Genomic DNA, 44,033 nt, shown 5'->3' with positions numbered 1-44,033 from the left:
TATACCCAGCAACCTCGACATGCTTGGTTCAGCAAACATCACTCAGTTGATGGACGCGGCAGCAATTTGAAGATTGAGTTTCTCAAAATCAAAAATTGACACCAAATATATATGAACCAAGACAACTTGCCCTGCGGGAGCATGGCAGAGCAAGTTGACCACTTTCATCGCGGAATGCCATTGTGCTTTCCGTACTTCCAATTTTAATTATACCACTCACATAAACTTAATCATGAGGTCACCACTTATGCCTTATTCATACATTCCTGAAGTAATGACTAAACCAAAACAGATGCAGGAGGAAGATATTTACAATGCAAGTCGCTGCCCAACAATGCCGAAATTTAACCAAGAGAAACTAGAAAAAATACTAGATATTATTACAGATATTGCCGGGAATTTTGATAATTCCGATCCAGGATCACCGCCACTGAGTGTTCCTTTAAATGTGGCTAACGCGCTTAATGAGTTATCTCCGTATGCTTGGAGCGAGTTAAAAGAGGATTTAAATGGAATAGCCAATCTTTATCTTCCATGCAATGGTGCTGTAGGAGGTGCCGCTGATATTTTGCTACTTGTAAAAAACCTTAGAATCTTTGTAGATGAAATTACAAGTGATGCCCCAAATCATAAGATTCTGGGAGAGACAGCGGTGGCCATCACAAATCAAAGTATAAACCTATCCAAAAACACCACTGATGTCGCGGCAACCTTTTTTGGTAGCGCAGGCAGTGAGGTCGCTTCGTCAGTTATCGGATCTGGTATGACGGCAGCTCACGGTGCATCGAATGCAGGAAAAATCGCGGGTACAATCAAAAGACAAGTCTGTACCTTTCGGGCTGATATACCAGCCGATGTGAAATGGATATTAGGAACGAGATTAGGAAGAAAAGGCGCAAGACAAGCTGGTTTGTTAGCGGGGGCCGCTGCTTCATTAGCCTCAGGGCCTTGGGCTCCTTTCTTTGCGGCGATTACAGCGACTGGCTATACTGTTTCGCGTCTCCCTGGTTTTATAACTAAAGTAGCAAAAGATGGCACCGGATCATTTGGACAGGCTTCCTCGGCTAGGGAGAAAGAGGCGAAAATAATCGTCTCTTGGATTCTTGAGAGTTATTTTAAGGAAGGTGTTGAAAATGATGCGAATTTTGACGAGATTGCACCAGCCTTAACGACTTCCGATATTACTCTGTTGCAGCTTGCAAAGAACCCTGTTGATTTCTTCGCAGAGATAAAGGGGCAATCGAGGTATAATCAGATCATTACCCTTAAACATGATCTTAAAAATTTGGGTTCGTTCGGGGCCAACGAGTCTGAATATCGCCAAATAAAAGGCAGGTTAACGGCGTTCGTCATTGAAAAATTGGCTTCTTAATGAGCTAGAGGGAAAGCAGTATATTAAGTTACCTAGAGCGGTATGGTTCAGCAAAAGTGAAAGGGCCTACCTTAACCTGCCCTTCGGCATGGCGGCGTAACCTGGTATTTTAGGTGAGTCTTGAGGCGCGATGCCTACGCTATCGTAGACCTTAGGCAGTAACCCACCACTACGTCGTCCGTTCCCAACACTTGTCAATATTCAGCCTGAATAATGACACCTAATTCGTCATCTAAATCAACCTAAATCGGTGGGTTTTCCACTCTAAAGCATCGATTAACCCACGCTCATACATGCCCGCCCAGTCAAAAAAGAATGGGGCAAAGCCTTGTCCACCTGTGACATGAGAGAGAATAATACACGCAATCACGACCCCAGCAGAAATGGCGTATTCAACCGGATCCCCGGTTCTAAATCGTCCGCCAAATAGATGAAAGCGTCGGTCACTGTAGGGAGAGAAAGGCACCCCAGATACCGTCATTGCGTCAGTGAGTATGTGGCTAATCCCGCCCCAGGCGAACGCCATCCCGATACCTTGGTAGTCCCAAACCAAAGTGAAGACCAAGGTGATCATCAGCCAATGGGTAAAGATGTGAGTCGGCCCGCGATGTTTGATGTTGCGCCCGAGTCCTTTGGCCACAAATTCCATCCAATCTGGCGCCGTCGAGCCAGCAATACAGATCGGCACATGTGGCGGGGAAATCACTGCACAAATCGCCCCAGCAATCAGCCCGTGGTTGAGCCACTTCATGGCGTTATCTTTGGCTTAGCGTGTGGGGGAAGGTAGGCCAGCTTTTGCAAATATTGGTTCACGCTGTCGCTGTACGAACTCTCACACAGTGCGACCAATGCTAAGCGGTGTTCGACGAGGTTGGCTTCATGAGCCAGCACATCTCGATGCGAGCTGGCGACTTTTTCGAGCAGTGCGACTTGCTCGGTCACGTTCGCCACGCCTTTGGCCACCCGTTGTTGTGATCGCGCTTCGAGTGATAAGTAAAGCCCCATCAACCGGTAGGCGTAGTTTCTGTCAGCCAATGCTTGGGTGAAGGAGGCGACTGACGTTGCGGTGGCCGTTCTGCGCTGGTATTCCCATTGCCGTTCTCGTGATTGCTCGGTGGTCGAATAGAGCGGCATTTTACCGACAATCCCCACATAGTGCTCAGATATGTCAGGCCAATCATCGCTGTTGTATTCATCGAGATTGGTGCGTACTCCCGCGACCAGGTTTAGGTCGAGTTTAAATTTACTCTTCTCTGGGTAACAGTTGAGCACGGTGTGAAAAATGGTATCTGGGTCAATCTTAGGTGCAGGCTTCAACGCAGGAGTCGGGGTGTTGTAGTGGGGCGCCTCGCCTTTCAATGTGGGGAGTTCGAACGGTTTGATCTCCGGTGGCGGCGCTGTCGGCTCCTGCCATGGCGTCGCGATGCCCCAATCATTGCCATAAACCGCTGAGCAGAGCAGGGGACATAACACCAAAAGACCATACTTAATCGGCACGTGTTGACCTCCGCCCACTTCCCAACATCTGCAATCCACCTATCACGGCCCCCGCTTCCCACGCCCCGGCAACAACACAAAGTGCGACCATTAACCAAACCAGTGCTTTGGTCGTGTCGTAGCTGACGTCACTTTCTAAATTGATGCGTTGTGGCTCACGCCGTTCGACAATCGGTCGAATGGAAGGGGGCAGCCGGCCTTCCTCACTGCACGTCATCAGCCACAGCTTTGCAGACATCAGACACTTGCGTGCGATTTGCGCTTTGCGTCCAGTCAACTTGTGCGCGTCATCGATAAAAAGTAAGCACTGGGTTTCCAATAAATAGTCAGCCAGTAGGTCGGCCTTAAGCTGTAAGTTGAGCTTGCCCCATGGCAGGTGGCTCTCGCCCTCTTCTTGCCGCGCTTGGTACCAGTTGTCTATCCCTTTCACTTCCACCCAACAGGAAAGCGGCATCAGAGCTTCAAGCAAAACAGGTTGTGGTTTTTTCCCCCAAATTTCATGCCGCTGATCTTTCAGGCGCGTGAGCCAGCGGCTTTTTCCTGAATCGTGTGCGCCTGTGATCAGCTGACATTTTTTTCGCCGCAAGCTGGTTTCTTTTCGATCACGACTCGGTGCAAAACGCCGCGGTGAATCCACAATCAGTGGGGTCACATAACGTGTGCCGTCTTTACGCATTCGGTTGTGATCGGTCCTGAGTTTCAAAAATCGCATTGTGCTCCATCCTTGATTAAACAGAATACGAACTCGGCACAACAATAAAAGTGCAAGGGCGAGGCTTGCGTGTGAGTCTGAATGAAAATGTAATTGAGTTGTTTATCATCTCAAAAATACAACCGTTTTCAATCGCAAGCAGGGGGCAAGGTTCCGCTGTTAAAACCGCGCAGTGCGGAAAAATTTTAGCCAAAGGTAAGGGGTAAATAACGAGATGGGGTATTGGAACCATGACCATCAGTCAAGGGGCACGGAAATAACGAGGGTTAATTTCGTGTGATCGCGTTTGAGACGGTGCTTGAAACGGCGTTTAGACCGGCAGCAGATTGCGAGCAAGGTTTACATCGAATGGATTGGGACGTGAGGGATTAAGCGAAGGTGATGCAGTTGGGTGTCACTATCAATGGCAGGTTCGATTTGGCAAGAGATGTTGTCTGGTGAGAGGAAAATATGGATTCCGAACACACTCACCCTAAAGAGCTTTAAAGAAAACTCTGTAGGGTGAACCGTGAAGATGCCGACCGGAGCCGAGTATAAACACTTCAACCGTGTATCTCCGAGAGCACTAGATACATGCGAGGATTACGGGCTGCTCCGCCCCACTTCTCACCGTTCCTCGCCATTGCGTTGCTTCGTACCTTGCAAGGGTTTCCCCAATATACAAGCCTCGTTCGTTGGTTTGATTTTCCCAAACTTACAACACAATCACTCATATGGTGCGCGCTAACGAAGTGACCGCTGGTAGCGCGTATAACAAAATGTCGCCAGTGACTCTGAACCTACCACCCAACATTCAGTCATGAGCAAAACACTCTTGAATTGGACCGCACCAAGCGCAGTGTTAGCCAAGGAAGTACATAGGTTTGATGCGCTTCACACTGCGATGGTGGTGTTGTCCATGTCGATATCTGTGATCACAGATATTGTTTTAAAGACGTGCTTGATAAGGAGCAGATTGATTCATCCTCATTGCGCCGTTACCGTTGCCCAAAAAACAAACAACACAATATAAAATCAAACCGGGATTGTTAACAAAGGTTGAAGCAGCTGCGATCAGGTAAACTGAAAAATATCGATCTGTGGGGACAACGTGCAGATTTTATCGATCGAGTTCAAAGGTTTGAATAGAAGCGTTGCTTCTCATGCATGGAAAGAGTAGCAAGAAACGAATCATAGTCGATAACAAGGATGTTTATCATGCCCAATTTTGCCTACCTTCGAGTATCGACCGATGCTCAAGATGTTGCTAACCAAAAACACGGCATCTACGAATATTGTCATCGTGTTGGGATAGTGAATTTATGCTTTATCGAAGATATCGTCACGGGCAAAAAGAAATGGCATGAGCGCAAACTTGGTGAGCTCATTGGTGGGATGGCGTCCGGTGATAAGCTGATTTTCGCTGAGGTCAGTCGGATTGCCCGTTCTACACTCCAGGTTCTGGAGGTGTTAGAGATCTGCATGGCCAAAGGCATTAATGTCTACATCGCGAAGCAAAACATGCAGCTCGATGGCTCGATTCAGGCAAAGATCACGGCAACTGTGCTTGGCCTGGCAGCGGAAATCGAACGAGAGTTTATTTCGATGCGAACCAAAGAGGCATTAGCGGCGAGAAAAAAAGCCGGAATGGCCTTAGGAAGACCGAAAGGGCAGGCTGAGAGACTCAAGCTCGATGCCAAACGTGAGCAAATCGAGAAATACCTAGCGATGGGGCTTGGGATCCGCCCTACCGCCAAACTGATTGATGAAGCCCCAAGCACACTGCGGGATTACGTTAAGCGCAGAGACATTAAGACTTAAACCATCAAGTGCAGAAGCACCAAACCTGCGGGCGGCAAAGCTAAGACGGTCGCTGAAAGTGCTTAGCGGGAGACATATTTCGACCTAAGACGGCGGCGATAACGATGCAGTCTGGTTTTTTTATGTAGTAGATCACATGATGCTTTAACGGAAACCGACAATACCCAGCACCCAGCTCTGGCATATCAATCCCAATCAATTCATTATTGGCCAACAACGTCATGGATTGCTTAAGCTCCGCAAAATAATGACGCCACTGCGCGTCCCCCCAATTTTCGAGCGTATAACGGCGAATATCAATAAGGTCCGTTTGCGCGGCTGGAGAAAGTTTGTATTGTGCCATCAGTCAAACTTGCCTAAATCCAATTCCTTCATGAAGGTCTCACCATCGACGAGATCGTCATTCACGATATCGCGCTGCGCCTGCTCAAAACGTGACGTCACCATCGCCAGTTTTAACGCCTCAAGTTCTTCGTATTCCTCACATGACATCATCACAGCCACAGGCGAACCATTTTTACTGATTTGCACAGGCTCTCGCTGTACTTTCATCAATAAGTCACCAAATTTTGTTTTTGCGGTATTTGCCGTTAACGATTGCATAATGCGCTCCTTTTTTTGCCATTATAAACCAATCGTTCGATTCATGCGAATAGATTGAAGTGAACGATTGGTCCATTGTTCAAAAAGGTGTACTTTCAGGACACCCAGACAAAGGATCGTAATCACTGTGCATTATGTCCTATTGAAATTAAATGGTCATGTACTTTATAGTTACACTATCTAAGTGGACAGTTTAAGGGGCAAATCATGCTTATTGGCTATGCAAGGGTCAGCTCAAGCGATCAGTCACTCCATATTCAGGTCGAACAACTCAAACAGCTCGGCTGTGAAAAAATCTTTCAAGAGAACGCCAGCGGAAAAAGCGCGGAGCGCGACCAGTTAAATGCCATGCTCGAGTTTTCTCGTGAGGGCGACACGATTCACGTGATGAAAGTGGACCGCTTAGCGCGTAATACCATTGATGCGTTACAAATTGCCGATGCATTGGCGGCAAAAGGTGCGGGCCTGGTCTTTCACGATCTCGGCAATGTTGACATTAATAGCGATGTTGGCCGCGTTATCTACACCACCATTTCCGCCTTCGCAGAAATGGAAAGAAAACGTATCTTACAGCGCTGCAATGAGGGGAGGGAGAGGGCAAAAGCACAAGGCAGGCACCTCGGCCGATTTCCTGATAAGACCTTACATAAGCGCATACAGGAGCTCTGGGAGCAAGGGATGAACAAACATGCGATCAGTAAAGCTCTCGGGTGCAGCCGGACAACCGTGTATAAAGTGCTGGAGTCATGAGCGGTTGGACTGTAGGTGTATTTGTGGAAGGCGCTTAACGGATACCTAAACAGCCAAGCTATGCCTTCTCAACGCATTGATAGCCCTCGATAATGTTCTCTATCAATGCGCCTCTTTTTATCCAATGGCACGCCTTGTCCTTTGGATGAAATGCACCGTTTCACCAAAGTTTTTTGACTTTCAGATTTGTCCCATCTTTTTCCTGTGCAAAAAAAGACCAATTTCCACCGTTGCGAACACCTATGAATGTTGACATTTTACCATCGTAATCATTCGGGCCGTACACCTTGTAACCAGATTGAATAAGCCGACTATTTAATGTTTTGTGTGCTTGAGCGTCGAAGTTTTCACCTTTTTCACTAAAAGGTTGGAAATGAGAAATGTGTGTCTTTCCTTGGTGTTTCTTGATTGCCATCGAACACCCGGTAAGCAAAGGGGTGACAAGCAAGTTACCCTCAGTTTTACCAAGATCCACGCCTATATGATCATTGATGTTAATGGTGTCTTCTCTAACGACAGGAAGATAAAAAGCTTCGATTTGAGTGCCACCTGGATTTGGTGTTGTCGATATTTGATATTTATTTTCCATGACCGAGTTGAAATAGATAGGCAGATCCTGTTCCAAGTAACCTGTTGTTAACGAGTTATTTTTTAAAAAATTCCGCGTACTTAGTTGTAATTCATCTATTGGGTTTTTCGCGGCTTTTTTGTTAGAAAAAAAACCGCGTATAGACTTGGCTTTGCCAGGAAGAAGATTAACATTTTTAACGCTTTTACGTGAAGTATTCGAATCTTCTTCATGACCAGTCAATAAGTCTTGGTTTGGAGATGTACACAATAATTTCGAAATAGATTTCATAAAGATAGATCCTTTAATTATATATTTGTCAACTGTAAATTAAATTAATGTGCCGTTCAATTTTAATTAGTCTCATTTTAAATACTCAAGATAGAAAAAGACAAAAAGTAAACACCGCTCGGCGCAATCCCGAAGCTGGCGCAGCCAGTCGAAGGGTGAGCAAGCGGAATATCACCCATGGTTAAATGAGCTCTGGTCACTGAGTCTCTATTTTTAAATGTTTTAAGGATCGATCAAGTGAGACTTGGGGATGAGACTGACGCGCTACGCTTGTCGGATTTGAGTATGGATAACTGTTCACTCGTACCTCGCGAAAGTTACCCACAGTCAAATCAGGGTATTTTGCGATATTGTTATTTTATTATTCTATTACTTTATTCTTTTGTTTGTTAAAGGAAAGTGTTACCGGTTCCTAGCCCCTATGTTTAGGGTCTCCTCTGAAAAAATCGGTAGGGGGAGGGGCAAATTGAGTGATGTGGAATATGAACATTGTGTAGTATCACTGAATTAAATAAATGTGGGTGGCGCGGTATAATAGGGGGATATATATATTTGAGTGAATTATCAGACAGGCAGGCGTCGTCCTCCCGAGCTAACGAGATTAAATAATAAAACGGGCTATTCTACTTGGTCGTAATCTTTAAAGGTTAGTGATTTATTCGTTTGGCTGGGGTTAGCCTGCTTGAGAGTTGAATCGACAAAGTCTATCCGACTTTGTACTTTTTCTTGATGAATGGATTTTTCTTTGTTTCTTTTTCGACATGCTATGTTCATAGCGGCTTTTGTTTTGCTATAAAACCCACCTAGCTTGCTAAGCACTATATTGTAAATGTTAGACGTTTGACGTGGGCCTTTTTCGCCTTCAACTTGCCTAAACTGAGGGGTGACTTTCAAATAGCCATGCTTCACAGCTTTAGCAATGAGGTGAGTAATGTAATTAGCCGAGTAACCTGTACGTTCAGAGAGTAACTTTCTGGTTGGGAACGCATTGTCATTTCGCAAATTATAAAAACTGGATATACCGATCAGTAGGGACTTTATCTCGCGTGGGATATCTGCTGACTTCAGTATAAGATCTGTTAATTGGTGATGGTGAGTAATGAGGGTTAATGTGTTACTAGTCGTTGAAGTCATAACGCTTACCTAATAAATCAGTTGTTATAGTACAAGCACCACGAGTCCATTTTAAATCTATTTTAACTCGCCAGTTATTTTTTTCTGTGTTTGTAGTTCGACTGCTTTTCAGGTGAGCCTTAACATTTTCATTATTAAGGTTATTCATATGTTGCTCCTACATGATTAGATTTGGCCGGTAAATTCCAAAACGAAATTATAATATAAGGTTAATTTTTAATGTCAATGGAATATGATACGAAAAAAACCAAGCCTGTAGGTGGACTTGGTTTCTGACGAGGTACTGTTGCTATCAAGGAACCACCCCCGATATACCTAAGCTGATAATATCAACCTTTGTCACTAGTATAAAATGAAATTCAGACTTTTTTCAATATTATTGATATCAATAGTTACAGCGTAAAAACAAAAATATTACCTATTTTATATGGGTAATATAAGTAAAACGAATTGTAGGTGAATTAATGTATTTCATTTGCTTGTTTTACCTGTCTTAATATATAAACAATGGCCAATTATTTTTGATAATCATAGAGATAGCCATTAAGTGCTGATAGTGTCATCAATAATGCAATGTGAAGAAGTTCGCATTTAGCAGCTAAAAATGAAGATTTTTAAGGATCTTGGAAAGCATGACAGGTCCTCGATTCCCCGTATCTGCAATATATTGCCGCCTTCCTCGGCCCTGTCATTCAGCATGACAGGTATACTGGGCCTATATTTAAAAGTCATTATTCAAATCCATTTAAATTATACCGCTGGGTATAATTTTGGCGAAGCTTTGTGTTTAAAAAACACAATGAATTAAAAGACTGAATTAATATTGGCGATACGCTTGGTATAAAGTAATGAAGAATTGGTATCTTGTTTATTGTAACGTTAAGAATTCCAGACGCGACGTTTTAATTCGATTTTTAAATAGTTTTGGGGTTGAAGTATTTAACCCGATAATGACTTATTATAAGGCGAGAAAAGATAGACCCGGTAAGTTTCGCAAGCAAACAAAATCTCTATTCTCAAATTATATGTTTATACAATTTGACTGTACTAAATTCAGCTTCTCTAAATTCGACAACATTGAGGGGATTTCATACTTTTTACGCTCTTCTGGTCAGATTGCCACTATCCCAGAACCGTTAATTGAGAATCTAAGGTTGAGTCAGGCGATGTTGCCCAAAAGTGTTTTGTCCCCTTGTGATGATAATATCAGTCTTGGGCATGCAATGCTGACTCAAACCAACGAGGAGGAAAAAATCAGATGTTTAAAATTAGCTTTAGAAAGCTATCAGCGTCAACCTAGCCTTTGAGCAGATGCTACCTCCTCGCATCCAATATGCACGATAGTCTTTCCGCCACATGATTCCAATGGAGTCTATCGTGCATACTTAGCAACATTGATCAGCTTTATTCCGTTAATTAAGTAAATAACCGCATCAACTTTATTGTTAGGGGTGAATAATGACATATAGCGATACATATCAACAGTCACGTTTTGGTAACTCGATTGATCCTGCAGCGTTAAAGCTAAACTTCGCAGCCGGAAAAGTGCCAACGCAAACAGATTTCCATAATCTAATTTCATTAGCCGGGCAAGTGAGATCTGTTGATGATTCTAGCTTCGACCTCAATAGCGGTCAGTTAAGCTTTAACTATGAAAGTGTGTCAAATGAGTTGGCAGGCCAAGGGCTTACTGCCTACTCTAATCAGCTAAATGTCAACTATGAAAGAGTATCAAATGAGTTGGCAGGCCAAGGGCTTACTGCCGGTTCTAATCAGTTAGATGTTAACTATAATGAAATTACCAACAATATCGCGGACAAAGTTTGGAAGATAACGTTAGCTAAAATGTATGGAGCGACTCATTACGCTGGCAATGCGCATATTATGATATTTTTTCGCTCTATTAATGGTGCTGGGAGCGGGGTTTTCACTAGGGCCTATATTCATTCGTTATCAACGATGTATATGGGCATATATGGTACAAATGTAACCTTGAATGGTGCTGAACCCAATCGAACACAGTTCACTTTTACCACGGGAGATAAACAAAATAATGATTCCCTTGTCCTAGCTGAGTGGTATAACAAAGTCATTGTTGATTCTACAACTCTCAAGCTAAAACTGGTGACCCCAAGGTATACGACGGGTAGCATGTATGAGCTCCCGATAAAAAAAGTCAGCGAGCTATTTTCATAGCGGCTTTTCTTAATTGTGCCCTTGTCTAAAAGTTGTCCTTTAAAGGGCAAGGGTGGTTAACCATAACCTAGTTGTGTTTCTGCTTGATTGCCTAACTAACCACATCAACGGGGAGCTAAGTTATTCACAACAATTTGTGCTAGCTTGCGCCCCCTATTTTACTGCTACCACCTTACGGCTTTTTATTCCCCCATTTGTAAACTTCCCCCCCTTTGTTGTTTAGGTAGGAAGTACAGTGAACGCGTAACTTACTGCAAACCAAAGTCGTCATCTGCATCAAAGCTTGAGCCTTTTGTCTCAAGCCATCGTGTGGATTCCTGTTTTAGTTTTAAACCAGTAATCAAACATCCCCAAAACTTTTCAACCCTGTCAATTTTGACTACCTAAGGAGACATTATGTCCAACACACCAGCCGAGACTATTGCGGCAGAGTATCCGATTCCGAATTATCGCTTTGTTGTATCTATAGGCGATGAAAAAGTCCCTTTTAAATCGGTTTCTGGCTTAGATATTTCATATGATTCAATTACGTATAAAGATGGCATTGGCAGTGTATACCACATGCCTGGTCAGCCAACACAGACAACGATCACTTTGTCTCAAGGTCTCTTCAGAGGTAAGAACGGCCTTTATGATTGGATCAACACTGTTTCTCTTAATGCCGTTGAAAAACGCGACCTGATGATCAGTTTGACCGACGAAACGGGCAGTGAACTACTGGCCTCTTGGAGTGTAGTGAACGCTTTTCCTACCAGCCTGAGCGCACCTTCTTTTGACGCGACGAGCAACGATATTGCGGTGCAAGAACTTACCTTGATTGCAGACAGTGTTGTCGCTATCGCCCACTAATAAAGGATCCATAATGACTATTAATACTGAATACCCAGGCGTTTATATCGAAGAGGTCAACAATCTTAGCCTATCTGTGTCACAAAGCAGTACAGCCGTCCCTGCTTTTGCCATTGATTCAACGACGCTAACCAGTTCGTTTGTGGCGACAGAAAAAGACTATTACTACATCGAAAACTACATGGACTATCTGGCTTGCAGAGACAAAACTACAGATGCTCACATTGCTTTTGATACGTACATGCGTGTCTATTTTAATAATGGTGGCGGTGCTTGTTATCTGATTGATTCAACAAAATTCGAAGCAAAGGTGCCTCAGCTCAACCGTATTACTCTGCTGGTCGAAGCTGGTACGACGATTGAAGGCTTGGCTGGGTTACTTGGTCTTGGTCGCAATCTATTCGCTATTCTCGACGGCCCGAACGAGGACTTATCGGCTGCCGATACGAATGGTTTTGCGCCGGATCCCGCATCTGAGTATGCTGCATATTACTACCCTTGGCTAACCGCAACAGCAACTGGAGAGGCGATTCCTCCAAGTGTCGCTGTTGCCGGTGCCTATTGTAGGAATGACCGCACGATTGGGGTATGGAAAGCACCAGCAAATATGCCACTAGTTGGCATCATGCCTCAATTTGGCGTCTCTGATAGCCTGCAAGGTCTGTACACCAAGAGTGAAAATGCACTGAACATGATCCGTCAATTTGGTACCAGTGCACCAACTATCTGGGGCGCTCGCACTACGAATAACACTCCACAATGGCGTTATATTCCTGTCCGTCGCTTATTCAATAGCGCAGAGAAAGACATCAAAGATGCGATGAAAGTGGCAATGTTTGAGCCGAACAGCCAACCAACTTGGGAAGCTATTCGTGCAGCGGTAACGAATTACCTCACTAAGTTATGGAAAAGTGGTGCGTTGCAAGGCACAAAACCAGAAGAGGCTTTCTTTGTGGAAGTGGGTCTGAATCAAACGATGAACCAGGCACAAATCGACGACGGCGAATTGATTGTCAGAGTTGGTATGGCGGCGGTTCGCCCTGCTGAGTTTATTATTTTGCAGTTTACTCAAGATATTGAGCAGTAACGCTTAGTGTCAACCTTGAGAGGAAACTGAGTTTCCTCTCTCTTGTCTTCCCACTTGTGAATAACAAGAGGTTAAATTTGAACAATCAACAAGCTAATGTGAGTATTTATAACTCGCTCAACGGTTACCAAGATGAACCGTTAACAGCATTGCCACTATTTATTGGATATACAGATAAGAGTCATGGCAAGTTAGTCGAAATTACCTCATTTGATGACTTTGATGAGACATTTTTCACTGGTGACGTACCGCCAGAAACGTCAAATTTTCAACATTCGATGAAACATTTTTTTGATAACGGCGGTCAGGCTGCCTTTGTCTTCTCGCTAGGGCGTATTCCAGACCCGCTCAGTTGGCCTGCTATTAGCGACGCTTTTGATACATTAACCACTAAGTTGGAGGTAGAAGAGCGCATTACGCTATTGGCTTTTCCCGACATTTGCCACTTTGAAGATGTCGATGATTACCTTCAAGCTTGGAATACCTTACTTACCTTGTGTCAAGTTCGCTCTGGCTTATTTACGGTTTTAGATGCCCCGAAGGTGTTTGCGCAAGTGCAAACGCTATTAGGTAAAGACTTGGTCGGTGACAATTATGGTGCCGCCTATTGGCCATACCTAAAGACGACCTATGTCGATGAAAATGACAACCCTGTCGATGTGCCACCCTCAGCAGCGGTATGTGCTGTATTTCAGCACGTTGACCAAAGCAAAGGCATTTGGTGCGCGCCAGCCAATATCGAATTGGCACAAGTCTTAGAGCTCTCTGCTCCCATTACCAACCCCTATGACCAGCCAGATGGAAGAGTGATAAACCCGATTGTTACCTTTCCTGATCGGGGCACGAAAGTTTGGGGCTGCCGTACCCTCTCTAATGGTACTGATCCTGCCTCACGATACGTCCAGGTTCGCAGGTTGCTTTCATACTGTGAGCAACAATTGGGCCGATTGGGGCAACAGTTTTTATTTGAGCCGAACAATGAGTTCACTTGGAGCCGGTTAAAAGGTTTGGTCGATAACTGGTTATATGATCTTTGGTATCAAGGTGCTTTGGCTGGAGAAAACGAATCGCAGGCTTATCAAGTGAAAATTGGGCTGGGAGAAACCATGACTCAAGATGATATCTTGGATGGACAGATGCGTATGTCGATTCTGTTATCACCAGTATTGCCAGCAGAATTTATCGAATTAAATCTTGTTTTTGATTTGAGTTCTCGCTGATATTTTGACCCATTTACTATTTAGGTAACCATCAATGGATTTTATCAATGAGGTATTTACTCCTTCGGTGTCTCACCGATTTGCAACCTGTTTTATGTTTAAGGGCATCCCAAGCCCATTAGATATTTCATTTCAGAGTATATCGGGACTTTCCCGCACTTTAAAAACCACACCGCTAAGCCAAGGCGGAGAGAATGTTCGCAATTACCATTTGGCCGATAAAATTGAACACGGCTCTTTGGTGCTGGAGCGCGGAGTCATGCTCCCAACGCCCTTAACGGTCCAGTTTGAGCGTATTTTACGCGGCGAAACGGTATCGTATGCTGATGTGGTTATTCTGCTGCTGAATAACCACAATATACCGTTAACGTCCTGGACAATCAGTAAGGCGCTGCCCGTGAGTTGGCAAGTGGGTGATCTGGATGCAAATTCAAATACGACTTTGATCAACCGATTAGAGTTACGCTATCAAAATATGCGCATCTTGGGAGCAAAACTATGACCATTGAGATCAGGGAGTTAGTGATTCAAGCTTGCGTACCTGATGCGCCATCTCACCGCAGCACTTCGCGGATCAAGCACGAAGAGCGACGTATTTTGGACCTGATTCGCAAGCAGGTTAAGGAAGAGGTGAGACAGGCACACCGGAGAGAACCATGGAAACTTTAAGCAAATTAAACATAAAGGGGTATCAAGACCGAGAGCGGAAACGCAGGCCCATGGGGAAAATAGAAGCCATGTTTAACCCCGACTCGATGTCTTTTTCATATCGAACCAAGTATCAATCTAATGCTTTTTTAAATAGTGACGCCAAAAGTAATCGTTATGATAGCGTTCAGCCAAGTGATCTCAGTTTGGTCTTGGTGTTTGATGCAAGAATGCCGGGGAATAAAATCCCGTTAAGAAAGCGGCTCAGCGACTTAAAGACACTGTGTTATACCCCAGATAATGAGACAGGAGAGCCGCTCTATTTATCCGTTCATTGGGGACGGCTTGTTATGGGTGAAGGTGAGCAGCGTGACTACAAGGGCAGAGTAAAAGATTTCATTGTGACATTTACCGCCTTTGAGAGAGATGGCACCCCTCTAAGGGCTGAAGTTAGATTAAATCTTATTGAAGACTCGAGCTTTGCATTACAAAGCGCTCAACTTAGTTAATAAAAATTCCGAACCCCTCCATTTTTCGTTCTACCATTGTTCTCGCGATTCTTTATTCACCATGTGACGTTTGTGGGGAATGAAGAATGATTGAGCATGAGTATCTTATTTAGACTTTCCATTTCAGCTTCAAATCAATGGAAATGTGTTTTTAGGCAACGTTGTCAAAAAGATGAATAAATTAAATGGGGAGAATGGCACCAAAACAAGAGGTTAAATGCATGTTATCTAAAAGTAAAAAGCTGGCAAAACTTAAAATCGTAGCGTACAGGGAAAGGGAACGAGCCCAAGGTCAGCGGGTCGGAGACCTAGATGTTTTGTACAACCCAGACACGCTAACTTTATCTTATCACAATGAGTATCGTGTTGATGATTATTGTAGTGAGATAAAGAGTAATACTTTCTGTCAAAGTCATGCTGGTACGCTGAGTTTAGCCTTGGTCATGGATGCCAAGATGTCCGGAAATAAAAATGGTATAGCAGAGCAAATAAAACAATTGAAAGCCCTTTGCTACCAGTTAGATAAAACAACACTATCCCCACGTTTTCTGGCGGTGAGTTGGGGCCAGTTATCCATAGGGAATGGTCAACTATTTTCAGGGAGGGTACAAGATTTCGCCATTGATTATACCTCTTTTGCTCGTGACGGTACGCCCTTAAGGGCAGAGGTTCAGCTCACTTTAATTGAAGACCCCAAGTTGCCGCGCAAAGAAGAGAATCAGGATGAGACTGATGAGGATGGCTTGTTTAACATCGTTGTCAAAGGTAAGCCATTAAAACAACTTAGCCTTGCGGGTATATCTAGCACACAACAAATTAACGGGATCCCCAAGGCAAAATTACAACTATGTAGGCCTGGGATCGGACGAGAGAGTCTGAAAAATATCTCTGAAGTGGCGGATTGCCAGATTGGAGAAGAAGTGAAAGTGTATTCGGGCAAGAGAAACCCTGAATTAATTTTTAAAGGCATCATTACTGCCTACGGTCTGGAGGTTGCCAAAGGTGATGAAGTCTTAAATCTTGAGTTACAGCATCCTCTTTGTCGCTTAGACAATACCAACCACTCTCAAGTTTTTTTGGATCAGAATGATAGCCAAATCATCTCGAAACTTTGCCATAATTTTAATGTTGGCACGATTCGTTATTTAGGTGACGCGAAGAAAAAAACGCAACAAGTTCGTCATGAACAAAAAGTACAGTTTCGCTGTAGCGATTGGCATTTTATTCGCAGTTGCCTTGATGCCAATGGTGTGTGGATGATTGCTAATCCAGACAATATTGAGGTTATCACTCCACAACTTAAAACCCAGACACCCGATCACCAGTTATCTGCTGATAGCGGAGACAAGATTTACAGTGCAAGTTGGGCATTCACATCGATGGATCAGCCAGATGCATTAGAAATGTCTTCATGGGACATCAAAAAACAAAAGTTACAGACCCAAAAAGCGTCGGTTCCACTGCTTGGCGATAAAGCGCTCAAAGTAAGTGCGCAGCGGGTACTGGATCCGACAAATTGGTCGACTCATTACAGCGTGCCGAAAGATAAAAGAGAAATCAAAGCATGGGCTGATAGTGTCATGGCTCATCTTTCTCTTTCACAAGTACAGGGCAGCGTCGAAATACAAGGCACTACAAAATATAAACTCGGGGATACCGTCAAGTTTTCTGAGTTTGGTACTAGCATCGATGGCAGTGCCATTGTGACCTCGGTGTCACATACCATCACATCAGCAGAGTGGACAACGCGAATCACTTTCGGTAGTGAAGGTCTTAGCAACACATTAAGCCCATTACCGAGCATCAATGGTATTCATTTGGCAACCGTTGCTAAATATGAAAGTGATAGTAAGTCATTCGATCGAATTGGCGTACATATTCCTGCGCTCAATGCCGATAAACAGAAAAACAAACTATGGGCAAGATTTTCTATGCCCTATGCTAGTAAAGGAAGTGGCATGTATTGCTACCCAGAACAAGGGGACGAGGTCATTCTCGGTTTCATTGAAGACAACCCATGCTATCCGGTTATTTTAGGTTCACTGCATAACCCAATTAATACATCAGCCCTCAAACCGGGTGACGCTCATAAAGGTTGGAAATTGACTCAAGCGGGCGCCGAATTGGAAATGCTGCTGAACACCAATGATAAAAATCTCTTGCTTAAATCAGGAGAACAACGCCTAGAGGTTAGCGATACAGAAATTTTAATTGACAGCCCTCAAGAAGTTAATATTTACGGCACAGAAATTGACATTGCAAGCCCTCGAGAAATTAATATTACTGGCGAAGATTCTGTCGAAATTACCGGCACGGAAATTAATATGAAGAAACCATCCTAACAGGAGATGATGATGACTGAGCAATCCAACCTAAGTTGGTGTTTTCCAATAAAATTTTCATTAGATGGCGTAGAAATGACGTCATCTTTGCAAGAGAATGTCGAGCAAAGTTTGGACGTGTTGTTTCACACTCTCACGGGGGAGCGGGTAATATTCAAAAATTATGGCAATGACTTACACTCATTCCTATTTGCCAATATCGATAGTGCGCTCATCTCTGAGATAGAAACAATGATTTATGAGACCGTGTTACGTTATGAACCTCGCGTGGAAATCACCAATATCAGCATTCAGCCTGACAGCGTCACTGCCTCCCTGCTGAAGGTTCGTTTAGATTACCAACTGCGTGATAGTGAGCAAGTGTACTCGTGGCAAAGGGGGGTCGATATGTATGATGGTAAAGGTTTTTCAGTATAGATAACCCTGTCATCCTCGCCAAGGGTAGCGCCATTTTTGAGCGCCTTAACAATAGATCAACCTTCCCCCAATGGCTTTTTCACTCCCTCTTTATTATTACTAGTCTTTAGGCATGACCAAGTGTGATGCCTAATATTCGCATGGACACCATTTTTCATGATTAATAGAAGCGACACACTTGGCATAGATTCAAGCGCGAATTTTCAAATCGATGACCGAACCATACAAGATAAATTGCAATATCTTTTTAAGTATACCAATCAAATTATATTTCAAAGTGAAGCAGGTAGTGAATATCAGTTGGATCGAGATGTCCTCGCCAATCACAGTACCTTCTCCGCGCTTTGTTTGAGCAGCAATTCAAACTACAACCCCGATCCGAATGATGCGTGTTGTCAATACTATGATGAGAGTGCTGAAGATAATAAGAAAAACTGGCCGACAGATGGTATTCAGCTAGAGAAGTTAAATTTCTTTTTAGGGTTCAGAAACGTCAATCAGGGAGACACATTATCCCTTTTCTTCAATCTGACTGCGACGAATAACAACCAAATTGAATGGTTTTATTTTGATGAAGAGAAACCGAATAACGAAAAGTGGCAGCCCCTAGATAGCAGCTTAATTGATAACACCAGTGACCTTTCAGTAAGTGGTACATGGTCAGCGGTATGGCCTGTTTCTCATGACTCCGAATTGGCTTGGATAAAGGGCGAATTTACCAAAACAAATATTGAAGTATCGTCGGAATATGATAATAACTACAATAGATATCACCGATGGCAGTATGCTGGTAATGGAGAGGTAAATAATTATTGGTATTCTCAGGTTTCTGAGGATGAAAGACACGCATTTATTGAGTTTACGTTACCTAAGCTTACCGATATTAAGAACATGACCCTTTATGGAAGAGACCTTTACAACTTCCCAAACTACTTAAATGACGTAATCTACCACTTAATCGACGAAAAAGGGGTTGAGCTTGCAAGTGGTACCATTGAGGACGAGGGCGATCACAGTCGGGAGGTAGTAATCCAATTGGACTCACCAGTAAAGAGGGTAAAAAAAATACGCTTAGATAGGCCATATCAGAATACTCTACCTATTGCTCTCAGTGGTATTAAGTTGGATGGTGAATTTATTCGGCATGATTCGGCTGAGGTCATAGGCGTAAACATCAATGGTATTTTAACTAATGCCACCACTTGGGCTGATGTCCTTTTTCAAGGTCGATCTGTCACCGAACTGGCAGAGCAATACCAAAACCCTACCGGCACGCTGCCACCACACCAAGCGCTGTTGTTTGCTTACCTAAAAATGCTGGAAACCCCGCAAGCACTGATGAATCGCCTACCCGGGAAGCAACGAGACTTATATTATCAAGGGTTACTTGGTTTAAAACCACAAGCAGCCAAGCCAGGGCAAGTCGCCGTCTCGGTGCAATTAGAAGAAGCGTTTTCAAACCTTATGGTGCCAAAAGGCAGCCTGCTTCAAGCTGGCCAAGATGAAAATGGGATCGATATTGAATATCAGTTGGATCGGGATGTCCTCGCCAATCACAGTACCTTCTCCGCGCTTTGTTTGAGCAGCAATTCAAACTACAACCCCGATCCGACTGATGAGCACTGTCAATACTATGATGAGAGTGCTGAAGATAATAAGAAAAACTGGCCGACAGATGGTATTCAGCTAGAGAAGTTAAATCTCTTTTTGGGGTTCAAAAACCTTAATCAGGGAGACACATTATCCCTTTTCTTCAATCTGACTGCGACGAATAACAACCCAATTGAATGGTTTTATTTTGATGAAGAGAAACCGAATAACGAAAAGTGGCAGCCCCTAGATAGCAGCTTAATTGATAACACCAGTGACCTTTCAGTAAGTGGTACATGGTCAGCGGTATGGCCTGTTTCTCATGACTCCGAATTGGCTTGGATAAAGGGCGAATTTACCAAAACAAATATTGAAGTATCTTGTATATATCCGAACAACCTACCCCATTGGCAGGATGCTGGTGATGGAGATAAAGATTTTTATTGGCTTTCTTCGAATAATAAAGATTCATTTATTGAGTTTACGTTACCTAAGCCTACTGATATTGGGAATATGACCGTTTATTCAAGAGACTTTGATACCATATTGGATCGCTACATAGATGGCGTAATCTACCACTTAATCGACGAAAAAGGGGTTGAGCTTACAAGCGGTACGATTACGGACAATGGTACTCAGGTTCCAAGCAACGAGTTCCTCATCACCTTGGACCAACCAGTAGAGGGAGTGAAAAAAATACGCCTAGATAGGTCCGGTCCGACTAGTAATAATAAATACTATATTACTTGCGCTGGTATTAAGTTGGATGGTGAATTTATTAGGCATGATTCGGCTGAGGTCATAGGCGTAAACATCAATGGTATTTTAACTAATGCCACCACAGCGACATTGTCGAATGCCAGTCAATTGACGGATACGGTCACAGGCCAAGCTTTACCCCCAGAGAGCATCACCGCATTAGCAACCGATATCCAAGGTGTAGCAGAAATCGTTCAGCCTTGGCAATCGTGGGGGGGGGAAGCGCCGGAAAGTCACTCAGATTTCAACGCTCGCATCCCGCGTCAGTTATCGCATCGCGATCGCGCCATCTCATACGCTGATAGTATTTTATTAATAAAGGATAACTTTGCGTATGTGTATGATGTGATTGCCAACCAAAATGATAACTCGGCTATCAATACGGCAGCTTTCGTCGTGATTCCACGTGCCCGTAGTAGGGACAATGTCGATGTTTATCAGCCAACACTTGGCCGACAGAAAATGGATGCGCTCCGCAGTTTCCTAACCCATCGCGCCTCTGCATGGACGGATGTGCAAGTAGTAAACCCCAAATATAACGTGGTGGAACTAGAGTCAACGGTCACCTTCAAAGCGGGTGTGAACCCTGAATACGGCAAAGCGCAGTTAACCGAGTCACTGATTCAGCATTACATGCCGTGGGTCTCCGATCGCGAGCTCGGCCCTAAGGTCGCCAATCAGTTTAACTACTACGATGTCATCGCACACATTCAGCAGCACCCACTGGTCGATAATCTCAAAGAGCTGGAATTAGATAAGGATACATACTCAATATCGGCAGGTAGTGGGGAAGTATTGGTATTCAGTACTGATTCTATCAACATAAACGAAGCAAATTAAGGGCAAGCCATGGAGAGTAATGATTCACCAACATTAGCGTCATATATTGAGACTTGTTGGTAACCGTCTCCTAACGGCTGCTTCACTCCTTCTTCATTATTACTAGCCTTAGGCATGACCAAGTGTGATGCCTAATATTCGCATGGACACCATTTCTCATGATTAATAGAAGCGATACACTTGGCATAGATTCAAGCGCAAATTTTCATATCGATGACCGAACAATACAAGATAAATTGCAATATCTTTATGAGTATACCGCTCAAATTCCATTCCAAGTCAAACCAAAAGTAGAGTTTGCAGAGGTAAGTTCTTGCTTACATGAGGATTACTCAAAAGATAAGGCAACCGATGGTGATACTAAGACTGCATGGCTGACTGAATATACCCCAGTTGGGACAACGAATTGGATAGAGTTCACCCTGGACAAACCTTATCCAGTAATTTCATTCGAGATATACCTAGCCGCTCCTGCAAACGGGACAATGGGTATCAAAGGCTTTGACAAAAATAATCGGGAGATTTTCGATAAACTTCTTTTAGATTGCTGTGAACGGAGCATTAATGGGTCGTTTAAGCTTAAAGAGCCAATTCGTGGTGAGCCAGTGAAATCGGTGCGCTTTTATGACGTTACTACCGAATACAGTCTAGTTTTTGGTGTTATGGAGTTGATATTTGATGGGGTAATCGAATCCACTTGGGCTGATGTCCTTTTTCAAGGTCTATCTGTCACTGAACTGGCAGAGCAATACCAAAACCCTACCGGCACGCTGCCACCACACCAAGCGCTGTTGTTTGCTTACCTAAAAATGCTGGAAACCCCGCAAGCACTGATGAATCGCCTACCCGGGAAGCAACGAGACTTATATTATCAAGAGTTACTTGGTTTAAAACCACAAGCAGCCAAGCCAGGGCAAGTCGCCGTCTCGGTGCAATTAGAAGAAGCGTTTTCAAACCTCATGGTGCCAAAAGGCAGCCTGCTTCAAGCTGGCCAAGATGAAAATGGGATCGATATTGAATATCAGTTGGATCGGGGTGTCCTCGCCAATCACAGTACCTTCTCCGCGCTTTGTTTGAGCAGCAATTCAAACTACGAACCCAATCCAGATGATGAGTGCTGTCAATACTATGATGAGAGCGACGACGATGATAAGAAAAACTGGCCGACAAATGGTATTCAGCTAGAGAAGTTAAATTTCTTTTTGGGGTTCAAAAACCTTAATCAGGGAGACACATTAACCCTTTTCTTCAATCTGACTGCGACGAATAACAACCCAATTGAATGGTTTTATTTTGATGAAAAGAAAGCAGATAACGAAAAGTGGCAGCCCCTAGATAGCAGCTTAATTGATAACACCAGTGACCTTTCAGTAAGTGGTACATGGTCAGCGGTATGGCCTGTTTCTCATCAATCCGAATTGGCTTGGATAAAGGGCGAATTTACAAAAACAAATATTGAAACATCTCCAGGTCACTATGGCCCCAATCCATGGTATGGCGCTGGTGATGGCGATTTAGGTACTATTTGGCACTCTCATCATACTCTTATCGCATTTATTGAGTTTACGTTACCTAAGCCTACTGATATTGGGAATATGACCGTTTATTCAAGAAACTGTAAACTTATTGACCGCCACATGGATGGCGTAATCTACCACTTAATCGATGAAAAAGGGGTTGAGCTTACAAACGGTACGATTACGGACAGTATGATTATGGAAGGTGGTATTGAGGTGTTTAAGAACGCGTTCCCCATCTCCTTGAGCTCACCAGTAAAGGGGGTGAAAAAAATACGCCTAGATAAGCCAAATATGGCTGACAAGTGGGTTCTTATCGCTGGTATTAAGTTGGATGGTGAATTTATTAGGCATGATTCGGCTGAGGTCATAGGCGTAAATATCAATGGTATTTTAACTAATGCCACCACAGCGACATTGTCGAATGCCAGTCAATTAGCGGATACGGTCACAGGCCAAGCTTTACCCCCAGAGAGCATCAAAGCATTGGCAACCGGTATCCAAGGTGTAGAAAAAATCGTTCAGCCTTGGCAATCGTGGGGGGGGGAAGCGCCGGAAAGTCACTCAGATTTCAACGCTCGCATCCCGCGTCAGTTATCGCATCGCGATCGCGCCATCTCATACGCTGATAGTATTTTATTAATAAAGGATAACTTTGCGTATGTGTATGATGTGATTGCCAACCAAAATGATAACTCGGCTATCAATACGGCAGCTTTCGTCGTGATTCCACGTGCCCGTAGTAGGGACAATGTCGATGTTTATCAGCCAACACTTGGCCGACAGAAAATGGATGCGCTCCGCAGTTTCCTAACCCATCGCGCCTCTGCATGGACGGATGTGCAAGTAGTAAACCCCAAATATAACGTGGTGAAACTAGAGTCTACGGTCACCTTCAAAGCGGGTGTGAACCCTGAATACGGCAAAGCGCAGTTAACCGAGTCACTGATTCAGCATTACATGCCGTGGGTCTCCGATCGCGAGCTCGGCCCTAAGGTCGCCAATCAGTTTAACTACTACGATGTCATCGCACACATTCAGCAACACCCACTGGTCGATAATCTCGACGAACTGAAATTAAATAATAATTCAAACTCACAATCGGCAGATAGTGGGGAAGTATTGGTATTAAGTACTGATTCTATCAACATAAACGAAGCAAATTAGGGGCAAGTCATGGAGAGTAATGATTCACCAACGCTAGAGTCATATATTGAGACTTTTTGGCAACAAGCGCAGCAAACATTACAAGATGTTTCTGGTCAGACCTGGACTGATACCAGTGAACATGATCCCGGTGTCACTTTACTTGAGGGAGTAACAGCGAGAGCTGCAGAGCTTGCACATCTGCAGACACGCCCCATCAATGATATTTTAGTAAAAGAAGATCAGTCGGGGCCAGTCAAGGTGTTTCCTGTCGATTTCGAACCCCAAAAGGTACTGACGTGTGGCCCTGTCACTGTGGATGACTATCGCAAAGTATTACTTGACCTGCACAGTCACGATGAGTGCTTTAATGACGAATTTGAACAAGCATTCTTTTTCTTTAGTGATGTATACATCACTAAAGAACCGGTTGATAAGCGCTATAAGTATTACTTCGATTGTGAAAAACATAAATTTACATTTCGAGCAGGCGCAACGAGTGATAAAGCATATACCTTGTTAGGTAACTACTCCCTATATTTGGTCCCTAGCGAAGTATTGCAAAAAAATTCTGATCTTCTTACTAGCGCCAAACAGGCACTCCTACAATATTTACCGACGATAGAAAACGTAGGTGAGAAGTTCAGTAATATTCATTGGCTGGCTGAGGACGTTAAGCAGTTAGAGCTAATGATTGAAGTAACAGATGATATTAATCCAGCGGATAAGCAAAGAATTGCCGAAATTTATGCCGAAATTTATCAAGTTGCCAAAGATTTTGCTTGTCCACCTGTTGAACGTTATTCGACGCAAGAGCTGAGAAGGCAAGGTTTCACCAACAACGAGATTTATCGTGGACCTTTCCTCACGCACGGTTGGATAGCGGAACTTCCCTCAAAAAGGGATTATACCGCGTCACAGTCGTTCCATATGAGTCACTTATTGGCCAAAGTATGCGCAATCAATGGCGTAAAAAAAATCATCGACGTCGATTCTCCCGTGCTGGAATTTACGGTTAACGAATTAAAATACCTGACTTTTGGTCACTCTATCACCGCGGTTCTTCAAAACGTCTCGCTGCGCACAAAAAGCCAGGTGGTACTAGATAAGAAGATTGATGACATAAAAGAGTACGTATCATTACCGCCGCTGATTAATCATGTCGATGAACAGACGGTCTGGGGAGAAAATTCTAACGATGTGAGTAATGAGGCGGTCACAAAACTGCTCCCTGACTGTTACGATTTAACATCGCCGACACCCAGTGACTCAACAAAATACTTGCATCAGTTTCTGTTGCCAATCGAGCAAACACTTGCCAATCGGAACGCACAATTAAACAATTTACCCAATATCTTAGGGTTTGATCAAACGTCTCGAGAAGACAATGCCGACTTCTGGGGCTACCAGTGGCCTTTCGAAGATGGCTCATCATCGGATCAAGTGCATGACGGTTATAAAGGGCAACTTGAGGGTTTCTGTCAAACTCAAAACGAGGACTTTCAGAAATCGATCTCCAGCCTGCAATACCTAATGAGTTACTTTAATGAGGAGCTCGGCCCAAATATACTTTTAAAACCGAAGGAGAGCTATTTAACAAGCCAGCGTGAACTGCTAGCAAATATTCCCAAGAATCAATATTACCGGGCTGCCTACAAAAATATCGAGGAGCGTATTGCTGGAAAAATCGGAATGAACGCTGATGATATTGCGATTATTGAAACTCGCCGAGCTCTGCCGAACTTACCGGCGGCTAACAGCTTTAATGCTCATGAAGTCAATAACCCATCAGAGGAAGGCGACAGACTTAGATTAACTCTCAACAACGGAAGTTCTGACTTTCAGAGAGGAATGTTACTAGACCTCTCATTCCAAGTGCCAGGTTTAAGTGAAGAGAGCACCTATCCTATTCTCTGCCTTATGGTAGACGAGGTGATAGATAATGATCTTTTCATCAAAATTAAAGATACCCCTTTAATGAATTACGTGGATGACATTATTGATAGTGATAGTGTCAAAGTATCAGCCTCAGATACCTTTTTAGCGGATGTCCCTTTTAGACTTCAGGAGCCTAAGGACCAAAGTGGCAATGAATGTCAGGTAACTTGTGTTGATTTTCCTGCTCTGGCCCAAATTGGTGATACGCTAAAACGCTTCTCGAAGGATAGCAATACAGCAATAACAGACCATGCATATAAGATTACTGATATCGATCGATACCAACACAAAGTAACGCTCGAGGGTGTTAATGAACACGATATTCAAGAGCAATGGTTCTGGTACTTAGAACAAGATGATATGAGCGAACGCTTCTCCTTTACGTTAAGCATTGCCCTTAATAAGGAAATGTTACCGAGTTATGTGCGAGAGCAATGGGCTGAGGTTGAAGGTTGGATCAAAGAAATACTGCACTCCGATTTACCAAGCCATTGTCAGGTCATTATCCATTGGGTGGAGAGAGCAAAATTTTCACAGCTTCGTGAAACTGTCAATGATTGGGTGAAAGACGGCTGCCCAATTGGCAACAAATCCTATCAAATTCTTGATAGCTTGACCCTTGGGCGAGCACCATCGCAAATGGAGGGGATTGGCTTCTCATTCATTGTTAAAGATGATCAATTTGCCGCTATCGAAGCAGAACCAGATGAAACAGCAAAACAAGCTTACATCGATGAAAACGATTTACTTCAGGTGAAGCCAGACTCGCAGTCATAAATTGACCAATGGCATTGCAAATGTCTACTGGCCAGCATAGAAATATCCTTATGCTGGTTTACCTATTTAATTAAAAAGAGAACAAATTATGAGTAATATTGATCCTGAAAATTTAAAGCAGAAATTCGTGGCAGGGACAGTGCCAAAGCAACCAGATTTTTTACAGTTAATCGATTTAGCTGGAAAAGTTAGGGGGGTTGAAGCTGGCAATGGTCTCGAATTGGATGAAGGAAGCGGTAACTTAAAAATTGATTATGAAGAAACATCAAGTCAGTTGGCTGGCACAGGGCTTAAAAATAATAGTAGTAAGTTAAATGTTGACTATGACGAGCTGCTCAATGCCCTTATACCAGTGGGGACGATTGTCGCCTGGGGCTCGACAAGTAATAATCCACCTAAAGGCTGGGCCCTGTGTGACGGAAGTACCGCTGGTGTACCGGATCTAACTGGTTGCTTCCTAATGGGCAACAAAACTTATGGTACTAATGCAGTTTCAGATAATCGCCGTATACTGGGTACAAGTAGTAATGCGTCGTCCTTAGTCCTTGGACACAAGCTAAATATTAACCAGATACCTAGTCATGATCACCAGATGACGATCATGCAGGAACATTCTAAAAGTAAAAATGGTACATATATGCATTATTATTTGGCTCCAGCTACAGGAAATAATAACAATTGGCGTGGAAACACAAATTCTAAGGGCGGAAATCAATCACACTCGCACAATGTTAACGTGAACGCCCTGGCAACAAAATTGAAAGTAGCCGGGCAACCAAAACACTACTTGGTGCGGTACATAATGCGAGTAAACTAAGTCTAAACGATACCGTGAGTGCACTATGGCTCTGTCGCAAATATAGATTTAAACGCGGCAGAGTTTTCCTGTAGACACCATTGCGCCCTCTTCTATCTGAAATGCACCACTAAGTAGAGAGAACTCATCATTGAGATAAACTCTTTAAAGTATTTCATTATGGAGGCTTTAATGGCTCATAAACATGAAGTTGATGTAATGCTTCCTTATTATATTTTGGCCTTTATTATGAGAATTGAATGAGAAGCTTAGGCGAAATAATACCCCAGCAAAAATACACAATAGATAAAGTACGTATCTCCCTCTCTTTACCAACTAATGATGCCGACCGATTTAGTCGGCGTTGCAGTCAACTGTTTCATACAGAATTAAAAAGATTACTCGAGCGGGTATTGTCGAGGATCGATACTGGTGGCCAGACACTACGCGTGACTCGGCCACTGATTATTGACTTGGGGAAGATACCCGCAGGTACTTTCGAACCGACCTTTTGTCAACAATTGGAGAGGCAGTTAACGCGTACTCTTCAGCAATTAGTGTCAAAGTACGAGAATGAAGACCTTAGTGAACAATCAAGATTCGATTTCGTAGTGGAAAGCTCAGAAGTACTGAGAAATATTGAAAAGCTCAATGAGTTGCTGAGAATAAATCCTCAATTGACGCTCGCGAAGTTGGCCCAGGCTTGCCTCGAATATCGTGGCGCAAACCAACTGTATCGCAGCCTCTCGCCTTCAAAACTCAAAGAGATATGCCAAAAGTGGGTCTCAGAACTCGAGGTGACGGGAAACCTAACCCCAACCACATTGCAGCTTTGCGCGATACACTATTGTCAGGAGCGCCTTAAGCTCGAGCTACCAGAACTTGATATTACTGATTCGCCTTACAGTGCCTATGAGAAACAAATATTGCTAAAAGTGTTTAACAATGCGTTAGACACTAAAGGCAATAAGCATTTCAAGGCAAATTGGTTGATTAAGTTATGGCAAAGAGATCCGGTGCGTGAGTACATTCAGCCACAGCTCTCTGGGCGGCAATTCGCCTTGCTCAATAAAGAAATGCTCAACTCGGCTGGCAACAAGGCCAAAGATGAACCATGGGAGAGCATTTCTAATGCTGGCTTGAGTTTATTATGGCCCTTCTTACCCAGCTTATTTCGTCAGCTCGGTTTACTCAAAGACAAGGCTTTTTTGAATCGTGAAACGCAATTGAAGGCCGCATCGTGTATTAGTTGGCTCTGTGAGCCACAGGCTGAAAAAAGGGATTATTCACCGCTTCCCTTATTGATGTGCGGTATTACCGAAGCAGTGCCACCGGAACCAATGGCATTAGAGGAGGAGACATTATCATTCTTAGATAATTGGTTAAAAGGGCTGCCAGAGGCTCTACAAGGCAAATGGCAAAAGCTGTCACCTGAGGACATTCAACAATGGTTCCTTCAGCGCCCTGGTTTCCTCACCACGGTTCAACAGCCAGTGCTAACGGTCACCTCAGATAGCTTTGATGTATTGCTCCAGGATTGGCCATGGCCGGTGAACATCATCGCCCTACCTTGGCTAGAGCAGCCCATCAAAGTCGTGTGGGGCAGCCTCGAATAAACAAAGCCTCGAATAAACAAAGGCACGGATAAAAAATCGCATTTCCATACCCAAGTGAGCTCGAAAAGCTGGATTCAGCCAACCTCTCGACTCACATGAACTGAAATACTTTTAGGGTTAACTCATGACCTCTCCCCATCTTAATCATGATCAGCAGACGCTATTTAGCGCAATTGAGCAGCTTGATTTGCACCTGCAACGTTACACACTCATGCGCCGCCCGGCACTCGAAGCACATGTGCTTGAAGATTTTATCTTAGACGAAGAGCGCATCTCTCAACACCAAGCGACGTCACAAGGGGTGCCGCATTGGATGCAAACACCGGCGATTTTCAATGTTGGTGAGCTGCCGCATTTGAACGCTTCTGACTGTCGACTGTCATCGCTCAAGGCACGCTTTAAACTGACAGAGTTTGAAGTAAATGTACTGTTACTCGGTTTGATGCCGCATATGGACAGTCGTTACCATTCATGGTTCGCTGCTTTACAACGTTCTGAAGATAAAGAGAATCCGAGTATTGAACTGGCATTACAATTACTCGCTGGCTCTGTCGAAGAACAATCGGATCGCCAAGGCGACTTTTTACCTGATTCAACGTTGCTCCGACATGAACTCATCAGTATTGACAAAAGTAAACAGCGGCGAGGGGAAGGATGGCAACAATCGTTATTTCAAACCCCAGCGGCAATCTACCATTATCTGTTCGGACATCATTCTTTAGCCTCTCACCTCGCTGATTGTGCCAAATGGTATTTTAGGGACTCAACTCAATACTCTTGCCCCCAAACTATTCGCGAAGGGATGCAAGCCCAAGTACACAACCAACAAGATAACGTGATGCCGATCATCATGTTAAAAGGTCCTTTAGGCTGTGGGCGTCTAGAGGCAATTGCTGCTGAAGCCGCAACAAAAAATGATCTGTTACTCGTGCTGGATGTAACTAAGTTACCTACGGAGAGACGTGACGCCAAACAGGCACTAAAGGAGGCCTTACGTGAAGTAAGAATGCGTAATGGCATCCTTGTGGTTCGTCATTGGGATGAATTTTCCGATTCACGCCAAGAATTACTCAGTGATTGGGTAACCTTGGTTAAGCAGCCACACGTGCGGATTATCGGATTGTGTGAGCAAGATAGCGCTCGAACGGTGATGCCCAACGTGACGCAGATTGCGCTAGAGATGCCGACTCTTTCTTACCAAGAAAAACTGCATATTTTACAACGTGCACTGAGTTCTGAGGACTTTATCTCAACAGACACAGAGCGTTTATGCCGTCGCTTTTCATTTAACCAATCCTCACTGAACAATATACTGCAAGAGGCAAGATGTTATCGCTCCTTGAGGGATCAAGATAGCCCAGTTAACGATGCCGATCTCAACAAGGCTTTTCGACTTCACTCGCAGAAAAATTTTGGTCAATTAGCACATCGAATTGAACCTAAGCGCGGCTTTGATGACCTCATCGTCGCTGATAACCTGAAAAATCAACTGCATGAGCTCATGGTGGCGATCCAGCAGCGAGAGCAAGTATTGAATTCCGGTTTTGCCGATAAAGTCGGTTACGGCACGGGAGTCAGTGCGCTTTTTCATGGTGATTCGGGTTTAGGAAAAACCATGGCTGCCGAGGTTATTGCCGGGCAGCTCGGCGTTGATCTGATCAAAGTGGACCTAGCCAATGTGGTGGATAAATACATTGGTGAAACCGAGAAGCATCTGGCTCGTATTTTTGACTTGGCCGAAGCGGATGCCGGCGTACTGTTTTTTGATGAGGCTGATGCCCTGTTTGGTAAACGCTCGGAAGCAAGTGATTCAAAAGATAGACATGCCAACATTGAAGTCGCGTATCTATTGCAAAGACTGGAGAACTACCCAGGCTTAGCGATTCTCGCGACCAACAACCGAAGCCACCTCGATGAGGCGTTCAGCCGGCGATTTACCTTCATTACGCAATTTAAAGCGCCAGATGAAAATACTCGGCATGCACTATGGAAAAGCATTTGGCCCGAGGGGTGCAAACTCGATCCGAATCTTGATTTGCGTGCTCTAGCAGCGCGTACCCAGCTAACCGGGGCCAATATCCGAAATATTGCTTTGTTATCTGCTTACTTTTCTGCAGGTGAGAATGCACCACATATTAGTGAGCATCACATCCTGACAGCCATGCAGCGTGAATTAACAAAAGTTGGTCGCCTTATAATCTAAACGTAAAAGAAGAAACGAAATATGAATGCATTTGCAAAATCTGCTGAGCAAAACGTCTCGAACAAAGACATCCTAGATCTCAATACCGCACTGGAAGACATCTTGACTGACTACGTAGCTGAAGGAACCGAGATCCGTTTTGACATTCCAGATCCGGATAAGCTTGGTACTAAACCAACGGTCAGTGTGTTTCTGTATGATGTTCACGAAGATCTGACGTTAAATACGTCGCAATCTAACCGTTATGATAATAAGAAGGGGAGATTTGCGCCTGATCATGTCAATCTGTGCTGTAACTACATCATCACCTACTGGGAAAACGTAGATGGCGAAATGTCTATGGGCCCAAAAAATCAAGCGATAACCATTATGAATCAGATTATTAATGCGCTGATCAACAACCGAACCTTAACACAATTTCCCAATGCAAAAACACGAGTAATGCCGCCAAGGGAAGAGCTCAACAGTCTGGGTAATTTTTGGCAAGCACTGGGTAGCAAGCCACGCATGGTGCTGAACTACTCAGTCACCTTACCTATTAGCTTGGCTGAGCCAACTGACATAGTGACACGCGTTGAGAACACTACACTAGAAGAAATCACACAGGATATGACCCAATCCCCCTTATTTAATGAATAGTCCAGTGCCCCTTCTATAACGCGTTAACCAAAACCAATAAAGAGAGACAATGATGAGTAAAATAGCCCCTAGTGCTTTAAAGCCGAAATTCATGGCAGGAGCAGTTCCACAGCAAGAAGATTTTGTTCAGTTAATTGATTTAGCCGGACAAGTTAGAGAGGTTAATGATGGCAATGGACTGGGTCTTAATAACGGTACGTTAAATATCAATTATGGAACAGTGTCAACAAAACTGGCCGGTGAGGGGCTGACCGATAATGGTGATACGTTAGAGGTTAATTATGGAACAGTGTCAACAAAACTGGCCGGTGTGGGGCTTTCCGCTAGCGGTAATAAATTAAAGCTCCAAGTTGACGGGTCTGGGCTCAGTATTAACGACAGCGATCAGCTAGGTGTCGACTATAACAAAGTGTCAAATAATCTGGCAGGAAACGGGATTAATTCTACAGGTACTCAATTAGAGCTTGAATATAGAAAAATCTGGATGAAAATGATGGCGTTGACACACTCCGCTACTCATTATGTTGAACTTGGCCCTATTATCGGTTTTATTCGCGGTTATGATAAGGGTCCTAGTTCCACTGCGTCCCATGTAAGAATCTCCTTTTACTTAGCTGATCGTCCAAATAATTATATAGGTATACATAAGGGTGAGGTACAGCTTAAAGGAAGTGCGCCCAGCTTCAGCAGTAGGCTTTTCGGCCAAATTAACGACGGTCCATTCAATCCGGTGGTAAATGCAATATGGGAAAGAGCAACAGTCAGTGTTGGTGATACAGTTAAAGCACGAATGGTACGATACGGTGGTTATTGGGGCTACAATTGGCAACAAGGCCTTGTAAGGGCAATCAGTGACTTAGATAACTAATTTTTGGCAATCATTGAATAACAAGCAACGCATGGTACTGAACGACTCAGTCACCTTAACTATTAGCTTGGCTGAGCCAACTGACATAGTGGCACGCGTTGACAACACTACACTAGAAGAAATCACACAGGATATGACCCAATCCCCCTTATTTAATGAATAGTCCAGTGCCCCAGCGGTATTTCTATAACGCGTTAACCAAAACCATTAAAGAGAGACAATGATGAGTAAAATAGACCCTAGTGCTTTAAAGCCGAAATTCATGGCAGGAGCAGTTCCACAGCAAGAAGATTTTGCCCAGTTAATTGATTTAGCCGGGCAAGTTAGAGAGGTTAATTATGGCAATGGACTGAATCTTAATAACGGTACGTTAAATATCAATTATGGAACAGTGTCAACAAAACTGGCCGGTGAGGGGCTGACTGGTTCTGGTGATACGTTAAAGGTTAATTATGGAGCAGTGTCAAGTAAGTTAGCTGGTGAAGGGCTGACCGGTACTGGTGACACGTTAAAGGTTAATTATGGAACAGTGTCAACTAAACTGGCCGGTGAGGGGCTGACCGATAATGGTGATACGTTAAAGGTTAATTATGGAACAGTGTCAACTAAACTGGCCGGTGAGGGGCTGACCGGTTCTGGTGATACGTTAGGGATTGATTATATTCAGATCTGGAAACGCTTGATGGCGAGAACACATTCGGCTACCCATTTCGCTAAACACTCTGATACCGCCGGTTTTATATTTTTTCATACTAGCCGATCAGGTTGGACTAGGGCCTACTTATATAATACAGATAGCGCTTGGGTGGGGGTCATTACTACCGGTGGTCATCTTGTGCTCAAACTTGACGGTAAATCACCCACAAGGACTGTTGGCGAATTTAATGACTATGACCTCGATGATCCCATTAAAATTGCGGAGTGGCGCAACCAAACAATCACTGATAACTCCAAAATTGAGGTGAAATGGTGGATGACAGACTGGACCTTTACGAGGAAATCTTGGAAAGTTTATCCTATCAGTCAACTTTGATAACTCATTTTTTGCAATCCCTGGGCAACAAGCCACGCATGGTGCTGAACGACTCAGTCACCTTACCTATCCGCTTGGCTGAGCTAACTTACTGAATAGTCCAGTACCTCAGAGGTAAGTACATTAAAAAGCGCTGATAAAATTAATCTCTATTTATCAGCGACAGCAGTGGTTAATTTACATTAACAGTCGGATAATTATCTTCTCAAGATTCACCGGGTTAATTAGCAGAAAAAAATCGATTCTTACTTCCGCAATAGCTAAAAAAAGAAACAGCACTGAATTTAGCTAAGAGGGTTGGTATATGCATGAGACAAAAAATATAAATTCACTTATTGAAGAAACTAGAAGCGTTTTAATTAGTAAAATCATTCTTATTCTTGTCCCTATTGTGATGAGTGGCTATTCTATTGAGAGTCAAATTTTGCATGAAGACTCCTACAGAAGTCTCGCGACGAGAAATGCATTCTACATAGTTGAACGCTCATTAAAGGGTAAAACTTCAGATAAAGAAGTAGTAGATACCGTTATAAGCTGGATAGATAATAATAGGGCTGTGGAATTAGGTAGCCTGAAATCCATTTGCAAAACCACACCACATAAACTTGACTACATTATGAATAAAACAGCCCATCATAGAGTCTGTATTTTAGTCAGGTAATGATCAATAAAAATCCCTTCAGTCGTTGCAATTATAGTTATTAAAATAGTTATAGTTATAGTTATAGTTATAGTTATAGTTATAGTTATTAAAATAGTAAGGCCATACGAAATGTCATTAAATAAAATTTCACTTAATGTATTAAAATTTGAAGAAGGTTTTTCTGAAGATCCATACTATTGCTCTGAAGGGTACCCGACGATTGGCATAGGTCAAAAGATTGGTCCTAAGGGGGCATCTTTACATCAGTACTGTTTTCAATGTCCAATCTCAGTCGCTGAGCATTGGTGCAGTGTCGAAATCGAACACTTATCAAAAACATTAAGCAGATACGATTGGTATACAGGTTGCGGTCCAAATCGACAAGCGATGTTGATTTCAATGGCATACCAAATGGGCGTTAATGGGTTGCTTGGCTTTAAAAAAATGTTAGACGCATTAAATAATAAGGACTGGAACACTGCCTATATGGAAGGATTGGATTCTCTTTGGGCAAAACAAACGCCTGCACGCGCAAACCGACAAATGACGGTGATAAAAAGTGACCAATTAGACATAAATTATTGTTGTAAGCAATAAAAAGTAAAATACATTCATAAATTTTTAAACGAGATAAATATGTGGTTATTTGATAATTTGTTTGGTTCATCAGAAATGGTGAGCAAAGGTATTTCTTTGATAGATGATTCATTTTACACAGATGAGGAAAAGGCGGTACAAAAAAAACAGATACTGAAAGCATATGAACCTTATAAAATCGCACAACGTTTATTGGCTATAATGTTTTGTTTTACTTTTTTGACTATTCTTACTCTTTTAATCGTCATGAGTTTTTTTGTTGATATAACAACACAAATCAATGCAATCGAAAAAATAATGACTTCATCCTTGGTAAGTCCAGTCATGTTGATTCTTGGATTTTATTTTGCCGGAGGAATGATTGAGGGCACGATAGATAAAATAAAAAATAATTAAGTAAACCTTAGCGTTATTCCTTCCTTATCCACTACGAAATCAGATTACATATTTGATAATGTTTCTATGTTTTTCCAACTTTTAACCAGGTTTAGTTATAAAGCTAGTTAGAAGAATTAGTTTTGCGATAAATAACGCTGTTTCTTGGTTTTTTACGAATAATTTAATTCATATTTCCATCACCATTCTGGATATTAATCCAGATAATCTTAGTAGAATAAAAAGGAGTTCATTTTGAACACAAACAATTATTACATTAAAAGCCGCAAGCCTGGCACCCCGAGTATTGAATGGGGTGATTTTGTATATTCACTGACTGAGATTAATAAATCGGGACAATGCTACAAAGATATCGTTATAGCACGCCATGACGCCGTTACTGTCTCGGTTAGTTGGGCGGTGTATTCTGGTGAGGTGACGCAATCTAGAGTATTGCTCGATGATGTTGTGGTTTGGCAGGGGACAAACGAAACGCAAGCCAACTTTGAAGTTTCAAAAGGCGGCAGATATGCGATGACCGTTGAAGTCAGTAATGAATACGGTTCGAGTACAAGTAACGCTCAAGAGGTACTTGTCTGTGATACTGATGGTAGCCATTTAGCACCATTAGCCACAGAACTCAGAGAAAATAATAAGCCGTATAAAAACACCACAAATAAAGTGGTTGGAACGTATTTTGTTGAATGGGGCATTTATGCTCGCGAATTCACGGTTGATGATATTCCTGCGCAAAACCTTACTCATATTCTCTATGGTTTTATTCCTATGGTAGGTGGGGACGGACTTAATGACAGTCTAAAAACGATCCCAAACAGCTTCGAAAATTTACAAAAATCGACAGCTGGCCAAAAGGATTTCGAATTATCCATTCATGACCCATGGGCAGCCATCGATAAACCTCAGCCTGGTGTGGAGGATTGGAGTGAACCTTACCGCGGCAACTTTGGTCAATTAATGGCATTGAAACAAGCTTATCCACATTTGAAAATTTTACCTTCCATAGGTGGATGGACGCTGTCTGACCCTTTCTACTTCTTCGATGACGTCAATAATCGCAAAGTATTTCTTGAATCGGTCAGAGAATTTCTTCTGACCTGGAAGTTTTTCGATGGCGTTGATATTGACTGGGAATTCCCGGGTGGTAATGGCGCAAACTCAAACCTGGGCAACAAAGACACAGATGGACAAACCTATGTAACCCTGATGAAAGAACTGCGTGAACTCCTTGATGACCTAGAAAAAGAAACAGGCCGTCAATTTGAGCTATCGTCAGCAATCAGCACAGCAAAAGAGTCGATTAACCTTGTTGACTATAAAGAAGCTCAGCAATACATGGATCATATTTTCGTGATGAACTATGACATGTTTGGCGGCTGGGATTTGGACACACTAGGTCACCAATCTGGCATGTACGAAGCGAGTCATAAACCAGAGGTTAAGCACACCGTTGACCTGGCCATGAAGACCCTGTTAGCTCAAGGCGTTGACTCTAAAAAGATCATTATCGGTGCGCCATTTTATGGACGAGGTTGGCAAGGTGTTCACGATTATCAGGGCAATAATCCAATGTCCGGCAAAGCAACAGATATGATCAACGGTACTTGGGAAGCCGGCGTACTTGATTACCGTGATATCGTAGATAACCACTCTGGAGCAGGCTGGGAAACGGGTTACGATGAAGCTGCACAAGCCTCTTACCAATGGAATAAGAGTACGGGTGAGTTGATTTCTTATGACACACCTCGTGCAGTCACTTATAAAGCAAAATATGCCGTAGAAAATCAACTTGGTGGTGTTTTCTCATGGGAAATTGATGCCGATAATGGTGATCTGCTCAATGCTCTGCATGAGGGATTAGGTCACGGCGAGGGCACCGACGACAACGGCGGTGACAACGGCGGCGACAACGGCGGCGACAACGGCGGCGACAACGGCGGCGACAACGGCGGCGACAACGGCGGCGACAACGGCGGCGACAACGGCGGCGACAACGGCGGCGACAACGGCGGCGACAACGGCGGCGACAACGGCGGCGACAACGGCGGCGACAACGGCGGCGACAACGGCGGTGACAACGGCGGTGACAACGGCGGCGACAACGGCGGCGACAACGGCGGTGACAACGGCGGCGACAACGGCGGCGATGAAATAACCGATCCTGATGCTGGCGAACACGCCGCATGGAATGAGAGCACGATTTACAACACAGGTGATATCGTCAGCTTTAATAAACTGGTATGGCGAGCAAAATACTGGACTCAAGGCGTGGAGCCAAGCCAAGCTGCCGATGAGTGGGCGTTACTGTCTGATGTTGTGATGCCGTGGGACATCGCTGTCGCCTATAATAGCAATGCGAAAGTGTCACACGATGGTGGCACCTGGAGGTCTGAATACTGGACTAAAGGTGATGTTCCAGGTGAGCATCCGGTATGGAAGAACATCAGTTAAGTTCATTTAGCTAACTGATACAAGGACTCGCTCTTTAGTGAGTCCTTTTGTTATTTAAAGGCCAAGAAGCATTGCATCGTTCATAACACTGCGAACTTCGGTACACAAAACATGCCGATGAATCTGAGAATATTGTCAATTTTTTAACATGATGAATAAGTGTGACCAAATATGAGTAAATATATAGTTATCAATGGAGATGAGGTTATTTTTCAATCAACTTTTGGAGCAGCGACAGCAACTATACTTTCACCACCGCCAACAATAACGGGGAGTGGGCACGCAACAATATTAGGAGAAAAGGTTTGCATTGATGGTGATGAAAGTAATGTAAAATTATCATGTACGTATAAAGCAGGTAGATTCCAAACCGCAGGTAATTGCACTTTAACCATTGATGGCTTGGCATCCGATCAAATAGCAGATCATACATTTAATGGCAAAAAAGTGATTACGGTGGGAAGTAAGTTTACCGCTAAATTAGCCGTAACTATGCCAGCAGTAAACCCGAACAATCCGAACGATAAAGATCTTAAACCAAGTTATTCTGGAAACGGAACGTTCAAAAATACCCAGTCTTTTGTAACGGCAGAGTAACAAGCTCAAGGCCCATTTTATGCAGATACGGGGCTCGCTGTTTTTATTAAGGCTTTGTTGCCTTACTCAACCCACTCTGTCTTTTTTCGTCAATATCGCACCATGGGTAATATGTTCATCACCAATAGCAAAGTGCGCTTTTTCCAGCTGCGCTTTCCGTTAACTTTATGTTTTCTTGGTGCCATTCACCTTTACCAAATTATTTTAGGCCAGTGAAATCAATAGCTACCACTGCTAAATGTTATATGGACTACCTTTCATCTATTAAAACCAGGTATTTACTCTATGAATAAAGAAGAAATTATCAATCATTGGCTTTCAGAGATATCAGAAGGTCAGTGGCAGCTATTAAATCAACAGTGTAACTTAGTTGGTGACGATGCCCGTCATTTTGCAACAACTACAATTCCTCCGGAGAATCTAGAATTCATGAAGACTAAACCGAATATAGCGTATAAAAAAGAAGATTTTACAAATGATAAATTTAAGCCTTTAAAATAAATTTGTAGGAATAAATGTGCCATTTATTTAACGTAACGTCACTTAACCTGTACGAGATTTAGACATAAGAACACTAACTAGTGACAGCGTCACCCTTCACTTTTCTACCGATACTTTCGCTAAGCCTTCTTGGGTATATCAATGACATATCGAATTAATGACAACATTTAGGTGATTAGGCTACCACTACACCTAAAATATGTCATAATTACCTAGATTGTGTCATTTTAAGGAAGTGTGGTATGAGTGATGAAGAATACTTTTACCCAGTAGTAAGCGATAACTTACCGAAACATATAAAGAAAGGGCATCAGCTCGTCTTTAGCCGCCAAGATCTCTCCGCCCGCGAAGCAGACATGTTTGCCTTGATGATCGCACATATGAAAGCGAACGACTGGGAGCGCAGTACCCCTCATTATGAGTTCACCTCACACCAACTCTCTGAGTGGTTAGGGGTTGAGTCTAAACATATAGGAAGTAATTTAAGCCCCGTCGCTAACCGTCTTGCAAGCCGAAAGATCGGCATAAAAGTAGAAACGGGAAAAGGAGACATTGAGTTTGACTACCGCCCGCTGTTCAAACACATCGCTTACAAAAACGGTACCTTAACCATGGTACCTAATGACATGCTCAAATCTGAGTACATCGAGTACAACCAGGGCTTTGCACTGATTAACACTCGAAATTTCTTTGATGTAAAAAAAGAATATTCCAAGCGCCTTTATGAGTTACTGAGTCGGTTTAAAGATAAAGGCTTTGAAATGCACCAACAGAAACTCGAAGAATTAAAAGGTGTATTTGGCTTGCTTGATGAGGCAGGCAAACTTAAGAAGGATAAAAGTTCTTTTAAAAACAACAGTGTCTTCATGAAACGCTGCATTCGAGAAAGTATCAAAGAGCTCACTGAACATCCACAAATACGAAAAGAACTCCTGTTCTTAGAAGGAGAAAGTGGAGAAAAGGGGTTTGAGGTCATCAAAAAAGGCCGCACCATTACCGGGATAAAATTCCTATTTCGTTGGATAAAACTGGGGACGGCTGAAGAGCTAAACCAACACGATGCTCTAAAAACGATCCGAGAACTTGAGCTTAAACGCCTGCAAAATAACATCAAGCTGACTGAGGCTGAACTAGAGGCATTAGCGATGGCGTACCGCTACGTAGGCAAAGAAAAGCATGCTCTAAAAGTGGAGGAAAGCCTAGCAAAGCGTCATCTAGACCGAGACGTCGAGAGTGGTCACCACAACGACATTGAATCTTTGCTTGATAAAATAGAGACATTATCGGACATCAGCGATAACCCTGATTATTAGATGACACTTTTTAGGTGTGAGCATCTTATTGATGACAAAAATAAGGTCGTGTTCCTCTGTTAGAGGACATGTTCTAGGTGTTTTGTCGACATATCACCTAAAATAGGTCATCTAAGAAACCAGCAGCCCCATTTAAGTAGTAAATAACGGGCAATCGACAGGTATTGGTTATATTCGCAAGTCATTGACCTAAAATAGGTTACCTATAGACCTTAAATACGATCATCAACACCTAAATGATGTCATTCTTTCACCTGTAGGATGATCATTAACACCTAAAAAAAGATCATCAACACCTAAATGGTGTTACTTAAACACCTAAAAAAGGATCGTCAAACACAAAAAAAGCCATTTGTTTCAATACCTTAAACCCACTATAGTTTTTATAGATCTCATAGTCTTTATAGTTTTAAATAGTCAATATAGATCCTTATAGCGAATGTGGATAACTGGAAAATCAAAGATTTACACAGTTACCCTCATTAGAAATCGTATTGTTTCTTGCTTTTTTATCTTATAAGGCTGTCACAATCTAGGTCTTTGGTATCAAAAATAAGGTTAAGGTCTGCTTGAACATCATTTAGATTAGGCGCCATTTAACGTGGAGTTAGAATGCACAATACACAAGAACAATGGCTAAGTTTGTCAGCGGTGTGATAAGGCGAGAACAGACAAAAAACATCCAATTCCACCACTTTTAGCTACACACTTTAAAAATTAAGGGATATACTATTTCTAATTCCTATATGGAGACAGAAATGGATACTCAACAAACCACGTCACACTTTCAATCCCTTAAGCAAGGTGCCGACGCATACATCAAGCGCCGCAACCAGCGCCTACTGGCGAATCATCGTAAAGAATTACGTAACTTTACCCGTGCAGAGGCCTCTGCTTACTTAGGTATCGATGCTAAAACGCTGGATAAATACGTCACGGCAGCAGAGATTGATCCTCGTCGTCATGAAGATTCGCAATGGTCGATTGATATTGCGGAAATGTATCGTGTCCGTGATTTGTTACCAGAGGGGTTGCGTAAAGAACCAAGGTTTTCACGGAGCGAACAGCAATCAACGCAAGTCATCGTGATCCAAAACCAGAAAGGCGGTGTGGGTAAAACGGTTTCTGCCGCCACTGTTGCATCGGGTTTAGCAACCGAGTTCCATCAAGAGTACCGTGTAGGCTTAATCGATATGGATGGCCAAGCGACGCTCTCTATGTATTACGCACCAGAAGCAGACCAGGAAGGCAATCTGTCAGTGGGCGATCTCATTATGCGTAACTTTGATTTGGATGAAGACGAGACACTTGAGCAAGCGGTATCTGAGGCGTTCCTAGAAACCACTATCCCAAATTTGCGTATTTTGCCAGCGGCGCAGAGTGACCGAGCAATAGAAGGTTGGTTCCATGAACAAGTCTTCAGCGATACATTGCCCTCCCCCTACTCTATTTTGGCTGAGATCATTGATGCTGTAAAAGATGAGTTCGACATCATCATCATCGATACACCGCCATCACTGGGCTACGCGACTTACAACGCCTACTTTGCCGCAACCAGCGTGGTCTTCCCGCTGTCGATTACAGAAAACGACATCGATGCGACCTGTTCATATTTCAGCTACATTCCGCAAGTATGGGCGCTATTGGATAATGCCAATCATGATGGTTACGATTTTATGAAGATCTTGCTTACCAACCATCGCGATAGCTCGACCACAACGGAGTTGATGAACAGCCTTTACGATCACTTTGCACCTTACTTGTACTCTAAGGAGTTCAAACACAGCGAAGCCATCAGACAAGCCTCTTCCCTACTCTCGACCGTTTTTGATATGTCAAAGAGCGAGTACCCGAAAAGTAAATCGACGTTCCAAACGGCGCAACAAAACGGGTATGAGGTAACCAGTCAAATTCAGCGTGACATTCTGAATGTGTGGCGTGAACAGGAGCAAGCATAATGGCGAAAAAACGCGGCGGTAGCCCTTTAGGTAATGCACCAGGTTCTCAACAAGCGCAGCAATCAGCAGCTAAGGCGAACCTGACGACATTAACGCAGCAGCTGACGGCAGAATTGAATAAAGCCGGCACCAATGCCGTCGAGTTCTTGCAAGCACAGTTTGGTCTTGAATCTGTCGGCCAGAGCATGGTTTGGCAGTTGGCATCAGGCAACACAGCCACGTTCAATGAAGTGACACTGTCACACGAACAGGTTCGTGATGAAACCTTTGTGACTTTCGATGTGAATGGACGCGATCAGTCATTGCTTACTGCAGAGTCCCTCTCTGATCTGAATTCACTGGCGTTTCAACAGTTCTATCCTGCCGTTGGTCGAGAGATCGATGGTAAGCTTGATGTGCTAGACGGATCTCGACGCCGTGCTTGGTTTTTACTTCAACAAGGCCGCGTCAAAACGTTCCGTATCCTTGTTACTCAGGATGACATCTCCGTCAGTGATGCTAAGGCCCTTGCTAAGCAGCTACAAACGGCTAAAGAACACAATCTGCGTGAGATTGGGCAACAGTGTATCGCCATCAAATCGGCAAACGCAGCAATGACTCAGGCTGAGATAGCGAAACAAGTTGGGCTTAGCCAAGCTGGCGTAAGTAAAGCGATCAAAGCGGCCAGTATCGACGAGAAGCTGGTGAAGCTATTTCCAGTTGTCAATACCCTTTCACATCCAGACTATGTCTTGCTCGATAAGGTGATGAAGAGCTGTGATGATAAAAAACAGATTGCTGGCTTCGTGAAGAAAATTGAGAAAAGTCTTGTCAATATTCAGGCTGAATATTCGCTGGAAGATCAGAAAGACGCCATTGTTGCGGCGATCAAAGCCGAGCTAAAAGTTGCACAAGCGAACAAAGAGACAGACAAAGCGGAAGTCACTCCCCTCGCCCAATTCGACAGCAAAGGCATGTTTGCCCGCAAGCGCGTGAAGGGCCGTCATTTCTCTTATGAGTTCGGGCGTTTGTCTAAAGAAATCCAAGACAAGTTAGATGCGGCGATTACTCAGGTTCTAGAAGAGAAATAGTCTTTTGTCGTATCACGAGTAAGTTGGAGAGCGGGTGCGTTATCCAACTTATCTCATTACAGAGAGAACCTGATGGCGCTATTGCTGTAAAACGCCAGTCACCATGGTCTCTCGTAATATGTTTTGATTTCAGTAGGCTCAATATCTCAAGCACCTCTTGATCCATTGAGCTTCCATCTACCTTCCCCGTTACGTAACAAACAAAGACCCCTTCCCCGACAGACAGATTTCGGCCTCTCTGTGAATTTCACGCAGTTTGCCGGGGGGTACACCAGTTTTGGCTGGTATTTTCACCCATCTTACTGAGTCTTCATGCTTATACCCAGCAACCTCGACATGCTTGGTTCAGCAAACATCACTCAGTTGATGGACGCGGCAGCAATTTGAAGATTGAGTTTCTCAAAATCAAAAATTGACACCAAATATATATGAACCAAGACAACTTGCCCTGCGGGAGCATGGCAGAGCAAGTTGACCACTTTCATCGCGGAATGCCATTGTGCTTTCCGTACTTCCAATTTTAATTATACCACTCACATAAACTTAATCATGAGGTCACCACTTATGCCTTATTCATACATTCCTGAAGTAATGACTAAACCAAAACAGATGCAGGAGGAAGATATTTACAATGCAAGTCGCTGCCCAACAATGCCGAAATTTAACCAAGAGAAACTAGAAAAAATACTAGATATTATTACAGATATTGCCGGGAATTTTGATAATTCCGATCCAGGATCACCGCCACTGAGTGTTCCTTTAAATGTGGCTAACGCGCTTAATGAGTTATCTC

At 43.4% G+C, this 44,033-nt stretch carries 40 protein-coding genes; 32 read left to right on the top strand and 8 right to left on the bottom strand.

The features are described 5' to 3' along the window. Window positions 1-247 precede the first annotated feature (247 nt). Complete coding sequence (locus AND4_RS14510; protein ID WP_009843729.1) at window positions 248-1,372, top strand: hypothetical protein; 1,125 nt, start codon at window positions 248-250, stop codon at window positions 1,370-1,372. 232 nt (window positions 1,373-1,604) lie between these two features. Here the strand turns inward: AND4_RS14510 and AND4_RS14505 are convergent, their stop codons facing one another. The 3 genes from AND4_RS14505 to AND4_RS14495 are packed head-to-tail and all read right to left on the bottom strand — an operon-like array spanning window position 1,605 to window position 3,581. Further along, window positions 1,605-2,123, bottom strand: a complete 519-nt coding sequence (locus AND4_RS14505) for a metal-dependent hydrolase (protein ID WP_009843728.1) — start codon at window positions 2,121-2,123, stop codon at window positions 1,605-1,607. Then, window positions 2,120-2,869, bottom strand: a complete 750-nt coding sequence (locus tag AND4_RS14500) for a hypothetical protein (protein WP_009843727.1) — start codon at window positions 2,867-2,869, stop codon at window positions 2,120-2,122. Before AND4_RS14500 ends, AND4_RS14505 begins: the two co-directional genes overlap by 4 nt. Continuing rightward, window positions 2,859-3,581, bottom strand: coding sequence for a hypothetical protein (locus tag AND4_RS14495; protein WP_009843726.1), 723 nt, complete (start codon window positions 3,579-3,581; stop codon window positions 2,859-2,861). Before AND4_RS14495 ends, AND4_RS14500 begins: the two co-directional genes overlap by 11 nt. A gap of 1,197 nt (window positions 3,582-4,778) precedes the next feature. Here AND4_RS14495 and AND4_RS14490 point away from each other — a divergent pair. Next, window positions 4,779-5,381, top strand: coding sequence for a recombinase family protein (locus AND4_RS14490; RefSeq protein ID WP_009843725.1), 603 nt, complete (start codon window positions 4,779-4,781; stop codon window positions 5,379-5,381). A gap of 40 nt (window positions 5,382-5,421) precedes the next feature. Here the strand turns inward: AND4_RS14490 and AND4_RS14485 are convergent, their stop codons facing one another. Both AND4_RS14485 and AND4_RS14480 read right to left on the bottom strand, forming a co-directional pair. Beyond that, a complete protein-coding gene (locus AND4_RS14485; protein WP_009843724.1) occupies window positions 5,422-5,724 on the bottom strand; it encodes a type II toxin-antitoxin system RelE/ParE family toxin in 303 nt (100 codons plus the stop codon). Then, entirely contained in the window at window positions 5,724-5,984 is a 261-nt protein-coding gene (locus AND4_RS14480; RefSeq protein ID WP_009843723.1) for a type II toxin-antitoxin system Phd/YefM family antitoxin, read from the bottom strand. Before AND4_RS14480 ends, AND4_RS14485 begins: the two co-directional genes overlap by 1 nt. Window positions 5,985-6,191: 207 nt before the next feature. Here AND4_RS14480 and AND4_RS14475 point away from each other — a divergent pair, with 207 nt between their 5' ends. Then, on the top strand, window positions 6,192-6,734 hold the full coding sequence (locus tag AND4_RS14475; RefSeq protein WP_009843722.1) for a recombinase family protein: 543 nt from the start codon (window positions 6,192-6,194) through the stop codon (window positions 6,732-6,734). A gap of 160 nt (window positions 6,735-6,894) precedes the next feature. Here AND4_RS14475 and AND4_RS14470 read toward each other — a convergent pair whose 3' ends face one another. The 3 genes from AND4_RS14470 to AND4_RS20290 form a co-directional block, all read right to left on the bottom strand. Next, on the bottom strand, window positions 6,895-7,593 hold the full coding sequence (locus AND4_RS14470) for a hypothetical protein (protein WP_009843721.1): 699 nt from the start codon (window positions 7,591-7,593) through the stop codon (window positions 6,895-6,897). Between the two features lie 618 nt (window positions 7,594-8,211). After that, window positions 8,212-8,727 (bottom strand): hypothetical protein, encoded by a 516-nt coding sequence (locus AND4_RS14465; protein WP_009843720.1) that lies wholly within the window; start codon window positions 8,725-8,727, stop codon window positions 8,212-8,214. Next, window positions 8,711-8,875, bottom strand: a complete 165-nt coding sequence (locus AND4_RS20290) for a hypothetical protein (RefSeq protein ID WP_009843719.1) — start codon at window positions 8,873-8,875, stop codon at window positions 8,711-8,713. The genes AND4_RS14465 and AND4_RS20290 overlap by 17 nt, the downstream gene beginning before the upstream one ends. 700 nt (window positions 8,876-9,575) lie before the next feature. Between AND4_RS20290 and AND4_RS14460 the strand changes: the two genes are divergently transcribed. The 29 genes from AND4_RS14460 to AND4_RS14325 form a co-directional block, all read left to right on the top strand. Beyond that, entirely contained in the window at window positions 9,576-10,034 is a 459-nt protein-coding gene (locus tag AND4_RS14460) for a transcription termination/antitermination NusG family protein (RefSeq protein ID WP_009843718.1), read from the top strand. 151 nt (window positions 10,035-10,185) lie between these two features. Next, window positions 10,186-10,923, top strand: a complete 738-nt coding sequence (locus tag AND4_RS14455; RefSeq protein WP_009843717.1) for a hypothetical protein — start codon at window positions 10,186-10,188, stop codon at window positions 10,921-10,923. Between the two features lie 396 nt (window positions 10,924-11,319). Then, complete coding sequence (locus AND4_RS14450; protein ID WP_009843716.1) at window positions 11,320-11,772, top strand: phage tail protein; 453 nt, start codon at window positions 11,320-11,322, stop codon at window positions 11,770-11,772. 13 nt (window positions 11,773-11,785) lie between these two features. Then, window positions 11,786-12,859 carry a phage tail sheath C-terminal domain-containing protein gene (locus tag AND4_RS14445; RefSeq protein ID WP_009843715.1) on the top strand — a complete coding sequence of 358 codons (1,074 nt, stop codon included), beginning with the start codon at window positions 11,786-11,788 and terminating at the stop codon, window positions 12,857-12,859. A 77-nt stretch (window positions 12,860-12,936) separates the two neighbouring features. Continuing rightward, window positions 12,937-14,079 (top strand): phage tail sheath C-terminal domain-containing protein, encoded by a 1,143-nt coding sequence (locus tag AND4_RS14440; RefSeq protein WP_009843714.1) that lies wholly within the window; start codon window positions 12,937-12,939, stop codon window positions 14,077-14,079. A gap of 34 nt (window positions 14,080-14,113) precedes the next feature. After that, window positions 14,114-14,581: a phage tail protein gene (locus AND4_RS14435; protein ID WP_009843713.1), complete on the top strand. Its 468-nt coding sequence runs from the start codon at window positions 14,114-14,116 to the stop codon at window positions 14,579-14,581. After that, window positions 14,578-14,748 carry a DUF5908 family protein gene (locus AND4_RS20285; protein WP_009843712.1) on the top strand — a complete coding sequence of 57 codons (171 nt, stop codon included), beginning with the start codon at window positions 14,578-14,580 and terminating at the stop codon, window positions 14,746-14,748. The genes AND4_RS14435 and AND4_RS20285 overlap by 4 nt, the downstream gene beginning before the upstream one ends. Beyond that, window positions 14,736-15,236, top strand: coding sequence for a hypothetical protein (locus tag AND4_RS14430; protein WP_009843711.1), 501 nt, complete (start codon window positions 14,736-14,738; stop codon window positions 15,234-15,236). The genes AND4_RS20285 and AND4_RS14430 overlap by 13 nt, the downstream gene beginning before the upstream one ends. A 194-nt stretch (window positions 15,237-15,430) precedes the next feature. After that, window positions 15,431-17,578, top strand: a complete 2,148-nt coding sequence (locus tag AND4_RS14425; RefSeq protein ID WP_043991708.1) for a phage baseplate assembly protein V — start codon at window positions 15,431-15,433, stop codon at window positions 17,576-17,578. Window positions 17,579-17,653: 75 nt separating this feature from the next. Further along, complete coding sequence (locus tag AND4_RS14420; RefSeq protein ID WP_186004054.1) at window positions 17,654-17,995, top strand: GPW/gp25 family protein; 342 nt, start codon at window positions 17,654-17,656, stop codon at window positions 17,993-17,995. A gap of 156 nt (window positions 17,996-18,151) precedes the next feature. Next, window positions 18,152-21,184, top strand: coding sequence for a hypothetical protein (locus AND4_RS14415; protein WP_009843708.1), 3,033 nt, complete (start codon window positions 18,152-18,154; stop codon window positions 21,182-21,184). 158 nt (window positions 21,185-21,342) lie between these two features. Further along, window positions 21,343-23,868 (top strand): hypothetical protein, encoded by a 2,526-nt coding sequence (locus AND4_RS14410; protein ID WP_009843707.1) that lies wholly within the window; start codon window positions 21,343-21,345, stop codon window positions 23,866-23,868. Between the two features lie 9 nt (window positions 23,869-23,877). Next, window positions 23,878-26,562, top strand: coding sequence for a hypothetical protein (locus AND4_RS14405; protein WP_009843706.1), 2,685 nt, complete (start codon window positions 23,878-23,880; stop codon window positions 26,560-26,562). Between the two features lie 88 nt (window positions 26,563-26,650). Beyond that, window positions 26,651-27,379 (top strand): phage tail protein, encoded by a 729-nt coding sequence (locus AND4_RS14400; RefSeq protein ID WP_009843705.1) that lies wholly within the window; start codon window positions 26,651-26,653, stop codon window positions 27,377-27,379. Between the two features lie 239 nt (window positions 27,380-27,618). After that, a complete protein-coding gene (locus AND4_RS14395) occupies window positions 27,619-28,974 on the top strand; it encodes a contractile injection system tape measure protein (RefSeq protein WP_009843703.1) in 1,356 nt (451 codons plus the stop codon). A 124-nt stretch (window positions 28,975-29,098) separates the two neighbouring features. Next, entirely contained in the window at window positions 29,099-31,177 is a 2,079-nt protein-coding gene (locus AND4_RS14390) for an ATP-binding protein (protein WP_009843702.1), read from the top strand. A 21-nt stretch (window positions 31,178-31,198) separates the two neighbouring features. Further along, entirely contained in the window at window positions 31,199-31,816 is a 618-nt protein-coding gene (locus tag AND4_RS14385) for a DUF4255 domain-containing protein (RefSeq protein WP_009843701.1), read from the top strand. Window positions 31,817-31,865: 49 nt separating this feature from the next. Beyond that, entirely contained in the window at window positions 31,866-32,684 is an 819-nt protein-coding gene (locus AND4_RS14380; RefSeq protein WP_043991703.1) for a hypothetical protein, read from the top strand. Between the two features lie 220 nt (window positions 32,685-32,904). Beyond that, complete coding sequence (locus AND4_RS14375) at window positions 32,905-33,717, top strand: hypothetical protein (RefSeq protein ID WP_043991701.1); 813 nt, start codon at window positions 32,905-32,907, stop codon at window positions 33,715-33,717. A gap of 304 nt (window positions 33,718-34,021) precedes the next feature. Continuing rightward, complete coding sequence (locus AND4_RS14370; protein ID WP_009843698.1) at window positions 34,022-34,378, top strand: hypothetical protein; 357 nt, start codon at window positions 34,022-34,024, stop codon at window positions 34,376-34,378. 111 nt (window positions 34,379-34,489) lie between these two features. Further along, window positions 34,490-34,957 carry a glycoside hydrolase family protein gene (locus tag AND4_RS14365; protein WP_009843697.1) on the top strand — a complete coding sequence of 156 codons (468 nt, stop codon included), beginning with the start codon at window positions 34,490-34,492 and terminating at the stop codon, window positions 34,955-34,957. 39 nt (window positions 34,958-34,996) lie between these two features. Continuing rightward, the gene (locus tag AND4_RS14360) at window positions 34,997-35,353 is read left to right on the top strand and encodes a hypothetical protein (protein WP_009843696.1); all 357 of its coding nucleotides are present in this window, start codon (window positions 34,997-34,999) and stop codon (window positions 35,351-35,353) included. A 234-nt stretch (window positions 35,354-35,587) separates the two neighbouring features. Beyond that, window positions 35,588-37,801, top strand: a complete 2,214-nt coding sequence (locus AND4_RS14355) for a glycosyl hydrolase family 18 protein (protein WP_009843695.1) — start codon at window positions 35,588-35,590, stop codon at window positions 37,799-37,801. A 171-nt stretch (window positions 37,802-37,972) separates the two neighbouring features. Then, window positions 37,973-38,398, top strand: a complete 426-nt coding sequence (locus tag AND4_RS14350) for a hypothetical protein (protein ID WP_009843694.1) — start codon at window positions 37,973-37,975, stop codon at window positions 38,396-38,398. Window positions 38,399-38,683: 285 nt separating this feature from the next. After that, complete coding sequence (locus AND4_RS14345; RefSeq protein ID WP_009843693.1) at window positions 38,684-38,899, top strand: hypothetical protein; 216 nt, start codon at window positions 38,684-38,686, stop codon at window positions 38,897-38,899. A gap of 242 nt (window positions 38,900-39,141) precedes the next feature. After that, entirely contained in the window at window positions 39,142-40,212 is a 1,071-nt protein-coding gene (locus AND4_RS14340) for a replication initiation protein (RefSeq protein ID WP_009843692.1), read from the top strand. 758 nt (window positions 40,213-40,970) lie between these two features. Next, window positions 40,971-42,170 (top strand): ParA family protein, encoded by a 1,200-nt coding sequence (locus tag AND4_RS14335; protein WP_009843691.1) that lies wholly within the window; start codon window positions 40,971-40,973, stop codon window positions 42,168-42,170. Continuing rightward, entirely contained in the window at window positions 42,170-43,240 is a 1,071-nt protein-coding gene (locus AND4_RS14330; RefSeq protein ID WP_009843690.1) for a ParB family protein, read from the top strand. Before AND4_RS14335 ends, AND4_RS14330 begins: the two co-directional genes overlap by 1 nt. A 564-nt stretch (window positions 43,241-43,804) precedes the next feature. Continuing rightward, window positions 43,805-44,033: hypothetical protein (locus tag AND4_RS14325; protein ID WP_009843689.1), on the top strand; the 229-nt coding region annotated here is incomplete at its 3' end.

The organism is Vibrio sp. AND4 (assembly GCF_000171815.1).
Taxonomy (GTDB): Bacteria; Pseudomonadota; Gammaproteobacteria; order Enterobacterales; family Vibrionaceae; genus Vibrio.
The sequence above is the reverse complement of the archived record's forward strand: the minus strand, read 5'-3'. Positions and strand labels throughout refer to the sequence as shown.

Bases quoted from the DNA above. Each gene is read 5' to 3' on its own strand.
- AND4_RS14400 (WP_009843705.1), top strand. From the start codon at position 26,651: ATGAGTAATATTGATCCTGAAAATTTAAAGCAGAAATTCGTGGCAGGG.
- AND4_RS14390 (WP_009843702.1), top strand. From the start codon at position 29,099: ATGACCTCTCCCCATCTTAATCATGATCAGCAGACGCTATTTAGCGCA.
- AND4_RS14360 (WP_009843696.1), top strand. From the start codon at position 34,997: ATGTGGTTATTTGATAATTTGTTTGGTTCATCAGAAATGGTGAGCAAA.
- AND4_RS14340 (WP_009843692.1), top strand. From the start codon at position 39,142: ATGAGTGATGAAGAATACTTTTACCCAGTAGTAAGCGATAACTTACCG.
- AND4_RS14480 (WP_009843723.1), bottom strand. From the start codon at position 5,984: ATGCAATCGTTAACGGCAAATACCGCAAAAACAAAATTTGGTGACTTA.
- AND4_RS14430 (WP_009843711.1), top strand. From the start codon at position 14,736: ATGGAAACTTTAAGCAAATTAAACATAAAGGGGTATCAAGACCGAGAG.
- AND4_RS14395 (WP_009843703.1), top strand. From the start codon at position 27,619: ATGAGAAGCTTAGGCGAAATAATACCCCAGCAAAAATACACAATAGAT.
- AND4_RS14420 (WP_186004054.1), top strand. From the start codon at position 17,654: ATGACGTCATCTTTGCAAGAGAATGTCGAGCAAAGTTTGGACGTGTTG.
- AND4_RS14510 (WP_009843729.1), top strand. From the start codon at position 248: ATGCCTTATTCATACATTCCTGAAGTAATGACTAAACCAAAACAGATG.
- AND4_RS14405 (WP_009843706.1), top strand. From the start codon at position 23,878: ATGGAGAGTAATGATTCACCAACGCTAGAGTCATATATTGAGACTTTT.
- AND4_RS14380 (WP_043991703.1), top strand. From the start codon at position 31,866: ATGATGAGTAAAATAGCCCCTAGTGCTTTAAAGCCGAAATTCATGGCA.
- AND4_RS14470 (WP_009843721.1), bottom strand. From the start codon at position 7,593: ATGAAATCTATTTCGAAATTATTGTGTACATCTCCAAACCAAGACTTA.
- AND4_RS14490 (WP_009843725.1), top strand. From the start codon at position 4,779: ATGCCCAATTTTGCCTACCTTCGAGTATCGACCGATGCTCAAGATGTT.
- AND4_RS14410 (WP_009843707.1), top strand. From the start codon at position 21,343: ATGATTAATAGAAGCGATACACTTGGCATAGATTCAAGCGCAAATTTT.
- AND4_RS14505 (WP_009843728.1), bottom strand. From the start codon at position 2,123: ATGAAGTGGCTCAACCACGGGCTGATTGCTGGGGCGATTTGTGCAGTG.
- AND4_RS14485 (WP_009843724.1), bottom strand. From the start codon at position 5,724: ATGGCACAATACAAACTTTCTCCAGCCGCGCAAACGGACCTTATTGAT.
- AND4_RS14350 (WP_009843694.1), top strand. From the start codon at position 37,973: ATGAGTAAATATATAGTTATCAATGGAGATGAGGTTATTTTTCAATCA.
- AND4_RS14345 (WP_009843693.1), top strand. From the start codon at position 38,684: ATGAATAAAGAAGAAATTATCAATCATTGGCTTTCAGAGATATCAGAA.
- AND4_RS14370 (WP_009843698.1), top strand. From the start codon at position 34,022: ATGCATGAGACAAAAAATATAAATTCACTTATTGAAGAAACTAGAAGC.
- AND4_RS14385 (WP_009843701.1), top strand. From the start codon at position 31,199: ATGAATGCATTTGCAAAATCTGCTGAGCAAAACGTCTCGAACAAAGAC.
- AND4_RS14335 (WP_009843691.1), top strand. From the start codon at position 40,971: ATGGATACTCAACAAACCACGTCACACTTTCAATCCCTTAAGCAAGGT.
- AND4_RS14330 (WP_009843690.1), top strand. From the start codon at position 42,170: ATGGCGAAAAAACGCGGCGGTAGCCCTTTAGGTAATGCACCAGGTTCT.
- AND4_RS14465 (WP_009843720.1), bottom strand. From the start codon at position 8,727: ATGACTTCAACGACTAGTAACACATTAACCCTCATTACTCACCATCAC.
- AND4_RS14425 (WP_043991708.1), top strand. From the start codon at position 15,431: ATGGCACCAAAACAAGAGGTTAAATGCATGTTATCTAAAAGTAAAAAG.
- AND4_RS14435 (WP_009843713.1), top strand. From the start codon at position 14,114: ATGGATTTTATCAATGAGGTATTTACTCCTTCGGTGTCTCACCGATTT.
- AND4_RS14495 (WP_009843726.1), bottom strand. From the start codon at position 3,581: ATGCGATTTTTGAAACTCAGGACCGATCACAACCGAATGCGTAAAGAC.
- AND4_RS14460 (WP_009843718.1), top strand. From the start codon at position 9,576: ATGAAGAATTGGTATCTTGTTTATTGTAACGTTAAGAATTCCAGACGC.
- AND4_RS20290 (WP_009843719.1), bottom strand. From the start codon at position 8,875: ATGAATAACCTTAATAATGAAAATGTTAAGGCTCACCTGAAAAGCAGT.
- AND4_RS20285 (WP_009843712.1), top strand. From the start codon at position 14,578: ATGACCATTGAGATCAGGGAGTTAGTGATTCAAGCTTGCGTACCTGAT.
- AND4_RS14450 (WP_009843716.1), top strand. From the start codon at position 11,320: ATGTCCAACACACCAGCCGAGACTATTGCGGCAGAGTATCCGATTCCG.
- AND4_RS14375 (WP_043991701.1), top strand. From the start codon at position 32,905: ATGATGAGTAAAATAGACCCTAGTGCTTTAAAGCCGAAATTCATGGCA.
- AND4_RS14415 (WP_009843708.1), top strand. From the start codon at position 18,152: ATGATTAATAGAAGCGACACACTTGGCATAGATTCAAGCGCGAATTTT.
- AND4_RS14445 (WP_009843715.1), top strand. From the start codon at position 11,786: ATGACTATTAATACTGAATACCCAGGCGTTTATATCGAAGAGGTCAAC.
- AND4_RS14475 (WP_009843722.1), top strand. From the start codon at position 6,192: ATGCTTATTGGCTATGCAAGGGTCAGCTCAAGCGATCAGTCACTCCAT.
- AND4_RS14455 (WP_009843717.1), top strand. From the start codon at position 10,186: ATGACATATAGCGATACATATCAACAGTCACGTTTTGGTAACTCGATT.
- AND4_RS14365 (WP_009843697.1), top strand. From the start codon at position 34,490: ATGTCATTAAATAAAATTTCACTTAATGTATTAAAATTTGAAGAAGGT.